A 55,490-nucleotide genomic window follows, 5' to 3' on the forward strand; every position below is an offset into this window, starting at 1 on the left:
CGGGCGGACAGGCATTGCCCTGCCCGCCCGCGCCGCCGTTGCCGCTACTTGCGCGGCATCCAGTTTTCCGCCAACTTCACGAAGGCGCTGGCGCCGATCGGCAGCAGCGCATCGTTGAAGTCGTAGCTGGTGTTGTGGACCAGGCAAGGACCCTCACCATGCCCGGGCTCGCGGTGGTCGCCTTCGCCGTTGCCGATGAAGCAATAGCTGCCGGGTACTTCTTCCAGCATGAAAGAAAAGTCCTCGGCCGCCATGATGGGCGCCTGCACCAGCACGCGCTCTTGGCCCACTACCTCGGTCAGCGCGTTGCGCATGAAGGCGGTCTCGGCTTCGTGGTTGATGGTCGACGGATAGTGCCGCGTGAAGACGAAATCGCACTGAGCTCCGAACATGCCGGCCACGTGCTGCGCGACCTCGCCCATGCGGCGCTCGATCAAGTCCAGCGTTTCGCGGGTGTAGGCGCGCACCGTGCCGCGCAGTTCGCAGGTGTCGGGGATGACGTTGACCACTCCGCCCGCCTGCACCGTGGTCACCGAGATGACTGCCGTCTCCAGCGGTTTCTTGTTGCGGCTGATGATGGTCTGGAAGGCCTCGATCATCTGGGCCGCCGCGGGTATGGGATCGATGGCCAGATGCGGCATGGCCGCGTGGCCGCCCTTGCCGCGTATGGTCACGTGGAATTCGCTGTTGGACGCCAGCACCGGCCCCGCGGACGAAGCGAAGCAGCCAACCGGAATGCCGGGCATGTTGTGCATGCCGAACACGGCTTCCATGGGGAATTTCTCGAACAGGCCGTCGCGCATCATTTCTCGCGCGCCGCCGCCGCGCTCTTCGGCGGGCTGGAAGATCAGGTAGACCGTGCCGTCGAAGTTGCGATGGCGGGCCAGATGCTGAGCCGCGCCCAGCAGCATGGCGGTGTGACCGTCGTGGCCGCAGGCGTGCATCACGCCGGGATGCTTGCTGGCGTGGCTGAACTGGTTGACCTCGTGCATGGGCAGCGCGTCCATATCGGCGCGCAGGCCCAGAGTGCGGCCGGAGTCGCCATTGCGGATCACGCCCACCAAGCCGGTCTTGCCGAAGCCCCGATGCACCGGGATGTCCCAGCTTTCCAGCAGCTGGGCCACCAGGTCGGAGGTGCGGTTCTCTTCGAACGCCAGTTCCGGATGCGCATGGATGTCCCTGCGGATGTCGCGGATGGACGGGGAGTTTTCAACAATCTCTTCGATCAGGTTCATAAGCTGCTGCGGGCTCCGCAAGCGGAGCCCAGAATTAGAGGGTCTGTACGCACTGAAGCGAGCCTTGCGCAGGCCCTCGGGTTGGAAAGGGGGAATTCAATCGGGCTTGATGCCCAGCTTGCGCAGCACGGGACCGGAAGTATCGCGCTCTGCGGCGACCCGCTGGGCAAAGGCCGCTGCCGCCAGATGGTACGGCAGCGAGCCGTGGCTGGCGTACATCTGCTTGAGCGCGCCGTCCTGCTGCGCGCGGCCGATTTCTTCGTTGAGCCGCTGCACGATGGCGTCCGGCGTGCCGGCGCGCGCGGCCACGCCCAGCCACACCGCGCCCTCGAAGCCCGTGAAATGGCTGGCGGCCAGCGTCGGCGCCTTGCCGAAAGCCGCATCGGGCACCGTTTCGCTCATGGCCAGCACGCGCAAGCGTCCTTCCTTGACCATGGGCTCCACCAGGGCGGTGCCGGCGAAATAGATTTCCGTGTCGCCCGCCAGCACGGAGTTCAGCGCGCCGGTGCCGGTCTTGAACGGCACGTGCATGATGTCGACGCCGGCCTGTTCGCGCAGCATCTCGAACAGCACATGGGGCGGGCTGCCGTTGCCCGAGGACGCGTAATTCAGCCGGCCAGGCTTCTGGCGCGCCAGCGCCAGCAACTGGTCCAGGGACTTGGCCTGCAGCTTGTCATTGACCGTGAGCGCCATGGGAATGACCGCCAGCGGGCTGACCGGCTGCAAATCGCGCGCCGGATCGTAGGTCAGGGCCGGAAAAATGTAGGGGTTCCACACCAGGTGGGCATTGGTGACCAGGGCCAGCGTGTGGCCGTCGGCCGGCGCGGATTTCAGCTGCTGCATCGCCAGCATGCCGCCTGCGCCGGGCTTGTTTTCGACCACCACGGGCTGGCCCAGGGCGTGGTGCAGGCGCTCGGCCAGGGGCCGGGCGAACAGGTCCGGCAAGCTGCCGGGGCCGCCGTTGACCAGGATGGTCACGGGCCGGGCCGGCCAGTTCTCGGCGTTGGCCCAGGGGCTTGCGGCAAACGCCGCCAACGCGGCCACGCAGGCCGCCATGCGGCGCAACATCGGCCGCCGCGCGGGCGTTTCGGACAGATTGCGGGTGCGCAGCCGGGCCTGCCGGACGTCGTGTAGCCGTATCACTCTGCTTGTCTCCAGGTTGCGTCTGCCGCCAGCTGCATGCCGGTCGTAATCGCGACGCTTTTTTCTACGATAAGCAGCATAAATCTCGGCGTCAATAATTTTTATCGAGATTTTTTTATCACAGTGATAAAGTAGCCCCCATGTCAGAAGGCGCCACCCTCCCTCCGCTTGCCCATTCCGCCTCGGCCAACACCCTGGTCGGCGCGGCCTATGTCAACCTGCGCCGCGACATCATCCAGGGCGTGCATCCGCCAGGCTCGCGGCTTCGGGTCGAACACCTGAAGGACGATTACGGCGTGGGCGCGGGCACGCTGCGCGAAGCGCTGGCGCTGCTGGTGTCGGACGCGCTGGTCATCGCGCAGGGACAGCGCGGCTTTCACGTCACGCCGATTTCGCTGGAAGACTTCCGCGACATCACCGAAAACCGCGTGCTGCTTGAAACCCAGGCCCTGCGCCAGTCCATTGCCCTGGGCGACGACGACTGGGAAAGCGCCGTGCTCGCGGCCTTCCACCGCCTGAGCAAGGCCGAGCAGCGCCTGGCCGCCGACCCCGACACCCGCTTTGAAGAGTGGGAGCAGCGCAACCGCGAATTCCACCGCGAACTGATCCGCGCCTGTCCCTCGCGCTGGCTGCATCATTTCCTGGGCATCCTGTACCAGCAGGCCGAGCGCTACCGCCGCCTGACCGTCACGCGCAAACCTATCGCCCGCAATCTGGACGACGAACACAAAGGCATTCTGGACGCCACGCTGGCCCGCGATGCCGACCGCGCCTGTGACCTGCTGGCCGCCCACATCCGCCTGACCTACGACGCCGTGGCCCGCCTGCCGCCGGACCTGTTCACACCTGATTGAAAACCCGCAGGCCTGAGGCCGGGCCGTTATGCCGCGCCAGTTCGGTGCTGCGCCAGCACGTCATGCATGGCCCGCGCCGCGCGTTCCAACACCGGCACGGCGCGCAGCAGATCGTCGAGCATCACGCGCGCGGTCGGCGCATGGCAGGCCACCGCCGCCACCACCCGGTCGTCCGCGTCGCGCACCGGCACGGCCACGGCGCTCATCCCGCGCACGAACTCCTCGTTGTCGATGCCGATGCCGCGCGCCGCCAACCGTTCGAGCTCTTCCTCCAGCCTGGCCGGATCCGTCAGCGTGCGCGGTGTGTTGCGCGTCAGCGGCAGGCGCGCCAGCACCCGCCCGCGCTCCAGCCGGTTCATGGACGCCAGGAACAGCTTGCCGCTGGCGGTGCAATGCATGGGCACGTGGCTGCCCACGGCGAAGAACAGGCGCAGCGGCTCGGCCGTTTCGACGCGTTCCATGTAGATCACGCGGTCGCCGTCGGGCGCGGTCAGGTTGCAGGTTTCGCCCAGCGTGCCGACCAGTTGCGCCAGCACGGCACGGCAGGCGCGAGTGAATGCCGATGCGCGCAAGGTAGCCAGCGCCAAGGTCGCTGCTTGCGGTCCCGGCACGAAACCGTTCTCGGTGGGAGTCGCAGCCACGAAGCCGGCGCGCTGCATGGCCGCCAGCAAGCGCATCAAAGTGGTCTTGGGCATGTCCAGTCGCTGCGCCAGTTGCGCCAGCGTGGGTGGATGCTGGGCCCGCGCCAGATGGTCCAGCACCACCAGCGCGCGCAGCGAACGCGCGGCTTCCTGTTGGGTCGCGGCGTCGTCGGCCTGCTGCGCCGATGCTGCACCGCGATTTTGAAACTGAATCTGCATATTCTGTTCCACTTTTCCGCCCCTGCGCCTGTTGTGCTTTGTTCTGCGCGCGTGCTTCCTAGAATCGCCACAAATGACGGAGCACCCAAGCCCCGGCATCGATCCAGTATATAAGTGCGCCCCACAACGACAAGCAGGGTTAACGCGCCGTAGGCCAGGCGCGGCGCCCGGCTGCAGGGAGAGCTTGCGGACATGTCCGATACCGTGGATTACATCGTAGTTGGCGCCGGCTCGGCCGGATGCGTGATGGCCAACCGGCTGAGCGCCAGCGGCACGCATAGCGTCTGCCTGCTGGAAGCCGGCCCCAAGGACAGCAACCCGTGGATACACATCCCCATCGGCTACGGCAAGACGATGTTCCACAAGGTCCTGAACTGGGGCTACTACACCGACCCCGATCCCGGCATGCTGGACCGGCGCATCTATTGGCCGCGCGGCCGCACGCTGGGCGGCTCCAGCTCCATCAACGGCTTGATCTACATCCGCGGCCAGCGGCAGGACTACGACGCCTGGGCCGCCGCCGGCAATCCCGGCTGGAGTTGGGACGAATGCCTGCCCTACTTCCGCAAGCTTGAAAACAATGACCTGGGCCCTGGCCCCACGCGCGGCACCGAAGGCATGCTCAACGCCACCTCGATCAAGACGCCGCATCCCTTGGTGGAAGCGCTGATCGGCGCGGCGCAAAAGCTGGGCCTGCCGCATGTGCAGGACTTCAATACCGGCGACCAGGAGGGCGTGGGCTACTACCAGCTCACCACGCGCAATGGCCGCCGCTGCTCCACTGCGGTCGCCTACCTGCGCCCCGCCCAAGGCCGCAGCAATCTGCACGTGGAAACCGACGCACACGCCATGGCCGTGCTGTTCGAGGGCAAGCGCGCCTGCGGCGTGCGCTACCGGCGCGACGGCCAGGTGCACACCGTGCGCGCCCGCCGCGAAGTCGTGCTGTGCGCCGGCGCCTTGCAATCGCCTCAGCTGCTGCAGCTGTCCGGCGTCGGGCCTGCCGCCCTGCTGCGCCAGTTCGGCATCGGCGTGGTGCGCGACCTGCCCGGCGTGGGCGAGAACCTGCAGGACCACCTGCAAATCCGTCTGATCTACGAAACCACCCGCCCCATCACCACCAACGACCAGTTGCGCAGCCTGACGGGCCGCGCCCGCATGGGTCTGGAATGGCTGTTGTTCCGCGGCGGGCCGCTGGCCGTGGGCATCAACCAGGGCGGCGTGTTCTGCCGGGTCGATCCGGCCAGCCGCACGCCCGACACGCAGTTCCATTTCGCCACGCTGTCCGCCGACATGGCGGGCGGCAAGGTGCATCCGTTCTCGGGCTGCACGTACTCCGTCTGCCAGTTGCGGCCCTCGTCGCGTGGCCGGGTCCAGCTGCGCAGCACGGATCCCTTCGAGGCGCCGTCCATGCAGCCGAACTACCTGTCCACCGAACTGGATCGCCACATGGCCGTGGCCGCGGTGAAGTATGCGCGCGGGCTCGCCGCCACCGAGCCGCTGGCCGGCCTGATGAAGCGCGAGTTCCGGCCCGGGCCGGACGTGCGCACGGACGACGAGATCCTGCACTTCTGCCGCGAATACGGCGCCACGATCTTCCACCCGTCCGGCACCGCCAAGATGGGACCGTCCAGCGACCCCATGGCCGTGGTAGACGAGCGCCTGCGCGTGCATGGCGTGGCGGGACTGCGCGTGGTGGACTGCTCGATCATGCCCACGCTGGTGTCAGGCAACACCAACGTGCCCGTGGTGATGCTGGCCGAACGCGCGGCCGATTTCATGTTGCAGGACCTCAGGCAAGTGCAGCCGCAGGCGCTGCGCGTCGCCGCCTGAATCGGAGATGACGGACCCCGGATAGCAGAACCCCCCAAGGCGCAGGACAACGCAGATTGCCCGACCGCCCCACCAAAGGAGACTAGACATGGCCAAGCAAAACGAAGCCGCGGTGCGCAAAGTCGTCGCCGCGTCGCTGATCGGCGCCACCATCGAGTGGTACGACTTTTTCCTGTATGGCGTCGTCGCGGGCATCGTGTTCAACAAGCTGTACTTCCCCACGGGCGACCCGACGATCTCGACCATGCTGGCCTATACCACCTTCGCCGTAGGCTTCATCACCCGGCCGCTGGGCGGGCTGATCTTCGGCCACTTCGGCGACCGTATCGGCAGGAAGAGCATGCTGGTGATGACGCTGATGATCATGGGCATCGCCACCTTCCTGATCGGCCTGGTGCCGACCTACGACAGCATCGGCATCTGGGCGCCGATTCTGCTGCTCTTGCTGCGCGTGTTCCAGGGCATCGGGCTGGGCGGCGAATGGGGCGGCGCGGTGCTGATGGCCTATGAATACGCCCCGCCCGGCAAGAAAGGCTTCTACGCCTCGCTGCCGCAGATCGGGCTGGCGATCGGACTGTGCCTGGCCTCTGGCACGGTGGCGCTGCTATCCACCCTGCTGACGGATGAGCAGTTCATGGCCTGGGGTTGGCGCATCGCCTTCCTGGCATCGGCCGCGATGGTGCTGGTGGGCATGTACATCCGCCTGAACATCAAGGAAACGCCCGAGTTCGCGGCGGTCAAGGCCAACAACGCCGAAAGCCGCATCCCCTTCTTCGACATGCTCAAGCGCTATCCGGGCAATGTCTTCAAGGGCATGGGCGCCCGCTACATCGACGGCGTGTTCTTCAACGTGTTCGGCGTGTTCTCGATCTCGTACCTGACGCAGACCGTACAGATCACGCGCACCGAAGCGCTGATCGGCGTGATGGCCGCGGCCCTGGTGATGTGCTTCTTCATCCCCTTCTTCGGCCGCCTGTCCGACCGCATCGGCCGAACCCGGGTCTACTTCTGGGGCTCGCTCATCACTGCTGCAGCGTCCTTCCCCGGCTTCTGGCTGATGCTCAACAGCCAGGGCAGCGTGATGCTGATCTGGCTGGCCATCATCATTCCGTTCGGCATCCTGTACGCCGCCGTGTACGGACCGGAGGCGGCGCTGTTCTGCGAGCTGTTCGACGCCAAGGTGCGCTACACGGGAATTTCCTTCGTCTATCAGTTCTCGGGCATCTTCGCCTCGGGCATCACGCCCATCATCGCGACCGCGCTGTTGAAGACGGGCGGCGGCCAGCCTTGGCTGATCTGCCTGTACGTGCTGTTCGCGGGGGTGGTGTCGGCGATCTGCGCCATGCTGATCGGGCGTGGCGCGCAGCCGGCGGAACTGGAAGCGGCGGCAAATGCCATGCCGCGCGGGGGATTGGGCAAGGCCTGAACGTGAAAGCGCCGGCCATATGAGCCGGCGCTTTTATCTTGGGATTGCCCGCCTCAGGCAGCTGCCACCGGACGGCCGTAGAACGGATAGTTGGGATCGTTGTAGCCGTGAGTGGAAGCATGGCCCGGCGTGACCCAGTCATTGACGACGGCCTCGTCCTCGGCCGTGATCTTCACGTCCAGGGCCGCGTAGTAGTCCTCCATCTGCGCCAGCGTGCGCGGGCCGGCGATGACGGCGGTGATGACGGGATTGGCCAGCACCCAGGCGGTAGCGAAATGCCCCGCCTGCGTGCCACGGGCGGCGGCATGCGCCACCAGCTTTTGCGCGATTTCCAGGGACTCTTCCCGGAACTCGGTGGCCAGGATACGGCGGTCGCCGCGTCCGGCGCGGCTGTCGGCCGCGGGCGCCTGGCCCGGCAGGTACTTGCCGGTGAGCACGCCGCGCGCGATCGGGCTGTAGGGCACGACGCCCAGGCCGTAGTGCTTGCAGGCAGGCAGGATCTCGATTTCGGGACCGCGGTTGAGCATGTTGTAGTAAGGCTGGCAGACGACGGGTTGCGGCACGCCGAGTTTTTCGCACAGGCGCATCACTTCGGCGATGCGCCAGCCGCGGAAGTTGGACAGGCCGAAGCTGCGCAGCTTGCCAGCGCGGATCAGGTCGCCCAGCGCCCACAGGGCCTCTTCGAGGTTTTCCTCGTGGTAGTCGCGGTGCAGGTAGAGGATGTCCATGAAATCGGTGCCCAGGCGCGTGAGGCTGTCCTCCACGCCGCGAATCAGCCACTGGCGCGAATAATGGGCCTGGTTCGGGCCTTCACCGACGGCGTTGCCGATCTTGCTGGCGAGCACCCAGTCGTGGCGCTGGCCTTTCAGCAGCTTGCCGACCACTTCTTCGGAGCGGCCGCCGTTGTAGACGTCGGCGGTGTCGATGAAGTTCAAACCATGGTCACGCGCGGACGCGACGACGCGGGCGGCTTCGTCGTCGGGGGTTTGCTCGCCGAACATCATGGTGCCCAGGCAGAGCGGAGAGACGCGGAGATTGCTGCGGCCGAGGCGGCGGTAGTTCATGGTTGGCTTCCTCTCATTCACGGAAATGGATTAGACGCGAGCATGCAACGGCAGGCCCGCGCCCGTCAAATTTGCATTTAAGGCATGCTTGATTGGATTGTTGATGATCGGTTTTGCAAGGTCGGGGTTCTTGAGTCGCCAGTGGCCGGGCTGCGGGATTCCGATGCTCGCCCCGGTGGGGCTGCGCTTCGGATCCCTCCGCCCGGCCACCGGCTCACGGCATCTGCCCATGAACGGGGTCCAAAACCAACGCATTAGGCGACTGCCAGCCGAGGACCCCGGAGCCATCCGAAGCGCAGCCCCACCGGGGCGAGCATCGGAATGGCGCAGGGCAGCCTCGGCGGCTAAAGAACCCTGACCTCCGCAAGTTCGAAGCCCTGTCGCTCCGCTCCCCCCGGAAGTTGGATTTACGTCCGACTTCCGGGGGCGGTTCAGATGGAGCGGTTTTTTTCGCCCTGGAGCGTTGCCCTGCAAGTGTTATCAGGGCTTTCGATAGGATTTATTGCGAATTGTGACGTTATAATTCCCGGCTGCTTGCATGGGGACGTTCCCCAGAAAGGAGCTCCCAGCATGGTAATGATGTTGCCTTTCCTGACTGGCCTGATCGCGGTGTGGTTCGGCATGCTGGGCAGGCGCCGCCCCTGCGTGACCTTCTGGCTGCTGACGCTGGCGCTGTTCGCCGCCTGGTGCCAGTACCACATGACCAGCCCGCTGGCCTTGTCGTTCTGAGGGCGGGGCGATGATCTTCTCCCGCAATCCCGCGCGCGGCTCGCGCATCCTCAACGGCTTGGCGCTACTGGGCATTACCGGCGCCCTGGGCATGGCCTTCTTCTGGCAGATCGCTTACGACGAGTTGCCTTGCCCGCTATGCCTGTTGCAGCGCGTGGCGCTGATGCTGGCCGGCATGGGCTTTCTGTTGAACATGCGCCTGGGTCCGTCGCCGCTGCACTACGCAATGAGCATTGCGGGCGCGCTGGGCGGCCTGCTGGCCTCGGGCCGGCAGGTGCTGCTGCACATTGCTCCTGGCGATCCGGGCTACGGTTCGCCGCTGCTGGGCCTGCACTTCTACACCTGGGCGTTCATTGCCTTCATCGCCATCATCGTGTTTTGCACGGTGATGCTGGCGGTCGACCGCAAGTGGGGCGACAACATGCTGCGCAAGCCGGTATCGGTGCTGGGCGTGCTGGTCATGGCCCTGTTTTTCCTGATGGCGCTGGCCAACGTCGGCAGCACCACGCTGGAGTGCGGTTTCGGGCCTTGCCCGGACAACCCCACCAGCTACCAGTGGCTGAATTCCCCCTCCGCCACATAGCCCGGCGCCAGCGCCGGGTAAAATACCGGGTTTCGCGGCATCCGTCCGCGGTCCTTTGACTCTCCGCGGCCCTGCGCCGCGGTCTTCTACGACACCGGTTATGACAGCCAAGACTTCCGCAGCGGCAGAGGCCACCCCCGTGGTGGGCGTGATTATGGGTTCTTCCAGCGATTGGGAGGTCATGAAGCACGCGGTCACCATGCTGGAGGACTTCGGCGTGCCCCATGAGGCCCGCGTGATCTCCGCGCACCGCATGCCGCAGGACATGGCCGAGTATGGCGCCGAGGCGCATGCGCGCGGCCTGCGCGGCATCATCGCCGGCGCCGGCGGCGCGGCGCACCTGCCGGGCATGATGGCGGCGCTGACCGAAGTGCCGGTGTTCGGCGTGCCGGTCCCGTCCAAGTACCTGCGCGGCGAGGATTCGCTGCTGTCCATCGTGCAGATGCCCAAGGGCGTGCCGGTGGCCACGTTCGCGATCGGCGAAGCCGGCGCCGCCAATGCGGCGCTGCACCTGATCGCCACCCTGGCGGGCACGGATGCCGGCTTGCACAAGAAGCTGGTGGCGTTCCGCGCGCGCCAGACGCAAGCCGCGCGCGACATGAAGGTTCCGCCCGAGGCCTGATCAGAATGACTCAATCGACTGCTTTCATGATTGCTCCCGGCGGCTGGCTGGGATTGCTGGGCGGCGGCCAACTGGGCCGCATGTTCTGCCACGCGGCCCAGAGCCTGGGCTACAGGGTCGCGGTGCTGGATCCGGCCGCCGAATGCCCGGCGGGCATGGTGGCCGACCTGCATATCCAGGCGGCCTACGACGACGAGGCCGGGCTCGAGCGCCTGGCGCAGACCTGTCAGGCCGTGACCACCGAATTCGAGAACGTGCCCGCGGACAGCCTGCGCACGCTGGCCACGCGCTGCCGCGTCAGCCCGGCCGGAGATGCCGTGGCCATCGTGCAGGACCGCATCGCCGAAAAGACCTTCATCGCCTCGCAGGGCATCACTGTTGCGCCGCACGCCGCCATCCGCAGCGAAGCCGACCTGCGTGCCGCGCCGCAAGGCCTGTTTCCCGGCATCCTGAAAGTCGCCCGCCTGGGCTATGACGGCAAGGGCCAGGCCCGCATCGGCACGCGCGAGGAAGCGCTGGCCGCCTTCGCCGAGTTCGGCGGCGTGGCTTGCGTGCTGGAAGCGCTGATGCCGCTGGACTACGAAATCTCGGTGGTGCTGGCGCGCGGCTTCGACGGCGCGAGCGTGGTGTTTCCCGTGGCGCGCAACGTGCACCGCGACGGCATCCTGGCGGTGTCGACCGCCGCACCCGTGCAGCAGGACGCGGCCCACGCCGAACGGCAGGCCCGCGCCACGCAGGCCGCGCAAGCCATCGCCCAGGGTCTGGGCTATCACGGCGTGCTGTGCGTGGAATTCTTCGTGCTCAAGGACGGTAGCCTGATCGTCAACGAGATCGCGCCGCGTCCGCACAACAGCGGCCACTACACCATGGATGCCTGCCTGACGAGCCAGTTCGAACAGCAGGCGCGCGCCATGGCCGGCCTGCCTCTGGGCGGTTCCGACCTGCTGGCGCCTGCCGTCATGCTGAACATCCTGGGCGACATCTGGTATCCGTCGGCCACCGCCACCGCGCAACGCGAGCCCGACTGGGCTGCCGCGCTGGCCGTGCCTACGGCCAAACTGCACCTGTACGGCAAGCGCGAAGCGCGCCGGGGCCGCAAGATGGGCCACATCACGATCGTGGCGCCCACCCTGCAGCAGGCCCGCGACGACGCCGCCCGCGTGGCGGCGGCGCTGGGCATGCAGGCTCCCGAGTAAAGCGCGGCGACTCCATGACTTCCTTGCCCCCGACCGCTTCCGCCAGCGCCGCAGAGATCGCCCAAGCCGCGCAGCGCATGCTGGACGGCGAACTGGCCGCCTTCCCCACCGAGACCGTCTACGGCCTGGGTGCGGACGCGGAGAACCCGCAGGCAGTCGCCAAGATCTACGCCGCCAAGGGCCGGCCGTCCAACCATCCCGTCATCGTGCACATCGCGCCGCAAGGCGACCTGTCGTACTGGGCGGCGGAAGTGCCGCAAGAGGCGCGCCTGCTGATCGACGCCTTCTGGCCCGGTCCGCTCACGCTGATCCTCAAGCGCGCGCCGCACATCGTCGACACGGTCAGCGGCGGCCAGGACAGCATCGGCATCCGCTGCCCCTCGCATCCCGTGGCCCAGGCGTTGTTGGCGGCCTTTGCCGCCGGCAAGCCCAACGGGCAGGGCGGGGTCGCGGCGCCTTCGGCCAATAAGTTCGGCCAGGTGTCGCCGACGCGCGCCGAGCACGTGCGCAGCGAGTTCCCCGAGGAAGTCGCGGCCGGCATGCCGGTGCTGGAGGGCGGCGCTTCGGAAGTCGGCATTGAATCCACCATCCTGGATCTGTCGCGCCTGGACCGCGGCGCCGGCCCCGTGCTGCTGCGTCCCGGCCACATCAGCGCCGCGCAGATCGAAGCCGTGCTGGGCGTGCAGGTGTTCGCGCCCGACGCGGCCGCGCCGCGCGCCTCGGGCACGCTGAAGGCGCACTACGCGCCACGCACGGCGCTCGAGCTGGCCACCGACGCCCGTCTGCGCGACGTGGTGCAGGGGCAGGGCCTGCCAGAGGGCAAGGTGGTGGTGGTCGCCTACGGCGATCGTCCCGCTGCGCTCGATGCCCGGGTGCAATGGCAAGCCGTGCCCGCCGATCCGGCGCGCTATGCGCAGGCGCTCTACGGCCTGCTGCGCGACCTGGACCAGCAGGGCTATGCCCGCATCATCGTGCAGGCGCCGCCCGCCACCGACGACTGGCACGCCGTCAACGACCGAATCGGTCGCGCCGCCGCTGCCTTCACGCTGGATACGACGGATCTGTGAGGCTTGCGCCTCACGCCGCCAGAAACTCCCCGATCCGCTCCACCGCCTGCCGCAACGGCGGCAGGAACTCCTCGGTCAGCCGGTTTAGCGGCACCCGCGCCGCCTTGACGCTGACGTTGACCGCGCCGCAGGCCTTGCCGCTGGCCGAGCGCACGGCCACGGAAATGGCGCGCACATTCAGTTCCAGTTCTTGGTCGACGACCGCATAGTCCTGCTCGCGGATGCGGGCAAGTTCCGCGCGCAGCCCGTCTTCGGAGATGATCGTGAATTCCGTGTATGGCTGCAGCTCGGTCGCGGCGAAATAGCGCGCCAGCGCCGGTTCCGGCAACTGCGCCAGCAGCACCCGCCCGATGGACGTGCAATAAGCCGGCAGCCTGCTGCCCAGCCCCATCGAGGTGGCCAGCAGGCGCGTGACTTCGGACCGCGCCAGATACAGCATTTCGTGGCCTTCCATGATGGCCAGGGCGCAGGTCTCGTTGATGGTGGCGCTGAGCTCTTCCAGCACCGGCTGCGCCAGCGAGACGAAGGGCGTGGACGAGAAGTAGGCGTAGCCCAGGCCCAGGATGCGTGGGGTTAGCACATAGAGCCTGCCGTGCTGCTCGGCGATGCCCAGCAGGATCAGGGTGTGCAGGCAGCGTTGCACCACGGCGCGCGGCAGGCCGGCGCGGCGGCTCAGTTCGGCCGCGGTTTGCGGATGGCGTCGGGTGCCGAAGGCGCGGATCACATGCAGGCCGCGCGCCAGCGTCAACATGTAGTCCGGATCGCCGCGCAGCTGGTCGGGATGATCTTCCGCCGCGAGCGGCGCGGCATAGCCGGGCGGGGGAAGATTGGGCCGCATCAGGCTGCGCGCAATGGCGCGCCGGTGCGCGCCTGGAGGGCTGAGAGGGTCATGCCGTCGATCATATCCCGAACCAGCAGCCCGTCCGGCGTGACCTCGATCACGGCCAGGTCGGTATAGATGCGGTCCACCACGCCGGCGCCCGTCAGCGGATAGGTGCAGCGCTCGACGATCTTGGGTTCGCCGCTCTTGCTGTTGTGTTCCATCATGATGTAGACGCTGCGCGCGCCCACCGCCAGGTCCATCGCGCCGCCCACGGCCGGTGCTTCCCCAGGCTTGGCCAGCGACCAGTTGGCCAGGTCGCCGTTGGCGGCGACCTGCATGCCGCCCATGACGCAGATGTCCAGGTGGCCGCCGCGCATCATCGCGAACGAATCCGCGTGATGGAAGTAGGCGCCGCCAGCGAGCAGGGTCACGGGCTGCTTGCCGGCGTTGATCAAGTCCAGGTTGATATCGGCGTCGGCGGGTGGCGGCCCCATGCCCAGGATGCCGTTTTCGCTGTGCAGCACGATCTCGCGGCCGGCGGGCAGGTGCGCGGCCACCAGCACGGGCATGCCGATGCCGAGATTCACGTAGCTGCCGTCGGGGATGTCCTGGGCCAGGCGGCGCGCCATGGCCTCGCGGGTCAGGGGTTGGAACATGCGGATTCCTTCTGGAGTGAACAGGCCCTAGCTGGAGAAGGCGGCGTTGGTCACCTGGGTGACGCGCTGGACGAAGATGCCCGGCGTCACCACCGCCTCGGGCGAGAGCTCGCCCAGCGCAACCTTGGCGCGCACCTGCACGATGGTGGTCTTGGCCGCCATGCACATGACGGGGCCGAAGTTGCGCGCGCTCTTGTTGTAGGTGAGGTTGCCCCAGCGGTCGCCCAGATCGGCCTTCACCAGCGCGAAGTCGCCATGCAGGGGAAGCTCGAAGACATGGCCGCGGCCGTCGATCATGCGCGTCTCTTTGCCGCGCGCCAGTTCGGTGCCGTAGGCCGTGGGCGTATAGAACCCGCCCAGGCCGGCGCCGGCCGCCCGCAGGCGTTCGGCGATGGTGCCTTGCGGCACGCATTCCAGTTCGATGCGGCCCTGGCGGTAGAGCTCGTCGAAGACCCAGGAGTGCGAGGCCTTGGGAAACGAGCAGACCACCTTGCGCACGCGCCCGGCCTTGATCAGCGCGGCCAGGCCGGTCTCGTGGTTGCCAGCGTTGTTGCTGACCACGGTGAGATCGCGCGCGCCCTGCGCGATCAGGGCGTGGATCAGTTCCGTGGGCATGCCGGCGCCGCCGAAGCCGCTGATCAGCACGGTGGCGCCGTCGTGGATGTCCGCGACGGCGGACTCGGGCGTGTCGTAGAACTTGTCGATCATGGTGGGGCTCCGCGTTCAGTCCACGGTGATGCGCGCCTGCTTGATGATCCCGGCGTAGCGCGTCGAGTCCGTCTTCATCAGTTCCGCGAATTGCGCGGTGGTGCCGCTGGCCGGCAGGAAGCCCGCGTCCAGGAACTTCTGCTTGACGTCGGGTTCCTTGACGATTTCGCTGATCTCGCGCGCCATGCGTTCGATGATGGGCGCGGGCGTGCCGGCCGGCGCCATCAGTCCGGCCCAGGACCCGGTGACGAAACCGGGTAGGCCGGCTTCCTCCATGGTCGGGATCGAGGGTTCGGTGGGCCAGCGTTGCTTGCCGGTGAACGCCAGCGCCTTCAGCCGGTTCTGCTTGACGTATTGCATGGGCACGAGAATGGGGTCGAACACCATCGAGACCCTGCCGCCCAGCAGGTCGGCCAGGATGGGCGCGCTGCCCTTGTAGGCCACGTGCGTCATGGTGATCTTGCTTTGCAGCGCGAAGTCGGCGCCGGTCAGGTGCGCGCTGGAACCGTTGCCGCTGGAGGCATAGGTGAGCTTGTCCGGATTCTTGCGCGCATAGTCGACCAGCTCGGCCACCGTCTTCACCGGAATTTCTTCCGCCACGAACAGGAACAGGGGCAGGTCGGCCATCTGCACCACCGGCGTCAGGTCGGCCGGCTTGTAGCCCAGCTTGTACAGATGGAAATTGATGATGTAGGCCGGAAGGATGGAAAGAAAGGTGTAGCCATCCGCCTCCGCCTTGGCGGCGATGGCCGAGCCCACGCTGCTGTTGGCGCCGGGGCGGTTTTCGATGATGATGGTCTGCTTCAAGCGCGGGCCGAGCTTGTCCATCACGATGCGGGTAACGATGTCGGTCGAGCCGCCGGGCGTGTACGGCACGATGACCTTGATGGGCTTGCTGGGCCAATCATCGGCCGCATGGACGGCGCCGGCGGCCAGGCCGGCGGCGGCCAGGGCCGTGCCCAGCAGGGTCTTGAGGGTGCTGCGGCGGGACTGCAAGGTGCTTGCATGGGGCATGGGTTGGTCTCCTCCATGAATCGGCCGCTATCGGAAGCGCGGCCGTTATTTTTGAGAGATCGCGGCGCCGGCAGCGGCGGGCCCGGGACGCGAAAAAAGTATGGCACCAAGGCAAGCGCCGATCGCGGCCCGGCGGACGGATAAAGTTCGTTCACCGGACAGCTCGGCAACCTTCTGGAACAGCGGCCTGTTCTCCGGGTTTCCACTAGGCGCCGTTGCGTTGTTCACGCCGTGGACATCGCTTAATCTGGCGGCCGGCCCAGTAAGGCAGGGCTCGGTTTCAAACGCAGCCGGCTTACAAGCCGGCGCGGCATCCCTCTCAGGAGTAGCGACCATGAAGCGTTCCATCTTGTTTGCAGCCAGCGCTCTTGCCCTGGCTTGCGCATCCCAGGCAGCGGTGGCGGGGCCCACCCTCGATGCCGTGAAGAAAAAAGGATTCGTGCAATGCGGCCTGACCGACGGCGTATCCGGCTTTTCGGCCACCAACAGCAAGGGCGAATGGGAAGGCATGGACGTGGACATCTGCCGCGCGGTTGCGGCGGCCGTGTTCGGTGATCCGACCAAATTCAAGGGCACGCCGCTGTCCACGCAGCAACGCTTCACGGCGCTGCAATCGGGCGAAGTGGACGTGCTGCTGCGCACCGTCACCTTGACGCAGACCCGCGACACCTCGCTGGGCCTGGCGGCGGTGGCCGCCAGCTTCTACGATGGCCAGGGCATCCTGGTGAACAAGAAGCTGGGCGTCAAAAGCGCCAAGGAACTCAACGGCGCCACGGTCTGCGTGCAGCCGGGCACCACTACCGAACTCAACCTGGCCGACTGGTTCCGCACCAACAACATCGAGTTCAAGCCGGTGGTGATCGACAAGGTGACCGAGGTCGTGCGCGCCTTCGAGTCGGGCCGCTGCGATGCCTTCACCGACGATTCCTCGCAACTGGCCGCAGTGCGGGCCACGCAGGTCGCCAAGCCGGACGACTACGAGATCCTGCCGGAGCGCTTCTCCAAGGAGCCGCTGGGCCCCATGGTGCGCCAAGGCGACGAGAACTGGCTGGGCATCGTGCGCTGGACGCTGTTCGCGCTGATGGAGGCCGAGGAATACGGCATCACGCAGAAGAACGTGGACGAAATGCTCAAGAGCAACAACCCCAACATTGCGCGCATCCTGGGCGTGACGCCGGGCGCGGGCAAGAACATGGGGCTGGATGAAAAGTGGGCCTACAACGCCATCAAGGCGGTGGGCAACTACAGCGAAGTGTTCGAGCGCAACGTGGGCAAGGACAGCAAGCTTGGCCTGCAACGCGGCACGAATGCGCTGTGGAACAAGGGCGGCGCCATGTATCCCTGGCCGATCCGTTAAGGTTCGCGCCCGTCGAGACGGCCCGGTATTCCGGGCCGTTTTTTTATGGCATCGCCACGCGATACGTTCGCACCGTAATGCGGTACGCTATGCGCTTTCCACTGGACGCCCCACGCGCCATGACGCAGACCCGAAACGCCGAGGATTCCCCATTGTTCATCGCCGCGCTGGCACGCGGCGTCTCCGTCCTGCGGGCCTTCAGCGAGGGGCAGCCGGCCATGACCCTGCCGGAATTGGCGGAAGCAACGGGCCTGAGCAAGAGTTCGGTGCAGCGCTTCACCCATACCTTGTGGACCTTGGGCTATCTGCGCAAGGATCCCTTGAGCAAGAAGTTCTCGCTGGGGCCCTGGTCGCTGGAGCTGGGCATGAAGTATGTGCAGACCAGCCCGCTGGTGCTGGGCGGCAATCCTTTCCTGCATACGCTCAACCGCAACAGCCAGGAAACCTGCAGTCTGGCCGAGCCCGATGGCCTGGACATGGTCTACGTGGCGCGCTTTGCCACCCACAAGGAAATGTTCGTGAACATGCCGGTCGGTATGCGGCTGCCGCTGTATTGCACGGCGGCGGGCAGGGCGGTACTGGCCAGGCTGGATCCCGTGGTCGCGCGCGGCCTCCTGGAGCGCTGCGACCGTAAGTCCTATACGGCGGCCACCATCACGGATATGGACGCGCTCCTGTCCGAGCTGGAGTTCGCGCGGCGCCACGGCTATGCACGCTCCAACGGCGAGTTCTATCCGGGGGACATCACGGTCAGCGCCGCAGTGCTGGATGCGGGGGGCACGCCGGTGGGGGCGGTCAACGTGTCGGTTCCGTCCAGCCGCTGGTCGTTCGAGCAGGCGCAGGCGGTGTTCGGCCCGCAAGTGGTGGAAACGGCGCACGCCATCAGCGCGTCGCGCACGCTGGGACGGTCGCGTCCCTACTACGAAATGGAGCCGCCGGGCGGCGCCTTGCGCGACGCCATGCCGTTCGCCAGCGACGACGCCTAAGTCCTGCCCAAGCCCCGCGCCAGCGCCTGCGCGCGGATGCGCTGAGCGTTTTATCCATACTGATTTAGTCGGATATAAAAATACCGATTAGGGGAAAATCCCTAATTGGCCGGGTGCTTGTATGCGCGCTAATCTTATTTCGACACGATCATATCGCACAGCGATTTGATCGAATCTAAATAATGATCCCGATCGTGATCGTGGGTACGCGTCGTCACACAGGAGCCGAGTTGTGCAGCAGCCAGCCGAAGTCTGTTTTCATCCCGTCGCCGGGTTCATGGGCCTGCCTTCCGTTCGCGCCGCCGGGTCGGGCGCGGCGCGGGCCTGCGTGGTGGGCATTCCCTTTGATTGCGGCACGCATCCGTTCCGGGTCGGCTCGCGCCAGGGGCCGGACGCGATCCGCGAGCAATCCAGGCTGTTGCGGCCCATCGACATCTTCCGGCGCCACGGCATCGATAACCCGCCGGAGTTCCTGCGCGCCATCGATGTGGGCAACGTGGCCTGCCATCCGGGCGATCCGGACGCATCCTATCCGCTGATCGAGGCCGGCATCGGCGCCATCCTGGATTCGGGCGCCATTCCCATTTCCATGGGGGGCGACGGCGCGGTCACCTTGCCGCAGCTGCGCGCCGTGGCGCGCCGCCATCCGGATTTCGTGGTGCTGCATTTCGATTCGCACACCGACACCTACCCCATTCCTGGCTACAACACGGCCACCACGTTCACGCGCGCCGCCGAAGAGGGGCTGCTGGACGTGGCGTCCAGCTTCCACGTCGGCACGCGCGGCAGTTCCTTCATGCCGGGCGTATTGGAGTTCGGGCGCGAGGTCGGGTACACGATCCTGCCTTACGACGATTTCGATCAGGACCAGAAGGGCGCGCTGGAACAGATCAAGCAGCGCATCGGCCAGCGTCCGGTGTACCTGTGCTTCGACATGGACATCTTCGATCCCTCCTGCGCGCCGGGCGTGTGCACGCCGGAGTGGGGCGGACTGACGGCCAAGGAAGGGTTGGCGTTGCTGCGCCAGCTCGCGGGCCTGAACTTCGTGGCGTTCGACGTCAACACCGTGTCGCCGCCGCAAGACGTGCAGGGAGCCACGGCCTTCCTGGCCGCCACCGTCATGCAGGAATTCTGCGCGCTGGCGGCGGTAGCGGTGCAGCAGTATCCGCAAGGGCGTCCGGCCTGAGCCGGGTCCGCCACGCCGATAACTTCATTCAAGGGGAAAACGATGAAATTCAAATCCATCCTGTTGAGCCTGGCCGCTGCCAGCCTGCTGGTCCATGCCGGCGCGCAGGCGCGCACGCTGGACGAGGTTCGCGCGGACCAGAGCCTGAACGTGGTTACCACGGCGTCCGCGCCGCCACACGGCTTCAAGAATCCGAAGTCGAACCAGCTGGAGGGCATCATGGTGGACGTGGCCGCAGGCGTGGCCAAGCACCTCAAAGTGTCGGACAAGCTGTCCGACGTGCCATTCTCCGGCCTGATTCCCACGCTGACCTCGGGCCGCGCCGACGTCATGTCCGCGCCGCTCTTCATCACCGAGGAACGCGCCCGCGCCATCGATTTCTCGGCGCCGGTCTATGAATGGGGCGAGGGCATCGTGGTCAGCGACAAGGCCGACAAAAAGTACGCCAAGTTCGAGGACATGAAAGGCCAGCGCGTCGGCGTGCTGGTGGACTCGGTGCAGTTCAACATGATCAAGGACATGCCCGGCACCAAGGTATCCACTTACCAGGACTACTCCACCCTGCTGGCAGACGTGCGCGCCGGCCGCATCGACCTGGGCATCGTGGATCCGCCCAGCATCATCTACCAGATCAAGACCAAGAACATCCCGGGCGTGAAGCTGGATACGGGCTATCAGCCGCAGCGCAAGTGGCAGGTGGGCATGGCCGTGCAGAAGGGCAATACCGCGTTGCTGGAGGCCGTCAACGGCGCGCTGGCGCAGATGAAGCAGAACGGCGAGCTCGCCGCCATCGGGCAGAAGTGGGGCGTGGCCGACCTGATGAGCAAGTAACGCCGCACCGGCACGGATAAGGAGCACGACTTGGATCTCGCGACCCTGCGCATGTACCTGGCCCCCCTTGCCGAGGGGACGGTCTGGACCCTGGCGCTGTTTTTCTGTTCGGCATTCCTGGCGGTGGCCCTGGGCCTGCTCGTCTGTCTGTGCCGCCTGTCGCCATCGCGGCTGCTCAGCCGCGGCGCGCGTTTCTACATCGACGTGATACGCGGCACGCCGCTGCTGCTGCAGCTGTTCTACATCTATTACGGCCTGCCCGAGATGGGCGTGGTCATCAACGGTTTCGTCGCCGGCGTGTTGGGGTTGACGTTGAACTTCGGCGCCTATCTCGCCGAGCTTTTCCGCAGCGGCATCCAGTCGGTAGATAGCGGCCAGTACGAGGCGGCGCGCGCGCTGGGCCTGGGCAAGGTGCAGCGGCTGCGCCGCATCGTGCTGCCGCAGGCGTTGCGCACCGTGTTCCCGGCGCTGGGCAATTACGCGCTGGTGCTGATCAAGGAAACCTCGCTGGTAGCCGTCATCAGCGTCTATGAACTGATGCGCGCCGGCGAAATGCTGGCGGGCGCCACCTTTCAGGCGTTGACCGTCTACACCATGGTGGGCGTCATCTACTTCGCCATGTGCAGCGTGCTGGCGTACCTGTTCCGCCGTTCCGAAAAGCGCTTGACCGTGCCGGGGTACTGGAGCGGCGCGGGCGAAAACCACGACATTTCCAAGGCCTGATGCGATGGATGGATTGAACTACGCCGCCCCTATCATCACCATGCAGGGCGTATGCAAATGGTATGGCGACTTCAAGGTACTGGACGACCTGGCGCTGGAGGTGCTGCCGGGAGAGAAACTGATCCTGTGCGGGCCGTCCGGTTCCGGCAAGTCCACCACCATCAGGCTGATGAACCGCCTGGAGGAACACCAGAAGGGCCGCATCGTGGTCGACGGCATCGAACTGAACGACGACCTGAAGAACATCGAACGCATCCGTGCAGAGGTTGGCATGGTGTTCCAGCACTTCAACCTGTTCCCGCATCTGACCGTATTGGATAACTGCACGCTGGCGCCGATGCTGGTGAAAGGCGTGCCGCGCGAGGAGGCCGAAGCGCGCGCCATGGAATACCTGGAGCGGGTGAAGATCCCGCAGCACGCGTCCAAGTATCCGGGTCAGCTGTCCGGCGGCCAGAAGCAGCGCGTGGCGATCGCGCGGGCCCTGTGCATGCGGCCCAAGATCATGCTGTTCGATGAGCCCACTTCCGCGCTGGATCCGGAGATGGTCAAAGAGGTGCTGGACACCATGGTGGCGCTGGCCAGCGACGGCATGACCATGGTGTGCGTCACGCACGAGATGGGCTTTGCGCGCGAGGTCGGCGACCGGGTGGTTTTCATGGACCAGGGGGCGATCGTCGAAGCGGACACGCCGGACAATTTCTTCCGCGCGCCGCGCACCGAGCGCGCGCAGGCCTTCCTTGGGCAGATACTGGGCTGAGGATGCCCCTGCAAATTCCGCTTGGCGGAACCTGCGGAATGGTTCCATGACGACGGCCTGAAATGGCTCTAGCCGGTTTCGGCTACGCTACCTATCATGCATGTCATGCGGGCGCACATGCGCCCATGCACCGCCCATGGAAAATGATCAGGGAAAAACGATGAACGGCGCTGATAGTCTTTGCGATACCTTGCTGGCCAACGATGTGGATGTTTGCTTCGCGAACCCGGGCACATCTGAAATGCACTTTGTCGCGGCATTGGATCGCAAACCGAAGATGCGTTGCGTGCTGGGCCTGTTCGAAGGCGTGGTGACGGGCGCGGCCGACGGCTACGCGCGCATGGCCGACAAGCCTGCCGCCACCCTGCTGCATCTGGGCCCCGGACTGGGCAACGGCCTGGCCAACCTGCACAACGCCAAGCGCGCCCGCACGCCCATGGTCAACATCGTGGGCGACCACGCCACCTATCACGTCCAGTACGACGCGCCGCTGACCAGCGACGTCGAGGGCGTCGCGCGTCCGATGTCGCATTGGGTCAAGCGCACCATGAAGGCCGCCGACCTGTCCGCCGATGCCGCCGAGGCCGTGGGCGTGGCGCGTCGTTCGCCGGGCAATATCGCCACGCTGATCCTGCCGGCCGACGCGGCCTGGACGGATCTGCCGGAAAACACCGCGCCGGTATTGGCCAAGAGCGAGGCCTTGGCCCAGACCTCGGCCGAGGCGGTGCGCGCGGCGGCCGCCGCGATCCGCTCGGGCGAAGTCACGACCCTGATGCTGGGCGGCACCGCGCTGCGCGAACGCGCGCTGAACGCCGCCGGCCGCATCGCGCGCGCCACGGGCGTGCGCTTGGTGTCGGAAACCTCGAACCGCCGCATCGAGCGCGGCGGCGCGCGCACGCCCGTCGACCGCCTGCCGTATCCCATCGACCTGGCGGTGGCCAAGCTGAAGGACGTGCGCCACCTGGTGCTGGTGGGCGCGAAGGCGCCGGTCGGCTTCTTCGCCTATCCGGGCAAGCCCAGCCTGCTGGCGCCGCCCGATTGCAAGCAGGTGGTGCTGGGCACGCCCGAGCAGGACCTGGCGCACGCGCTGGAATGGCTGGCTGATGAACTGGGCATCGCCCGGGACGCGCCGCGCCTGGCCGCGGCTCCGGCCAACTACGAGGTGCCGCAGTCCGGCAAGCTGACCGGCGCCGCCGTCAACGTGCTGGTCGCGCATCATCTGCCCGAGCAGGCCATTGTCTGCGACGAGTCCATTACCCAGGGCCGCGAATTTCCCATCTATAGCGCCAGCAGCGCGCCGCACGACTGGCTGATGCTGACCGGCGGCGCCATCGGCATCGGCCTGCCCATGGCAACCGGCGCCGCGGTCGCCTGCCCCGACCGCAAGGTCATCACCCTGCAGGCCGACGGCAGCGGCATGTACACCTTGCAGGCATTGTGGACGCAGGCGCGCGAGAACCTGGACTGCCTGACGGTGATCCTGGCCAACCGTTCCTATGCGACGCTGCACGGCGAGATGAAGAACGTGGGCGTGCTGGAGCCGGGCCGCAACGCCCGCCGCATGCTGGACCTTGAGGAACCGTACCTGGACTGGACGCATCTGGCGCGCGGCATGGGCGTGGAAGCGGTCAGCGTGGATACGGTGGAAGGATTCGCGCGCGCGCTGCAGGAAGGCCTGAAGCGCCGCGGCCCGTTCCTGATCGAAGCGGTGATCTAAACCCCCAGATAGCGCGTCAGCTGCTCCGGCTGCCGGGCCAGCGACGCGCTCTCGCCATCCTGCACGATCTGGCCTTTCTCCATCACCAGGCAGCGGTCGGTGTGTTCCAGCACCGCGCGGTAGTTGCGGTCCACGATCAGGGTGGACATGCCGCTGGCGCGGATCTGCCGGATGATCTGCCAGATCTCGGCCACGATCAGCGGCGCGAGGCCCTCGGTGGCCTCGTCCAGGATCAGCAGTTCGGGGTTGGTCATCAGCGCCCGGCCTATCGCCAGCATCTGCTGTTCGCCGCCCGACAACTGCTGGCCGCCGTGGCCCAGGCGTTCCTGCAGGCGCGGAAACACCTCCAGCACGCGGGCGTAGGTCCATTCCTGGCGGCCGTCCCGGCCCGCGCGCGCCGCCACCTGCAGGTTCTCGCGCACGTTCAGGTTGGGAAAGATGCCGCGTCCTTCAGGCACGTAGGCCACGCCCATGCGGGCGATGGCATGCGGCTGCGCGCGGGTGCAGTCGCGCCCGTCCACCCGCACACTGCCCTGGGCGCTTTTGACGTGGCCCATCAGGCTGCGGATCAGCGTGGTCTTGCCCATGCCGTTGCGGCCCACCAGGCCGACGGATTCTCCCGGCGCGATATGCATGTCTATGCCGCGCAGCACGTGGCTGGCGCCGTAATAGACGTGCAGGCCGCCGGCTTCGATCAATGCGGTCATAGCGGGGCTCCATGCGTCTCTTCGCCGAGGTACGCGGTGCGCACGTCGGGGTTGGCGCGGATCTCGTCCGGCTTGCCGCTGGCGATGGCGGCGCCGTTGACCATGACGGTGATGGTTTCGGCGACGCGGAAGACCGCGTCCATGTCGTGTTCCACCAGCAGGATGGCGTGGCCGGGCTTGAGCGCTTCCAGCAGTTCCAGGATGCGGTCGGTTTCCTCCGGTCCCATGCCGGCCAGGGGTTCGTCCAGCAGCAGCACCTGCGGCTCGCCCGCCAGGCACATGGCGATTTCAAGCTGGCGCTTGCGGCCGTGCGGCAGCAGCCCGGCCTCGCGCGCGGCCTCGTCGGCCAGTCCGGTGCGTTCCAGCGCGTGGCGCGCAAGGTCCGCGCTGTGGCGGCATTCCGCGGCCGAGCGCCACCAATGCCAGAAGCGCTGGCGGCGCGCCTGGGCGGCCAGCCTGCAATTTTCGAACACGCTCAGTTCGGGAAAGATGGTGGACCGCTGGTAGCTGCGGCCCAGGCCGGCGCGGGCGCGGTCGGGCTGGCGCCAGGCGGTGATGTCGCGGCCGCCCAGCATCACCTGGCCGCTGCTGGGCGCGAGTTCGCCCGACAGGATGTTGATCAGCGTGGACTTGCCCGCGCCGTTGGTGCCGATGACGGCATGGACCTGGCCGCGTCGCAATTGCAGCGACACGCCGTTGACCGCCGTCAGGCCGCCGAAGCGGCGCGTGACCGCGCTGGCGGCAAGCAGGACGTCAGACATGGGGCTCTCCCTGGATGGGCAGGCGGGCAGGGGCCGGCGGACGGCCGGAAGGGGCCGTGTCCGGCTTGGGCGCGGCATTGCGGGCGGCGTCGTGGCCCGGGCTGGGCGCAGCGTTGCGCGCCGCGCGCCGCTGGCGCAACTGAGCCGGCAATCCGGCCAGGCCATTGGGCAGCAAGGCCACCAGTGCGATGATGGCGATGCCCAGGGGCAGGTGCCAATGGCGCGCGTAGTCGCCGAACAGTTCCTGCGACTGGAACAGTTCCTGCAGCAGCACCAGTGCCACGGTGCCCAGCACCGCGCCGCCCAGGCTGCCCATGCCACCCAGGATCACCATCAGCAGCACCAGGCCGGATTGTTCCCAGGCCAGCAGCTCGGGCGTGACGAAGCCGTCCTTCAGGGCGAATAGAAAGCCGGCCAGGCTGGCCAGCGTGGCGCCCACCACGTAGGCAGCCAGCTTGTACGGATAGGTCGAGTAGCCGGCTGCGCGCATGCGCTGTTCGTTGATGCGGATGCCGGCCAGCGCGGCGCCGAAGGGCGAACGCCGCAGGAGCGCCAGAAAGCCCCAGGCCAGCGCCAGGCAGGCCAGCACGAAGAAATAGAAGGTTCGCGCATCGCTCAGGTCGAACGGCATCCAGCCGCCCACGGACAGCTCGGGCCGGAAGTACAGATAGATGCCGTCGCTGCCGCCGCCAATCTTGGTGTCGTGGAAAACGTAATACGCCATCTGCGAGAAAGCCAGGGTGACCATGATGAAATACACGCCGCGGGTGCGCAGCGCCAGCGCGCCAGTCACGAGCGCATAGGCCGCGGCGGCGAGCAGGGCGGCCGGCAGCAGCCACCACAGGCCCGCGGCCTCGGATTCCGGCGACAGCAGCGCCGCGACGTAGGCGCCGATGCCGAAGAAGGCGGCATGGCCCAGGCTGACCAGTCCGGCGCCGCCCACCAGCAGTTGCAGGCTGAGCGCGAAGATCGCGTAGATCATGATCTTGATCGCCAGGCCGGTGTAGTAGTCGCTGCCGTTCCAGGCAAAGGCGGCCAGGGCCAGCAGCGCCGCAATGGGCAATAGTCGGTTCAACATGGTCAGCCCTGCTTGAACAGCCCTTCGGGCTTGCAAAGAAGTATGAACGCCATCAGCAGGTACACCAGCACGCCTGCCGCGGACGGAAACAGCACCTGGCCGAAGGTTTCCACCACGCCCACCAGCATCGCGGCCAGGAAGGCGCCACGGATCGAGCCTATGCCGCCGATCACGACCACCACGAAGCAGATGATCAGCACGCCGTTGCCCATGCCGGGGTAGACCGAGGACACCGGCGCGGCGATGCTGCCCGCCAGGGCCGCCAGCGCCACGCCGGCCGCGAACACCAGGCGGTAGAGCTTGTTGATGTCTATGCCCAGCGAGCCGATCATTTCGCGGTTGCTGGCGCCCGCCCGCAGCATCATGCCCAGCCGCGTGCGGGTGATGACCCAGTACAGCAGCAGCGCCACCGCGATGCCAACGGCCGAGATGAACAGCCGGTAGACCGGATAGGTCATGACATCGCCCAGCGCGATGCTGCCCTGTAGCCAGGCGGGCAGGGGCACGCCGTGCACGTCGTTGCCCACCAGGATGCTGCGCAGCTCTTCGAAGACCAGGATCAGGCCGTAGGTCATCAGCACCTGCTGCAGGTGGTTGCGCTTGTACAGGTAGCTGAAGAATGCGGCTTCCAGCAGATAGCCCAGCGCGCCGGCGGCCAGCACGCAGATCGCCAGCGTGGCCAGGAAGCCGCCGCCCAGCCAGCGGTCGACGGCCGGTCCCAGCGCGAACGCCATGTACGCGCCTATCATGTAGAAACTGCCGTGGGCCAGATTGATAATGCCCATGATGCCGAAGATCAGCGTGAGTCCGCTGGCCACCAGGAACAGCAGCAAGCCGTACTGGAATGCGTTCAGGCTTTGGATGAGCAGGATGCTGATGTCCATGGGGCCTCCCTGTGGCGGATTGCGGTCAGCGTCAGAGCTTGCAGCCGCGGGCTGGATCGGCCAGCTTCTTCACCGCGACATCGACGACCTTGTTCTCCAGTCCATCGACGCGGCGCAGATAGATGTCCTGCACCGGGTTGCCGGCGCTGGACAGCGTGAAGGGGCCGCGCGGGCTGTCCACCGTGGCGCCGCGCATGGCCTTGCGGAAGTCCTCCTTCTTGGCGAAGTCGCCCTTGACCGCGGCCAGGCCCGACTGCATCAGCTGCGCCGCGTCATAGCCCTGCACCGCGTAAACGTCGGGCTGCGCCTTGTAGGCCTTGCTGTAGTCGGCGCGGAAGGCGTTATCGCGCGGCGTGTTCAGGCCGTCGGCATAGTGCAGGGTGGTCAGCAGGCCTTGCGCGGAAGCGCCCTGGGCCTCCAGCGTGCCGTCGGTGAGGAAGCCGGAGCCGTACAGCGGGATGGTCTTGCCCAGGCCGGCTGCATGGTAGTCCTGCACGAACTTCACGGCCCCGCCGCCTGCGAAGAACGTGAACACCATGTCCGGCTTGAGCGCCGCGATCTCGGTCAGCAGCGGCTGGAATTCCACGTTGGGAAACGGCAGGCTCAGTTCCTTCACGACCTTGCCGCCGGCCTTCTCGAAGCCTTCCTTGAAGCCGCCAATGGCTTCATCGCCGGCCGCGTACTTCCAGGTGATGGTGACGGCCGTCTTGTGGCCCTTGGCAAAGGCCACCGGGCCCATGGCGTAGGCGGGCTGCCAGTTGGTGAACGAGGTGCGGAAGATACCCGGGCTGCACAGCGGGCCGGTGATGGCATTGGCGCCCGCGTTGGTCACGATCAAGGTGGTGTCGGCATCCTTGGCGGCCTTGGCCAGCGCCATCGCCACGCCCGAGTGCACGGTGCCGATCAGCACGTCGACCTGGTCGCGCTTGATCAGGCGGTTGGCGTTTTCGGCGGCCTTGGCGGGATTGGACTCGTCGTCCACCTTGAAGTACTCGATCTCGCGTCCGCCCAGCTTGCCGCCTTGCTCGGCGACGTACAGCTTGAAGCCGTTCTCGATGGCGTTGCCCAGCGCGGCGTAGGTGCCGCTGTAGGGCAGCATGAAGCCGACCTTGATCTTGTCGGCGGCCTGGGCGCCGGTGGCGGCGAGCGTCAGAGCCGCGGCGAGCGCAGCCCGGGTCAGGGCGTAGTTCATGGTTAGTCTCCGTGCTTGTTATGGGCCGACGCGAGGTCAGCGGGGTTGTGCCAGGCCGCCGACGAAGCCGGCGATGGCCTGGATAACGCGGGCCGGCTGGTCCTTGTGCGCAGAATGGCCGCAGTCGGGGATTTCCAGCAGTTCGGTCAGGGGCGCGAGCCGGCGTATGCCGCGGATCTGCGCCAGGGTGCCGTATTCGTCGTCCAGGCCCTGGATGGCAAGCACCGGACAGGCGATGCGGGACAGGTATTCGTCCAGGTTCCAGCGGCGGAACGCGGGGTCCAGCCAGATGTCGTTCCAGCCCCAGAATGCCGAGTCCGGGTCCGCGTGATAGCGGCCCAGCCGGGCGCGCAGGTCGGTTTCCAGATAGGCCTGGCGCGCCTGCGCGATGCTGGCGACCGAGACGTCTTCGACCAGGATGTGCGGGGCCGCGGCCACCACGCCGGCGACGGCGTCCGGATGCATCGCGGCGTACAGCAGAGCGATGGAGCCGCCGTCGCTGTGGCCAAACAGTACCGGCCGGTCCCGCGCGGCGTCCACGTCCAGGGCGCGCAGCAAGGCGGGCAGCACCTCGCGCGCCTCGGTGTGCATGAAATCCACCGGCCGTTTTTCTTCGAGCGGCCGTGGCGTCGATTGCCCGTAGCCGTAGCGCGAGTACACCAGCCCCCGGCAGCCGGCCGCTACGCAGACGCGTTGGGGCCAGTCCTTCCACATGGACACCGAGCCCAGCCCTTCGTGCAGGAACACCAGCAGCGGGGCGCCGGCGCGATCGGACTCGAGCCACTGGCATTCCAGGCGCAGGTCGCGCCCGCCGGCATGGAACTCGGCAAAGACGGTCTCGGCCACGTCGCACGCGCTCATAGCGTGGCCTCTTCCAGCTGGCGCAGGCGGAAGCGCTGTATCTTGCCGGTGGCGGTCTTGGGCAGTTCCTCTGTGAAATTGATCTGGCGCGGATACTTGAACGGCGCCAGGTGCTGCTTCACGTAGTTCTGCAAGGCGGCGCCGGTCTGGGCGTCGGGCTCGAAGCCGGGGCGCAGCACCACATAGGCCTTGGTCTTGACCAGGCCGTCATGATCCGGCACGCCGATCACCGCGGCTTCCAGCACGGCTTCGTGCTGCACCAGGATGTTCTCGACCTCGACCGGCGACACGTACTGGCCGCTGACCTTGATCATGTCGTCGCTGCGGCCGGCATAGGTGTAGTAGCCGTCCGCGTCGCAGGTGTACTTGTCGCCGCTCTTGAGCCAGTCGCCCAGGAAGCATTGGCGGGTCTTGTCGCGGTTGTTCCAGTACATCAGGGCCGCGCTCGGGCCTTTGATGTAGAGGTCGCCGATGGCGCCGGGCGGCACCAGGGCGCCGCTGTCGTCGCGCAGCTGCACTTCATAGCCGGGCACCGGCTTGCCCGTGGTGCCGTAGCGCAGCTGCCCGGTCTGGTTGGAGATGAAGATGTGCAGCATCTCGGTGGAGCCGATGCCATCCAGGATCTCGCAGCCGAAGTGGCGCGTGTAGCGTTCGCCGATGTCGCGCGGCAGGGCTTCGCCGGCCGACGTGCAGATGCGCATGGCCACCTGTTCGCGCGGGGGCAGGTCGGGCGAGGCCAGCATGCTGGCGTACAGCGTGGGCACGCCGTAGAACACCGTGGGCCGGTGCCGGGTCAGGCGCTGGAACACCGCCTGCGGCGTGGGGCGTTCGCCCATCAGGATGACGGTCGCGCCGACCGATAGGGGAAAGGTCAGCCCGTTGCCCAGGCCATAGGCGAAGAACAGCTTGGCGGCCGAGAACACCACGTCGTCCTCGCGGATGCCGAGCACGGGCTTGGCATAGAGTTCGGCGGTATGCCACAGGTTGCCGTGGGTGTGGACCACGCCCTTGGGCTTGCCGGTGGAGCCGGAGGAATACAGCCAGAAGGCGATCTCGTCGGACAGGGTGCGCGCCGCGGGCGCAAGCGGCGCCGCCGCCAGCAGCGATTCGAATTCGCGCGCGGCCTCGGGCAGAGGGCCGGCCGGCTGCGAGACCACCAGATGTTCGACGTCGGCCGAAGCCTGCGCCAGCGCCGCCTGCACCACGGGCAGCAAGGTGCCCGACGCGAACACGGCGCTCACGCGGCTGTGGCCGATGATGTAGGCGTAGTCGTCGGCGGTGAGCAGGGTGTTCACGGCCACCGGCACCACGCCCGCATGCAGCGCGCCCAGGAATACCACCGGCCAGTCGACGCTGTCCTGCATCAGCAGCAGGATGCGCTCCTCGCGCCGCAGGCCCAGCTGGCGCAACGCGCCGGCCATGCGCGCCACCCGCTCCGCCAGTTCGCCGTAGCTGATCTGGCGCGTATCGTCGATGTAGGCCGGCTTGGCCGCGCGCGGCGCGTTGAGCGCCGCCAGGTGGCTGGCGAAGTTGAGTTCGGCGGGACAGGCGTTCACGGTTGTCTCCTGATGTCCTGTGGGTGGGGGCCGCGCTATGTGTGTTTTTCTGGCGGCAAGGCGGCGCTAGGACCGCGTGAATTCGATGGCGCCGCCCGGCAGTAGGTACAGCACCAGGGCGCGGCCGCCGCTTACGGTCGGACTGTGCGCGCTGCCGGGGCTGTAAACCAGCCAGCCAGCGCCTTGACCGTCGAAACGGGCGCCGTCGGTCAGCGGCATGATCATGTCGATCTCGCCATTGGGATGGGCGTGGTGGGGGCCGGCCAGGTCGTTCATGTCGACCACGTCCACCGAGCAGTCCGCCAGGTCCGGCGCCGGCTTGATGACGCGGCCGTAGCGGATGCCGCCGCCTTCGCGGTTGCACATCCAGCCCTCGGCCACGCCCTGCCTACAGGTGGCGTATATCTCCTGGAACAGGGCGCTTTGCGGACCGGCCTCGCGGTTCAGGCTTTCCTGCAGCGCGGCGTCCAGCGGCTGGCCTTGCGTCAGGCGCGCGACCTCGCGCATCAGGGCATGGAATTGGTCAGGCGTACTCACCGGGCTCCTCCTTTACACTGTCGGCGCTTCAGAATCGAGATGAAATCGACTGCTGTTTTTTTGCGCATGAGCCGAGCCGCTTTGGACTCGATGAAGGAAAAATAGTGCTTCCATTGATTAGGGTCAAGCACTATAGTGCATAAAACGTGGTAATCAGGGTTTTTGCGGAGTCACGTAAACATGAATCAAGCGCTAGACGCGGCGCCATCCGAACCCAGGCGGGAAGCGTTCCTGGTGGCATTGGGCGAGCGGGTGCGCCGCCTGCGGGCTATACGCGGCATGACCCGCAAGAGCCTGTCGCAGGTGACCGGCGTATCGGAACGCCACCTCGCCAACCTGGAGCACGGGGTGGGCAACGCCTCCATCCTGGTGCTGCTCCAGATCGCCCGGGCCTTCAACTGCGCGCTGGCCGAACTGGTGGGCGACGTCACCACCGAATCGCCCGATTGGCTGCTGATACGCGAACTGCTCAGCGGCCGCACGGAATCCGACCTGCAGCGCGCGCGCGAGGCCCTGACCCAGCTGTTCGGGGTGGGAGCGGGCGCGCAGCGCCCCAATCGCACCCAGCGCGTGGCGCTGATCGGCCTGCGCGGCGCGGGCAAGTCCACCTTGGGCCAGATGCTGGCCGACGATCTCGGCTATCCCTTCGTGGAGCTGAACCGCGAGATCGAGCGCGTGGCGGGATGCAGCATCCTGGAGATCCACAATCTGTACGGCCCCAACGCCTATCGCCGCTACGAACGGCGGGCGCTGGAAGAAGCCGTGCAGATCTACCCGGAAATGGTACTGGCCACGCCAGGCGGGCTGGTGTCCGAGCCCGCCACGCTGAACCTGCTGCTGGCGCATTGCTATACGGTTTGGCTGCGCGCCACGCCCGAGGAGCACATGGGCCGGGTCATGGCGCAGGGCGACTTCCGCCCCATGTCGGGCAACAACGAGGCCATGGCCGACCTGAAGCGCATCCTGGCCGGGCGCGAGGCCTTCTACGCCAAGGCCGACTTGACCTGGGTCACCAGCAACCTGGAGGTGCAGGAGAGCTTTGCCGGCCTACGTACCCAGGTGCGCAAAGCCTGCGGCCTGCCGCTATAGGCTGGCTCGATGCCGGCCTGGCCGGCAATATGCATTTTTGTGCATGCCCCGCTTGACGGGGCTTTTTTTGTCCTCTAATCTGCACAATAATTCATGTAGTGCAGTATTTTTCCTGTTTTGGCAGGCGTACGAGGAGACACACTATGAGCAGCACCCTCAATCGGGTTGATTTCCGGACCGATCCCGAGCAGTACCGCCACTGGCGCCTGAGCTTCGACGGCCCGGTTGCCACGCTGGCCATGGATGTCGCCGAGGACGGCGGCCTGCGTCCGGGCTACAAGCTCAAACTGAATTCCTACGACCTGGGCGTGGACATCGAACTGCACGACGCCTTGCAGCGCATCCGTTTCGAACATCCGGAAGTACGCACCGTGGTCGTGACCAGCATGAAGGACCGCATTTTCTGTTCCGGCGCCAATATCTTCATGCTGGGTTTGTCCTCGCACGCCTGGAAGGTGAACTTCTGCAAGTTCACCAACGAAACCCGCAACGGCATCGAAGATTCCAGCCGCCACAGCGGGCTGAAATTCATTGCGGCGCTTAATGGCGCTTGCGCCGGGGGCGGTTATGAGCTGGCGCTGGCCTGCGACGAGATCATGCTGATTGACGACCGCTCGTCCGCCGTCGCGCTGCCCGAGGTGCCGCTGCTGGGCGTGCTGCCGGGCACCGGCGGCCTGACCCGCGTGACCGACAAGCGCCGCGTGCGCCACGACCACGCCGACATCTTCTGCACCCTGGTCGAAGGCGTGCGCGGCCAGCGCGCCAAGGACTGGCGCCTGGTGGACGAGGTGGTCAAGCCGGCCCGCTTCGAGGAGGCCGTGCGCGAACGCGCGCAGGCGCTGGCGCAGGGCAGCGACCGCCCGGCCAGTGAGCAAGGCATCGCGCTGACGCCGGTGCAACGTACCGAAAGCGCCGACGGCCTTTCCTACCGCTATGTGGATATCCAGTTGGACCGCGAGAAGCGCCAGGCCACCTGGACGGTCCGCGCGCCCGAAGGCGCGGTGGAAACTGAACTGCGGGACATCGTCGCTGCCGGCGCCGCCTGGTGGCCCTTGCAAATGGCGCGCGAACTGGACGACGCCATCCTGACCATGCGCACCAATGAGCTGGACATCGGCACCTGGACCCTCAAGACCGAGGGCGACGCCGCGTTGGTGCTGGCTGCCGATGCCGCCCTGCAACAGCATGCCGACCACTGGTTCGTGCGCGAAACGGCCGGCATGCTGCGCCGCACGCTGGCGCGCCTGGACGTCACCTCGCGCAGCCTGTTCGCGCTGATCGAGCCGGGCTCCTGCTTTGCCGGCACCTTGCTCGAACTGGCGCTGGCCGCCGACCGCAGCTACATGCTGGACAACGAGGACGAATCCGCGCCCGCACAGATCGTGGTGGGCGCGCGCAATTTCGGCGCCTATCCCATGGTCAATGGGCAGAGCCGGCTGCAGCGCCGCTTTTACGAAGAGGAAGGCCCCTTGGAAGCGGTGCGCGCGCGCGCGGACCAGCGGCTGTCGGCCACGCAAGCGCTGGAGCTGGGCCTGGTCACCTACGCGCCCGACAACATCGATTGGGACGACGAGGTGCGAATGATGCTGGAAGAGCGCCGCGCGCTCTCGCCCGACGCCCTGACGGGCCTGGAAGCCAATCTGCGCTTCGGCGGCCAGGAAACGATGGAGACCCGCATTTTCGGCCGGCTCACCGCCTGGCAGAACTGGATCTTCAACCGCCCCAACGCCGCTGGCGACAAGGGCGCGCTCAAGCTGTACGGCAAGGGTGAACAAGCCGCATTCGACTGGAACCGGGTCTGACGGCCCCGCGACACCGCGCCGCGTGACCGCGGCCATCCCAAGGAACAGGAGCGAGACATGTCTGGAATCAACTACAGCGATAAGATCCCCAACAACGTCAATCTGTCCGGCGACCGCACCTTGCAGCGCGCGCTGGAGCATTGGCAGCCCAACTACCTGCAGTGGTGGCAGGACATGGGACCCGACGGCTCCCATGGCTTCGACGTCTACCTGCGCACGGCGGTCAGCGTGCAGCCGGACGGCTGGGCGCACTTCAACCACGTCAAGATGCCGGATTACCGCTGGGGCATTTTCCTGGCGCCGCAGGACGGCCAGCGCAAGATCCATTTCGGCGAAAACATGGGCCGCGACGTCTGGCAGGACGTACCTGGCGAGCACCGCGCCAACCTGCGCCGCATCATCGTCACGCAGGGCGACACCGAGCCGGCTTCGATCGAGCAGCAGCGCCACCTGGGCCTGACTGCGCCATCGCAGTACGACCTGCGCAACCTGTTCCAGATCAACGTCGAGGAAGGCCGCCACCTGTGGGCCATGGTCTACCTGCTGCACCGCTACTTCGGCCGCGACGGCCGCGAAGAGGCCGATGCGCTGTTGCAGCGCAGCTCGGGGGATTCCGACAACCCGCGCATCCTGGGCGCATTCAATGAGAAAACGCCCGACTGGCTGGCCTTCTATATGTTCACCTACTTCACCGACCGCGACGGCAAATTCCAGCTGTGCGCGTTGGCGGAGTCCAGCTTCGATCCGCTGGCGCGCACCACCAAGTTCATGCTGACCGAGGAAGCGCACCATATGTTCGTGGGCGAGTCCGGCATCTCGCGCGTCATCCAGCGCACCTGCGAGGTCATGAACCAGCTCAAGACCGACGATCCGGCTAGCGTGCGCGCGGCCGGCGTGATCGACCTGCCCACCATCCAGCGCTATCTGAACTTCCATTACAGCGTCACCATCGACCTGTTTGGCGCGGACCAGTCGTCCAATGCCGCCATCTTCTACGGCTCGGGCCTGAAGGGCCGCTACGAAGAGAGCAAGCGCACCGACGACCACCAGTTGAAGAACGACACCTACCGCGTGCTGACCGTGGAAAACGGCCAGCTGCGCGAGACCGAGGTGCCGATGCTGAACGCCTTGAATGAAGTGCTGCGCGACGACTTCATCCGCGATTCGGTCGCCGGCATCGGCCGCTGGAACAAGGTCATCGAAAAGAGCGGCGTGCCGTTCCGGCTGCAGGTGCCGCACAAGGCCTTCAACCGCCAGATCGGCACGCTGGCCGGCATACGCATGTCGCCCGAAGGCGAGATCCTTTCCGAAGCGCAATGGCAGGCCAACAGCCACAAGTGGCTGCCCACGCCCGAGGACCGCGCCTTCGTCGCATCGCTGATGGGCCGCGTCACCGAGCCGGGCAAGTTCGCCAACTGGATCGCGCCGCCCGTCATGGGCATCAACCGCCAGCCGGTGAATTTCGACTACGTCCGTTTCAACTAAAGCGGGGCGGCGGCCGCGCCCGCGGCCGCCTACCGGAGCATGGGGAAGACCGAGATGAACGCTCCCTTACCAGCAGAAGTCCTGAAGCAGCATCTGATCGATCCCGAGATCTGCATCCGCTGCAATACCTGCGAAGAAACCTGTCCGATCAAGGCGATCACCCACGATTCGAACAACTACGTGGTGGATCCCGAGATCTGCAACGGCTGCATGGCCTGCGTGCCGCCTTGCCCCACGGGGGCCATCGACAATTGGCGGCTGATGGTGCGCACCGAAGCCTATGGCCTGCAGGAACAACTGGGCTGGGAAGAACTGCCGGGCGAGAAGGCGCTGCCTGAAGCCATGGCCGCAGCCCCCGCAAGCGACGAGCCGGATGCGGCCGAGGCAGCCATTGCGTCGCCGCCGTCCGTCGCGCCCGGCGCCACCGTTCCGCCCTGGTCCGCGGCCCATCCCTACGTCAACCTGTACACGCACAAGGCGCCGATGACGGCGACCGTGGTCGGCAACTACCGGGTGACCGGCGCCGACACGGAAAGCGACATCCACCATATCGTGCTCGACTTCGGCGAACTGCCGTTTCCGGTGCTTGAAGGGCAGTCCATCGGCATCCTGCCGCCGGGCGTGGACGCGCAGGGGCGGGCGCATCACGCACGCCAGTATTCGCTGGCCAGCCCGCGCGACGGCGAGCGGGCGGGCTACAACAATCTTTCGCTGACGGTGAAGCGCGTCACCGAGGACCATGCGGGCGCGGCCGCCCACGGCGTGTGCTCGAACTACCTGTGCGACCTGGCCAAGAACGACAAGGTGCAGGTGATCGGGCCGTTCGGGAATACCTTCCTGATGCCCAACCATCCCCGCGCCAATCTGATCATGATCTGCACCGGCACGGGTTCGGCGCCCATGCGCGCCATGACGGAGCGCTACCGCCGCCGCATCGAGACCGGCGAAAACGGCAGGCTATTGCTGTTTTTCGGCGCGCGTACCGAGCGCGAACTGCCGTACTTCGGGCCGCTGATGAAGTTGCCGCGCGACTTCATCGATATCAATCTGGCGCTGTCGCGCGAGGCCGGACAGCCCAAGCGCTACGTGCAGGACCTGATCCGCGACCGCGCAGGCGCGGTGCGCGAACTGCTGGCGGACCGCAACACCTGCATCTACGTGTGCGGGCTGAAGGGCATGGAACTGGGCGTGCTGGACGCCCTGCGCGAAGTGACGATGCAAGCGGGCCAGGATTGGTCTATCCTGCATGATGCGTTGCGCCGCGAAGGGCGCCTGCATTTCGAAACGTACTGAATCCACAAACATGCGTGGCAATCGGCGCGCCATGGCGCGCCGATTTCATTTGCGGGGGGGAAACCACAAAATGAAGTTCGCCGAGTTCAAGGACGGCATGATCATCAAGGGCGGTCCGGTCACAGTGACGGAGCCCGAGATCCTGGAGTTTGCACGCAAGTTCGATCCCCAGTGGTTCCACACCGATCCCAAGCGCGCCTCGGAAGGCCGCTGGGGCGGACTGATCGCCAGCGGCTGGCACACCTGCGCGCTGGCCATGCGCATGGCGGTGGACGCGGCGCTGCACGATTCCGAATCCTTCGGCTCGCCCGGCCTGGGCGAGGTGCGCTGGCGCACGCCGGTGCGTCCCGGCGACACGCTGCGCCTGGAAGCGCGCGTGCAGGGCGTGCGGACCTCGTCGTCGCGCCCGGACCTGGGCATCATCACCTGGGCCTGGACGGTCCTGAACCAGCACGACGAAGGCGTGCTGGAACTGGACGCGACCAGCCTGTTCGACCTTTCCGGCGAGAACTGAGCGTTGCGCCGTGAGACCTCGGGGCTTCAGGGTCCGAGGTCCGGGGCCGGACTCATGCCCGCGGTCGCGTCCTCGAACCCGCCGCGCTAGCGCTTGGCTGCCTGCTTGAGAATGGCGGCCGCGTCCGGACCGGCTGCGGCCTTCCATGCAGTTACCGAGTCCGCAGCCGCATCCTTCAGCGCCTTGCGCACGGGCAGGGGCACGGACGTATTGATCGCCACGCCATTCTTGCGCATGTTGGCGTAGTTCTGCTGCAGTCGCCCGTCGATGCGCTTCCATTGATCGGTTTCGGTCTGCGCCGCGGCCTGGTCGATGGCGCGGCGCGTGCGCGCGTCCAGCGCCTGATAAGCCTGCAGGTTCATCGTCGCCACCGAGATCGGCATGGCGTAGTTGATCTCGGCGAAGTTGGGCAGGTGTTCCCACAGCTTGCGGCCTGCGCCGCCGTCGCCCGACGACAGCACCGCGTTCACTTCGCCCGAGGCGATCAGCGGCATCGCATCCGCAAAGGAGACATTGCGCGCCTGGGCGCCGGCCTTCTGCATGACGTCCTGCGAGGTGGCGTCGTAGGTGCGGATGCTCAGTTTTTTCAACGCCGCCACGCTGTCCAGCTTCTGCTTGGACCAGATGCCCGACGCCGGCCAAGGCGTGGTGTAGAGCAACTTCTGCCCGTGCGCCGCCAGCAGTTTTTCATACGCGGGCCTGGCGGCCTTGTTCAGATTGCGGGCCTTGGACAGAGAGTCCGCCAGAAAGGGCAGGGACGACACGCCGAACAAGGGGTATTTGGTGGCCAGCGCGCCGGCGAAAGCATCGCCCGCATCCACCTTGCGCGCCTGCACCGCATCGATCATATCGGCCGACTTGATCCCCTTGGATGCGTCATAGCTGGCGTCGATGACCACCTTGCCCGCCGTCTTGGCGCGGACCAACTCGGCAAAGGTGGAGACGCCTTGCCCGGGCATGGAGGTGGCCGGGTATTCGGTGGTCATCGTGAGGGTGGTGGCGGCGTAGGCGCCATGGGCGACGAACGCCATGGCGACGCCCGTCATCAGGCGTAGAGTAGGACAGCCTTGCATGCGCGGCTCCTGGTCGGGTGGGAAACCTGGTCCGGACACGGGGGCGCGGGAGCGCCGGGGCGCACGTGCCTGGCCGATGCCGCAAAGCGTACGGCTTGCGCAAGGGCTCGCCTATACGGGCTTTCGGCAATGTGCGGGTTGTTGCGGAGCAGCGGCCGAGCGCCGATTACTCGATAGGCAGGCCGTGCATCTTCAAGAAGGAAAGCTTGTCCCAGTAACCCCGTTGGAACACGATCCTGCCGCCGCGCACGGTGAAGAAGCCGCAGCCGCGCAGGCCCAGAGGATCGCGCCACTCCAGGGCTGCGACCTCCCCGGCCTCATGGATCGTCTCCACGATGCAGGTCATGTCGGCCTGGGAGAACTCCCTTTCGAACATGGCGCGTATGGCCTCGCGTCCGACGATGGGTTCCTGGGTGACTTGGTGGTTCACGGCTACTTCATCGTAGAGCTCGGCCAGCCCGGCGGCATCGGCGGCATTGAACCGTAAGACCCATTCTTCGATCAGTTGCCGCGGAGTCATGTGTGGTTCCTTTTGGGGAGGGGCGGACCTATGTTGTAAACGAATTTTGGGCGGCTCAGCCAGAGCCGTCACAAGATATCAAAAACTGCGCATAGATGCGTGGATTTTGTGATGTAATGTACTGTAATTACTAGAAAAAATGCCAGTTTATTATTAAGGTTACCTAGTAGAATTATGCGCTCTCTTGGAGGTAAAGTATGAAGCTGGAAGATCGCATGAGTCGCTCGATCAAGCAGCGCGCAGGCGTCGTCGTCTTGCGCTCAGACTTTGCCGGCATGGCGAGCGACTCCCAGATCGGAAGAGTCTTGGCCCGCTTCGTGGATGACGGGATGCTTGTGCGCGTCAGCAAAGGGGCTTTCGCCAAGACCCGCATCAACAAGTTCACAGGCAGACCAAGCCCCGCGGGAACGCTGGAGGCGATTGCAGCGGAGCTTTTTCGCAAGCTCAAGATCTCCGTGGAACCGAGCGCGCTCGTAGCCGAATACAACAACGGCAAGTCGACTCAGATTCCCATGGGGGCGACTGTCAATACGGGACGCCGGCGCATCACGCGAAAAGTGATTGTAGGGAGCAGCACGCTGATGTATGAAAAGGATCTCAGACGAACTGAAGTCTGATATTGAAGACGCCGCTACAGCAGGCCTGCTGGGATCCTTGCCGCCGTGGCTACACGCCTGGTCTTCGCCGGCGGGACCTGCCTTTCGAAAGCGCACGGGCTGGTTGAGCGGATGTCCGAAGACATCGTCTGAAGCCGCTGCTCTACGCTGTGCAAAAGCCGGATTTCGAAACCTGCTATGCAGTCTTTGCGCGTGCTGCAGAGCAGTTGCTGAATCACCCCGCCTGACCTGCAACCTTCCAACAGCACCGGTATCCGGGATGCGGGCACAGCGCTCGCTGTCCACGGGCAGCAGGCGCTGTCCTTGAGTCGCGGCAAAAAAAAACCGCCCCGAAGGGCGGTGTCGTCAGAACCAATCAACCGATCAATAGAACGCCTGGATGCCGGTCTGCGCGCGGCCCAGGATCAGGGCGTGCACGTCGTGGGTGCCTTCGTAGGTGTTGACCACTTCCAGGTTCACCAAGTGGCGGGCCACGCCGAATTCGTCGGAGATGCCGTTGCCGCCGAGCATGTCGCGCGCCAGGCGGGCGATGTCCAGTGCCTTGCCGCAGGAATTGCGCTTCATGATGGAGGTGATTTCGACGGCGGCGGTGCCTTCGTCCTTCATGCGGCCCAGGCGCAGGCAGCCTTGCAGGGCCAGCGTGATGTCGGTCTGCATGTCGGCCAGCTTCTTCTGGATCAGCTGGTTGGCAGCCAGCGGGCGGCCGAATTGCTTGCGGTCCAGCGTGTACTGGCGGGCGGTGTGCCAGCAGGCTTCGGCGGCGCCGATGGCGCCCCAGGCGATGCCGTAGCGAGCGGAGTTCAGGCAGGTGAACGGACCCTTCAGGCCGGACACGCCGGGCATCATCTGGTCAGCGGAAATCTCCACTTCGTCCATGACGATTTCGCCGGTGATCGAGGCGCGCAGGCCGACCTTGCCGTGGATGGCCGGAGCCGACAGGCCCTTCATGCCCTTTTCCAGGATGAAGCCGCGGATCTTGCCGTCGAAGTCGCCGCCGACGCACTTGGCCCACACCACGAAGACATCGGCGATGGGGGAGTTGGTGATCCACATCTTGTTGCCGGAAACCTTGTAGCCGTCGGCCGTCTTGACGGCGCGGGTTTCCATGCCGCCGGGATCGGAGCCGTGGTTCGGTTCGGTCAGGCCGAAGCAGCCGATCCACTCGCCGCGGGCCAGCTTGGGCAGGTACTTCTGCTTCTGGGCTTCGCTGCCGAATTCGTTGATCGGCACCATCACCAGCGACGACTGCACGCTCATCATGGAGCGGTAGCCGGAGTCGATGCGTTCGACTTCGCGGGCGATCAGGCCGTAGCTGACGTAGTTCAGGCCGGCGCCGCCGTATTCGACGGGGATGGTGGCGCCCAGCAGGCCCAGTTCGCCCATTTCGGAGAAGATGGCCGGGTCGGTCTGTTCATTGCGGAATGCGTTCAGCACGCGCGGAGCGAGCTTGTCCTGCGAATAGGCCAGGGCGGCGTCGCGCACCATGCGTTCTTCGTCGGTCAGTTGCTGGTCCAGCAACAGGGGGTCTTGCCAGTGAAAGGAAGGATTCGAGGACATGCTGGGTCTCCGCTATGGATTTCGGAATGCTAGAAAGTTTAAACCTAAAATAATTCGGGCGGCAAGCAGCGATTGGAACGGCGGGCGCGCGGCGCCGCCGTTCCGTCCCGCCTTTAGTGCTGCGCCTTGAGCGCCGCGTCGCGGATCTTTTCCAGGGTCGTGCCCGGGGTGATGGTTTCCGGATCGATGAAGCAGTGCAGGATGGCCGGCTTGCCGCTGGCCAGGGCGCGTTCGAAGGCCGGGCCGAACTGCTCGGTGGTTTCGACGCGTTCGCCGTGCCCGCCGAAGGCGCGCGCGTAGTCGGCGAAGTCCGGATTCTTCAGCGCGGTCGCGGAAATGCGGCCGGGGTAGTGCTTTTCCTGGTGCATGCGGATCGTGCCGTACATGCCGTTGTCCACCAGCACCACGACGATGGGCAGGTCGTACTGCACCGCCGTCGCGAACTCCTGGCCGTGCATCAGGAAGCAGCCGTCGCCCGCGAAGCAGACCACGGTCTTGTCGGGCGACACCCGCTTGGCGCCGACGGCCGCAGGCAGGCCGTAGCCCATGGAGCCCGAGGTGGGCGCCAGCTGCGTGCCGTAGCGCGTGAATCGGTGGAAGCGGTGCAGCCAGGTGGCGTAGTTGCCGGCGCCGTTGGTCATGATGGCGTCGGCCGGCAGCGTCTTTTCCAGGTAGGCCATGACCTGGCCCATCTGCAACGCGCCGGGTGTGGTGATGGCGCCGGGATCGCTCCATTTCAGGTACGACTCGCGCATGGCTTGCGTGCCGGCGGCCCAGGCGGGCTGGGCCGGGGCCTTCAGGCCGGCCAGCGCCTGCGCGAAGGCGGCGGGCGAGGTATTGATGGCCAGGGTGGCGCGGTAGACGCGTCCCAGCTCGGCGGTATCGGGATGCACGTGCACCAGCTTCTGCTTGGGCACGGGGATGTCCAGCAGGGTGTAGGCCTGGCTGGGGTTTTCCGACATGCGGCCGCCCACCAGCAGGATCAGGTCCGCGTCGGCGACGCGCTTGAGCAGCGCCGGGTTGATGCCCAGGCCCACGTCGCCGATGAAGCAGGGGTGATCGGCCGGGAACAGCATCTGGCGGCGGAAGGACACCGCCGTGGGCAGGGCGTGTCGCTGCGCGAAGTCGGCGAACTGTTGCACCGCGCGGGCGTCCCAGCGCGTGCCGCCCAGGATGGCGACCGGATTCCTGGCTTCGGCCAGCAGCTTTTCCAGGTCGGCCAGTTGGCCGGCCGTGGGCGCGGAGTCGATGACTTCGTAGCGCGGCGCGTCGGCGACCTTGGCGGCTTCGACCAGCATGTCTTCGGGCAGTGCGATCACGACCGGGCCGGGACGGCCCGAGGTGGCGATGTGGAAGGCGCGCGACACCAGTTCGGGAATGCGTTCGACCTGGTCGATTTCGGTGACCCACTTGGCCTGCGTGCCGAACACGGCGCGGTAGTCCATTTCCTGGAAGGCCTCGCGTTCGCGCATGCCGCGCTCGATCTGGCCGACGAAGAGGATCAGGGGGGTGGAGTCCTGCTTGGCGATGTGCACGCCGGCCAGCGCGTTGGACGCGCCGGGGCCGCGGGTCACCATGCAGATGCCGGGTTCGCCGGTCAGCTTGCCGTGGGCATCGGCCATCATGGCCGCGCCGCCTTCCTGGCGGCACACCGTGACCTTGATGTCCGCATCGTGCAGGCCGTCCAGCACCGCCAGATAGCTTTCGCCGGGAACACAGAAAACATGTTTGACGCCCTGTGCAACCAGCTGGTCGACCAGGATGTGACCGCCAAGGCGGGATTCTTGCTGGGACATGGGGGTGGTAGTCATGATGAGCCGAGGTTAGGACATCCGAGCATAATGTTCCTTGATCGCACAAGGCAATTGATAAAATTGCACAATCTATTGACCCACCGGCACGACCGGCCATGCTGCGCCGCGACAAGATGCGCGCGGCCCGGCGCGGCGGCGTCCACCGGCACCAGGCGGTTCCCGCGACATGAGAAACGGCATTCCCAATCTGAGCGCCTTGCAGGCGTTCGAAGCTTCGGCCCGCCTGGGCAGCTTTTCCCGCGCCGCCGAGGAATTGTCCCTGACGCACAGCGCGGTCTACCGGCAGGTGGCCAGCCTGGAGTCGCGCCTGGGCGTGCAGCTGTTCACGCGGGTGCGGCGGCGCATCGTGCTGACCGATCACGGGGCGGAGTACGCCGGCCGCATCCGGCACCACCTGGACCAGATCGAAAAAGACACCTTCGGCCTGGTCAGCCGCACCGGCATGGGCCGCAGCATCCATATCGCCGTGGTACCCACTCTGGCGACGACTTGGCTGATACCGCGCCTGGCCGACTTCCAGCGCGAACATGGCGACATCACGGTCAGCCTGTCCGTGCGCACGCTGCCGTTCCAGTTCAAGGATCAGCCCTTCGACGGCGCGCTGTACCACGGGGACGTATTGTGGCCGGGCACCCAGGGCGTACTGCTGTTCCCCGAACGCGAACTGGTGCCGGTGTGTGCGCCGGAACTGGCGGCGCGTGCGCCGGAACCGGGCGCCAGCGCCCTGTCCGGCATGACCCATCTGCATCTGGCGTCGCGCCCTGACGCCTGGCGCCAATGGTATGCGGCCAACAGCCATCTCTATGGTCCCCACGCCGCTGGCGGGCCGCGCTACGAGCTCTTCACCATGGTGATGGCGGCGGTGCAGGCCGGACTGGGAGTGGGGCTGATGCCGCGTTTCCTGGCCCAGCCCGCGCTGGACCAGGGCACGCTTGCGATGCCGGTGCCGCAATCGCTGGCGGTCAGCCAGGGCTATTACTTCGGTTATCCGCAACGCAGCGAGCGCTCCGAGGCGCTCCAACTCTTCGAGAGCTGGCTGAAGACTGCCGCTGCCGGCGTGGGCGGACGCTGAGCCGTAGAATCCAGGCATGTCCGCATCCCGTCCGCCGCTTGAATCCCAGGCCGATATCGACGCCTTCATCGATGCCGTATGGCTCGAGGACGGCCTGTCCGCCAATACTCTGGCCGCCTACCGGCGCGACCTGACGGGCTTCGCCCGCTGGCTCGAAGACCCCGAGGCCTATGCCCGCGAAATGGCCGACCGCCATGGCGATGCCGCGCAGGCCCACGCGCTGCCTGCGGGCCCCGCCAAGCCCCTGCGCGATGCCGGCAAGGCTGACATCGAAGCCTGGTTCGCCTTCCGCCACGAGGAAACCCGCGCCACCACGGCCAACCGCAGGCTGGCCGCGCTGCGCCGCTTCTATGCCTGGGCTTTGCGCGAACACCGCGCCGAACGCGACCCCTGCCTGACGCTGATCGCTGCCAAGCAGCCGCCGCGCATGCCCAAGACCTTGTCCGAGCAGCAGGTGGACGCCTTGCTGCGCGCGCCCGACCTGGGGCAGGCCCGCGGCCTGCGCGACCGCGCCATGCTGGAAACGCTGTACGCCACGGGCTTGCGCGTGTCCGAGCTGGTGGGCGTGCGCGCGCTCGACGTGAGCCTGAACGAAGGCGTGGTGCGGGTGGTGCTGGGCAAGGGCGGCAAGGACCGGCTGGTACCGCTGGGCGCCGAGGCCGCGCATTGGATCGACCTCTATCTGAAGTCCGGACGCCCGGAGCTGGCGGCCGGACGCGTGAGCGATGCGCTCTTCATCACCGGCCGGGCCGAAGCGATGTCGCGCCAGGCGTTCTGGCAGTTGGTGAAGAAGTACGCCCTGCTGGCCGATGTGCGCGCGCCGCTGTCGCCGCACGTGCTACGGCACGCCTTCGCCACGCACCTGCTGAACCACGGCGCCGACCTGCGCGTGGTGCAGATGCTGCTGGGGCACGCCGACATCTCCACCACGCAGATCTACACGCACGTCGCGCGCGAACGCCTGAAGGCGCTGCACGCGGCGCACCATCCGCGCGGCTAGCCTGACGCGGTTTACCTACTTCTTCCCTCACGCATTCCCATGAGCAAAGCCCGCCACGTTTCGGAAACGCCCGCCACGCAGTTCCTCAAGCAGAACAAGGTCGCCTACACGGAACACACCTACGACTACGTCGATCATGGCGGCGCGGGCGAAGCCGCGCGCCAGTTGGGCCTGGATCCGCATGCGGTGGTCAAGACCCTGGTGATGGAGGACGAGTCCGCCAAGCCCCTGATCGTCGTCATGCACGGCGACCGCGAGGTTTCCACCAAGAATCTGGCGCGCCAGGCCGGTCTCAAGCGGGTCGAGCCCTGCAAGCCCGAGGTCGCGCAGCGCCATTCGGGCTACCAGGTGGGCGGCACCTCGCCCTTCGGCACGCGCAAGAAGATGCCGGTGTGGGTTGAGGCCGAGGTGCTGGATTACCCCGTGGTCTACATCAACGGCGGGCGGCGCGGGTACCTGATAGGCATCGATCCCAAGGTGCTGGTTGCGCTGCTGGGCGCCAAGGGCGTGTCCGTGGCGCTGGAGTAGGTCGCCCTTGTTCGGACGTGGTATTCCCATACCACCTCCTGGGCCGGCGGCCGCGCCACAATAGGGGCGTAGATCAAGAACCGGAGCCCGGCCACGGGCGCTGAACCGGCTTTACGCCATCCCTAGGAGACACACATGAGCAAGCGACTGTTGATGCTGGTCGGCGACTACGCCGAAGACTACGAGACCATGGTGCCGTACCAGACCCTGCTGACGGTGGGGCACACCGTGCATGCGGTATGCCCGGACAAGAAGGCGGGCGACACCATTGCCACCGCCATCCATGATTTCGAGGGCGCGCAGACCTACACCGAAAAGCGCGGCCACAATTTTGCGCTGAACTACGACTTCGACCGCGTCGAGCCCGCCTCCTACGACGGTCTGGTGATTCCGGGCGGCCGCGCGCCGGAATACCTGCGCCTGAACGAAAAGGTGCTGGACATCGTGCGTGCCTTCGACCAGGCCGGCAAGCCCATCGCAGCGGTCTGCCACGGCGCGCAACTGCTGGCCGCGGCAGGAATCCTGAAGGGCCGCACCTGCTCCGCCTATCCCGCGTGCGCGCCGGAAGTGCGCCTGGCGGGCGGTACCTACGCCGAGATCGGCATCGACCAGGCCTACACCGACGGCAACCTGGTGACGGCACCGGCCTGGCCCGCGCATCCGGCCTGGATGTCGCAATTCCTGGCGGTGCTGGGCACGAAGATCACGCCCTGACCTCCGGCAGCAAAAAAGCGCCAGGGGCGGCAACCTTGCCGCCCCTGGCGCTTTTACGTTACTGCGCGCCGGTCAGGCGAAATCGAGCACGATGCGGCCTTCGATCTGGCCGCGGCGCATGCGGTCGAACACGTCGTTGATGTTCTCCAGGCTTTCAGTGGCCACGGTCGCATGCACCTTGCCCTCTTCGGCGAACTGCAGCGATTCCTGCAGGTCCAGGCGCGAACCCACGATGGACCCGCGCACGGTGACGCCATTGAGCACCATGTCGAAGATCGACAGCGGGAAGTCGCCCGGCGGCAGTCCGTTGAGCGCCACGGTGCCGCTGCGGCGCACCATGCCCAACGCCTGCTCGAAGGCCTTGGGCGACACCGCCGTGATCAATGCGCCATGCGCGCCGCCGATCTCGCGCTTCAGGTAGGCGGCGGGATCGGTGGTCTTGGCGTTGACCGTGACTTCGGCGCCCAGGCGGCGGGCGAAGTCGAGCTTGGCGTCGTCGATGTCCACCGCAGCCACGTTCAGCCCCATGGCCTTGGCGTATTGCACCGCCATGTGGCCCAGCCCGCCGATGCCGGAAATGACCACCCAGTTGCCCGGACAGGTATCCGTCATTTTCAGGCCCTTGTAGACCGTGACGCCGGCGCACAGCACGGGCGCGATGTCCACGAAACTGACGTTCTTGGGCAGCAGGCCCACATAGTCGGCCGCGGCCAGCGCATATTCGGCGAAGCCGCCGTTCACCGAGTAGCCGGCGTTCTGTTGTTGCTCGCACAGGGTTTCCCAGCCGCCCAGGCAATGCTCGCAATGCCCGCAGGCAGAGTACAGCCAGGGAATGCCGACGCGGTCGCCTTCCTTCACATGGGTCACGCCGGCGCCCACCGCCACCACATGGCCGACGCCTTCGTGGCCGGGAATGAAGGGCGGATTGGGCTTGACGGGCCAGTCGCCTTCGACCGCGTGCAGGTCGGTATGGCATACCCCGCAGGCCTCGATCTTCACCAGCAATTCGCCCGGACCCGGGCGCGGCACCGCGACTTCTTCGATTGCCAGGGGCTTGCCGAATGCTCGTGCAACCGCTGCTTTCATGGTTTTATCCATCACTGCCTCCGAAGTCTGATCAAGATTCCCTATGCTCGAACGTGGACGCTTTCCCGACCATGATTTATATCAACCGAGGCGGTTGCCCGCTGATGCAGGAAACGTGTGGTTGCAGAAAGAGGCCGGTGTCTGGGGACGAATCCGACCCGCGGCCGCGTCTTGCCGCCGCCGCGGCAAACGGCGTACAGTCAGCCGTAGGCATCCCGGCCCAGGCCCAAGGCCCAGACCCGAGTTCCAGGAGTTCCCATGTGTGAAATCTTCATCCGCGCCAGCGAGCAGTCCTACGCGCCCGAAACCCGTTCGCTGCGGTTGCATGGCGTGGCCACCAGCCTGCGGCTGGAACAACTGTTCTGGCGGGTATTGGAAGAAATCGCCGGCCGCGACGGCATGCGCGTGACGCAGCTGATCGAACGTTTGTACGACGAACTGATCGAGTACCGGGGCGAGGCCGCCAACTTCACCTCATTCCTGCGGGTGTGTTGCCTGCGCTACCAACTGCTGCAGGCCGAGGGCCGCATTCCGTTGGACGCGGCCGTGCCGATCGGCTCGCTCAACCCCCAAGCCGTATTGGAAGGCCTGCCGCCCACGCTGTACGACGCCCAGCCCCTGCGTCCCAAACGCAAGGCCGCGTAACGCATCCGCGGTGGCGCTGCCGCAGCGCCAAAAAACAAGGGCCCGAACTATCGGGCCCTTTGTTCTTATTGCCGCGTAACGCGGCTGGCGTTCAGCCGCCGGGTTGGATCGACGCCATCGCCACTTCGTTCTGCACGATGCGGCGGATGCGGACCGCATCGCCGATGCGCGAGAGCTTGCCTTGCGAATCCAGCAGCACGATGGCCAGGTCGCGGCCGTTGATGCGGGCCAGCATGACCAGGCATTCGCCGGCTTCGTTGATGTAGCCCGTCTTCGATACCTTGATGTCCCAGTCGGGCTTGCGCACCAGCAGGTTGGTATTGCGGAAGGTCTGCGTGCGGTTGTTGACCTCGACGTCGTACTCGGTATCGGTGGAGTAGCGATGGATCAGCGGGCGCTGGGAGGCGGCGCGCAGCAGGCGGGCCAGGTCGTGCGGCGACGAGACGTTGTCGCTGGACAGGCCGGTGGGTTCGATGAAGCGGGTGCTGGTCATGCCCAGCGCCTGCGCCTTGGCGTTCATGGCGGCCACGAACGCGGGCAGGCCGCCCGGATAGTGGCGGCCCAGCGCGTTGGCGGCGCGGTTCTCGGACGACATCAGCGCCAGGTGCAGCATGTCGCCGCGCGTCAGCTTGGTGCCCACGCGCAGGCGCGAGGTGGTGTGCTTGAGGCCGTCGACGTCTTCGTCGGTGATCTCCAGCATTTCATCCATGGGCAGGTTGGCGTCGACCACGACGACGGCGGTCATCAGCTTCGAGATGGAAGCGATGGGGCGCACCACGTTTTCGTTCTTGGCGAAGATGACCGTGGAGGTTTCCAGGTCCTGCACGTAAGCGGTGGTGGAGCGCAGGGCGGCGGCTTCGGCGCGCACCGAGGAGGCGGGCGGCGGCATGGCGGCCGAACCCAGGGCTGCGGCAGCGGCGGCGCGTTGCGCGCGGGAAGGTTTGTTGGGCTTGCCGTTCTTGCCGGCGGCCGCGCCCTTCTTGGGCGGCGTGCCCTTGGCGGCGACCTGTTTGCCGCCCTTGGGGGCGGCGGCTTTCTTGCCGGCGGAGGATTTGGGAGGAGCTTTCTTGGCGGAGGAGGCGGCCTGTTTGCCCGAGGCGCTCTTGCCGGAGCTGGCCTTGGGGGCCGGGGCCTTCTTCGCTTGTTGCGCCTTGCAGGCCGACGACTTGGCGTTGGTCTTGCAAGGGTCCGTATTCTTCGCGGCTTGCGCGGCGGGGGGCAGGAGCGCGCACACCGCCAGCGCCACAGGCGCTATCGCGTTCGCAATCGCACGTTTCCAGGAAAATGCCATGGTTTGAGCTGGCTTGTCAGTCTGTGAGTAAATATTTCTTAAGCCGGCGTTTCGTCGGGTCAGAAAAAGTCCAGATGAATTAGAGGCTTACGCGTCGAATTTAAACAGCAATTTCAAGTTGCGCGCAAGACGATTCGCTATCATCGTTGAAAAAAATAATAGTGACGTATTGACGCTCGCTTCAATTCGTCACAAGACAAGTCCGAGAAGCTAACGGCAGGCGGCGCGTGAGCGTAGCCCGGATTAACCCTCATCTGGCTGAATGTGCGGTTTTTGTCTCTGGCCGGCGCAGCGCGATACGTGCTTAAAAGAGAGCTGTCGCATCAGGCGGACAGGGGACATGCTGGGGAAGGAAGGCGTCGGAACCGACGCCAAAGTTGGCCTCGCCGGGTGGAATCGAACCACCAATTGACCCTTAGGAGGGGCCGGTTATATCCATTTAACTACGGCGAGACTATGTCCGATCAGGCGGCAGGGTCGGTCGAAGGGACCGTGCTTGCTCACTAAGGCCTTGATATCGCTACGATTCTTCCGGTCCTGAGTTTATCACCGGGGACACGGGCTTCGGCGCAGGACGCAAGTCTATCAGCAGGCGGCGCAAGCCCCAAATCCGCGGCCCGCAGCCTCGCGCCCTGAACCCGGCGCTCGACGTGGCTATTGCCTGGGCCCGGAAGCTATTTGTATATGATGTCCGAGTCCCGCGCGGCGCGTCGGACCGTCCCGAGGAGGGGGCGGCGAACCAAAACAACGAAGAACAGGTTTCATGTCTAGCCAAACCGATACGAATTTCACCCGTACCCTGATCGTGGGCACGCTGGTCGTGCTGCTCGCCATGGGGGTGCGCGCCACCTTTGGCCTCTTCATGCAGCCGATGGGCCTGGCGCAGGGCTGGGGCCGCGAAGTGTTCTCCATGGCCTTCGCGCTGCAGAACCTGGTGTGGGGCGTGGCCTGTATCTTCATGGGCATCATGGCCGACCGCTACGGTTCGGGCCGCACCATCGCCCTGGGCGCGCTGCTGTACATGCTGGGCATGATAGGCACGCGCTTCGCCACCGATGAAGCCACGCTCTACCTGACGGCCGGGGTGCTGGTCGGGCTGGGCCAGGCCGGCACGACCTTTCCGGTGATCCTGCCGGTGGTGGCCCGCGCGGTGCCGCCCGCTTATCGCAGCACGGCCATGGGTATCGCCAGCGCCGGCGGCTCCCTTGGCCAGTTCGCCGTGGTGCCTACGGGCCAGGTGCTGATCAGCGGCCTGGATTGGCCGGGCGCATTGTGGGTGTTGTCGCTGTTCGTCGCCTGCGGCGCGCCGCTGGCCTACTTCCTGCGCGGCCGTCCGCAGGCCCACACCGGGCCGCAGCAATCGCTGGCCTCGGCGGTCAAGCAGGCGGTGCGCCACCCCTCGTTCCACTTCCTGTTCTGGAGCTACTTCGTCTGCGGCTTCCATACCGCCTTCATCACGCTGCACCTGCCGGCCTACGTCAGCGATGGCGGCCTGAGCGCGGGGCAGGGCGCGACCGCCATCGCGCTGATCGGCTTGTTCAACGTGCTGGGCTCGTTCTATGCCGGCAAGCTGGGCGGCAAGTACAGCAAGAAGCGCCTTTTGGCCGTGGTGTACGGCATGCGCGCCTTTGGCATCCTGCTGCTGTTGTGGATGCCCTTGTCGCCATGGGTGCTGTACGCCTTTGCCGCGTGGATGGGGCTGTTCTGGCTGGGGACCGTGCCGCTCACGCAGGGGCTGATCGGCCAGATCTACGGCCTGCGCTACGCGGCCACCTTGTCCGGCATTGTCTTCCTGGGCCATCAACTAGGCAGTTTCATCGGCGTATGGCTGGGCGGATACGCCTACGCCAAGACCGGCAACTACGATGCCGTCTGGTGGCTCGGCGTGGCGCTGGCCATCCTCGCCGCATTGCTGTGCCTGCCGGTGCGCGAACAGCCGGTGGCCCAGCCGGCCCCGGCCTGAGGCCGGGCTTGCCAGGAACGCTGATGACGCCTTCGACGCACTCCGCACCCACCGCCCGCCGCCATCGCGGCTGGCGCATTGCGGGCGCGCTGGCCCTGGTTGCGGTCATGGGCCTGGCGTTCTGGGGCTACACCACGCCGGAAATGCAGATCCACTGGGAAAACCTGGCCGCGCTCTGCGGCTTCTAGGCGCGTTTTCCGCTCGGCCTCGCGGTATCCTACGGCGGTATTTCTTCCCTCATCGCGCGCCGCTTCCGGCGGGCGCTCCGGATACCCATGCAGGACTCTTCGCCTTCCTATCCCGATCTATCGCTGCCGGACATCGGCGGCATGCCCGCCGCCGACACGCTGGTGCTCACGGTGAACAACCGCCTGTCGCGCCGTCTCACGCTGGAACTGGCCGGGCTGCTGCGCCAGGAGCGCCAGGTCAGCGAATTGCCGCGCATCCTGCCGCTGTCCGCGTGGCTGGCCGATGCCGCCAACGAGCTCGCGTTCGAGACCTACGATGACGTGCCCGCCTACCGGCTGGACAGCTTCGCGACACAGTTGGTGTGGACCGAGGCGATCCGCGCGGAAGAGGCCGAGCGCGTGCTGCTGGACGCCAGCCAGGCCGCGCGCCTGTCGATGGACGCGGACCTGCTGATGGACGAATGGCAACTGCAGGTGCCATCGGGCGCGGATACCGACGAGTACCGCGGCTTCGCGAAATGGCGCGCACGCTATCGCCAGGCGCTGGCCGGTATCGATGCAGAGGATGCCAACCAGGGTTATGCGCGCGTGCTGCGGGCGCTGGAGGACGGACGCCTGCCCATTCCGCAGCAACTGGTGTTGGCGGGATTCACGGACATATCGCCGCGCTTTCGCCGGCTGCTTAGCGCCTTCGAGGAACAGGGCGCCGCCGTTGCGCAGTGGCGCGATGCGCAACGGGTCGAAACCGCGGCCCGCCGGTACGAAGCAGCGGATCAAGGCGCGGAATGGCGCGCCGCCGCGGCCTGGGCGGCCGAGCATCTGAAGGCGCATCCGCATGGCCGCTATGCCATCGTCTCGCCCCAGCTGGAGGCGGAATCGCCTTTCGCACGGCGGGTGCTCAGCCAGGCCCTGGCCGGGCGCGGTGGTGAAGCCGCATACGCCTTCAATGTAGCGGTGGGCCGGCCCTTGAACGAATGGCCCATGGCGCGCGCCGCGCTCGCATGGCTGCGCGCGCTGGCCGAGTGCGCGCCGGGCAAGGGATGCAGCGTCGAGGTGCTGGGCGCGGCCCTGTTGGGCGGACATTGCGCGGGCGATGTGCGCGACCGCGCGCGGCTGGCCTCGATCGATGCGCGCTGGCGGCGTCAGGCGCAACTCCACGTTAGCCCGCAGGATTGGCGCAAGCTGCTGGCGGACCTGCCACTGTTGGCGCAGGCCTGGAACCAGGCCATGGAGATCTGGACGCAGGGCGGCCGCCAGGCCACCTGCGACGTGTGGATGCTGCGCATGAAGGCCGCTTTGATGGCGCTGGGCTTTCCCGGCGAAGGCGTGCTGGACAGCGTCGGCTATCAGGTGATGGGCGCGCTGGGCGATGCGCTCGGCAGCTTTTCGGCGCTGGCGCCTGCCGCCGGCCGCCTGGGCGGCGTGGCCGCCGTGAACCTGCTGGAAAGTGTGGCGCGCTCCGCGTCGTTCCAACCGCAGCGCGACCCCTTGGCGCGCCTGGACGTGCTGGGTTTGCTGGAGGCCGAGGGTGGCTATTGGGACGGCGTCTGGATGCTGGGCCTGACTGACGACGTGCTGCCCGCGTCGCCCAAGCCCAATCCGTTGTTGCCGCTGGCCGTGCTGCGCCAGGCCAAGGCGCCGCGCGCCACGCCCGAACGCGAACGCGAGTGGGCCGAAGGCATGTACGCCGCACTGTGCCGCTGCGCGCCCGAGATCATTGTCAGTCATGCGCACATGGACGGCGAGCGCGAGCTGCGCCCGTCGCCGCTGATCGCGGCAGCGGAACTGACCGACTGGGCGCCGGCCGCAACGCAAGCGTTGCCGGCCTTGCCGCAGGAATCGCTGGACGATGCGCAAGGTCCGCCGCTGGCGGCCGGCAACCGCGGTGGCGGCGGCCTGGACGTGCTGGATACGCAGGCCCGCAATCCGCTGTGGGCCTTCGTGCGGCATCGCCTGGGCGGACGCGAGATGGCGCCTTATGCCGACGCGGCCACCGTCAACGTGCGCGGCCAATTCCTGCACAAGGCGCTGGAGCTGGTGTGGGGCATGATGCCCGACCAGGACGCGCTGCACGAGGTCATGGCCAAGGGCCGCCTGCCCGCCTTGCTGGAACAGGCGGTGGCGCAGGCCGCGGACGAGGAATTGAAAGACTATGCGCCGGCTTTGAAGACACTGGAGTGCCAGCGCGCCCAGGCGGTGCTGGCGTCCTGGCTGGACATGGAGGCGCAGCGCCTGCCCTTCGCGGTGGCCCAGGTGGAAAAGAACCACCAGTGGCAGCGCGGCGCGCTCAACCTGAAGCTGCGGCTGGACCGCATCGATACGCTGGGCGATGGCCGCAACGTCATCGTCGACTACAAGACCGGCGTGGCGGCGGCCAAGCCCGAACCGGACTGGTCGCGCAGCCGCCCCGTGAACGTGCAATTGCCGTTCTACGCATCGGTGCTGGCGGACGCCGCGGGCGGCGAAGTGGCGGGCCTGGTGCTGGCGCAGATCCACGCGCGGCAGGTCGCTGCGCAGGGCCTGGCCGACGAAGATCTGGGCGTGCCTGGCGTCACGCTTGCCAGCGACAGCAAGTACTTCGACGGCTTGTCCTGGCCCGAAATCCGGCAGCGCTGGCGCACGGCCATCGAAGCGCTGGCCGACGAGTATGCCGCGGGCTACGCGGCCAACGTGGCCTATCGCCGCGATGATTTGAAATACTGCGATGCATTGCCGTTCTTGCGTTTGCATCTGGACGACGAGGACGCATGAGCCATGGCTGAACAAGAACGCTTGCCGCACGACCACGCCGCGCGCGCCGACGCGCTGGACCCGACCCGCTCGTTCCTGGTGCAGGCGCCGGCCGGCTCCGGCAAGACCGAGCTGCTGACGGACCGCATCCTGGCGCTGCTGGCGACCGTGAATCGCCCGGAAGAAATCGTCGCCATCACCTTCACGCGCAAGGCCGCGTCCGAAATGCATGCGCGCGTGCTCAGCAAGCTGCGCCGCGGGCTGGACGCGCCGCCCGAGACCATGCACGAGCGCCGCAGCTGGGAGCTGGCCCGCGCCGCGCTGGCGCGCAACGAGGCGCAGGGCTGGCATCTGCTGGACCATCCCGCGCGGCTGGCCATCCGCACCATCGACTCGTTCTGCGCGGGCCTGGTGCGCAGCATGCCCTGGCTGTCGGAACTGGGCGGCATGCCGGAGATCACCGACGACGCGCGCGCCCACTACGAGGCCGCCGCGCGCGCCACCCTGGACTTGGCCGATGACTACGAGGCCGTACGCATCCTGCTCAAGCACCTGGACGTGGATGTGCAGGCGGCCAAAGAGGCCATCGCCGACATGCTGGGGCAGCGCGACCAATGGCTGCCGCTGCTGCGCCACGGCTCCGACCGCGAGGGCATGGAGGCCATGCTGGCCGAGGCCATAGGCGAAGACCTGGACGCGCTCAGTGAGGCCATGCCCTATGGTTGGGCCGAAGCGCTATGCGGCCCGGCGCGGCTGGCTGCCGCCAATCTGCAGGATGGGGAAGCGGAGAACAAACTGCAGGCCTTGCTGGACTGGACGGAAGAACCTCCGCCTGACGCCGAGGCGCTGGAACTATGGCAAGCCGTGGCGCACCTGTTGCTGACCGGCACCGGCACCTTGCGCAAGACAGTCAACAAGAACTTGGGCTTTCCCGCCAAGTGCGCGCACAAGGAGCCGTTCGTGGCGTGGCTGGAAGCCGCCGACGCGGACGCGGCCTGGGTGCGCCGCCTGCATGCGGTGCGTGACGTGCCCGCGCCGCATTTCACCGATGCGCAATGGGAAGTGCTGGGCGCGCAGCTGATGACCCTGGCGCTGGCGGTGGCGCAGCTGCGGCTGCGCTTTGCCGATACCGGCGAGGTGGATTTCATCGAGATCGCGCAGCGCGCCGCGGCCGCGCTGGGCAGCGCCGACGATCCTGGCGAATTGCTGCTGAAGCTGGACGCCTCGATCCGCCATCTGCTCATCGACGAATTCCAGGACACCAGCCAGACCCAGCTGGACCTGCTGCGCACCTTGACCTCGGGCTGGCAGCAGGGCGATGGCCGCAGCCTGTTCCTGGTGGGCGATCCGATGCAGTCCATCTACCGCTTCCGCAAGGCGGAAGTGGGCTTGTTCCTGGAGGTCGCCGATATCGGCGTGGGTGAGCTGCTGCCGGACTTTCTCAACCTTACCGACAACTTCCGTTCGCAGGCAGGCATCGTCGAATGGGTCAACCAGTCGTTCGCGCAATTGCTGCCCCGGCGCAGCGACGCGGCGGCGGGCGCCATCGCCTACAGTCCGTCCACC

At 66.6% G+C, this 55,490-nt stretch carries 53 protein-coding genes and 1 tRNA gene (1 of these 54 running past the window's edge); 31 read left to right on the forward strand and 23 right to left on the reverse strand.

The genetic code is table 11. The annotated features are described in order from the left end of the window. Positions 1–44: 44 nt before the first annotated feature. Positions 45–1,235: a M20 aminoacylase family protein gene (locus AC3WOB_RS24790; RefSeq protein ID WP_454694935.1), complete on the reverse strand. Its 1,191-nt coding sequence runs from the start codon at positions 1,233–1,235 to the stop codon at positions 45–47. A 96-nt stretch (positions 1,236–1,331) separates the two neighbouring features. After that, positions 1,332–2,378, reverse strand: coding sequence for a Bug family tripartite tricarboxylate transporter substrate binding protein (locus AC3WOB_RS24795; RefSeq protein WP_492276486.1), 1,047 nt, complete (start codon positions 2,376–2,378; stop codon positions 1,332–1,334). A gap of 140 nt (positions 2,379–2,518) precedes the next feature. Between AC3WOB_RS24795 and AC3WOB_RS24800 the strand changes: the two genes are divergently transcribed. Beyond that, the gene (locus AC3WOB_RS24800; RefSeq protein WP_492276487.1) at positions 2,519–3,232 is read left to right on the forward strand and encodes a GntR family transcriptional regulator; all 714 of its coding nucleotides are present in this window, start codon (positions 2,519–2,521) and stop codon (positions 3,230–3,232) included. 26 nt (positions 3,233–3,258) lie between these two features. Here the strand turns inward: AC3WOB_RS24800 and AC3WOB_RS24805 are convergent, their stop codons facing one another. Next, on the reverse strand, positions 3,259–4,104 hold the full coding sequence (locus tag AC3WOB_RS24805; RefSeq protein ID WP_207472620.1) for an IclR family transcriptional regulator: 846 nt from the start codon (positions 4,102–4,104) through the stop codon (positions 3,259–3,261). A 180-nt stretch (positions 4,105–4,284) separates the two neighbouring features. On the opposite strand from AC3WOB_RS24805, the gene AC3WOB_RS24810 reads away from it, so the two are divergent. Next, entirely contained in the window at positions 4,285–5,922 is a 1,638-nt protein-coding gene (locus tag AC3WOB_RS24810) for a GMC family oxidoreductase (RefSeq protein WP_492276488.1), read from the forward strand. An 88-nt stretch (positions 5,923–6,010) separates the two neighbouring features. Continuing rightward, a complete protein-coding gene (locus AC3WOB_RS24815; RefSeq protein WP_207472618.1) occupies positions 6,011–7,348 on the forward strand; it encodes an MFS transporter in 1,338 nt (445 codons plus the stop codon). 53 nt (positions 7,349–7,401) lie between these two features. On the opposite strand, the gene AC3WOB_RS24820 is transcribed toward AC3WOB_RS24815, so the two are convergent. Beyond that, positions 7,402–8,412, reverse strand: coding sequence for an aldo/keto reductase (locus tag AC3WOB_RS24820; protein ID WP_492276489.1), 1,011 nt, complete (start codon positions 8,410–8,412; stop codon positions 7,402–7,404). A 570-nt stretch (positions 8,413–8,982) separates the two neighbouring features. Between AC3WOB_RS24820 and AC3WOB_RS24825 the strand changes: the two genes are divergently transcribed. The 5 genes from AC3WOB_RS24825 to AC3WOB_RS24845 all read left to right on the forward strand — a co-directional run bounded on the left by AC3WOB_RS24825 (position 8,983) and on the right by AC3WOB_RS24845 (position 12,609). After that, on the forward strand, positions 8,983–9,141 hold the full coding sequence (locus AC3WOB_RS24825) for a DUF5993 family protein (RefSeq protein WP_013395673.1): 159 nt from the start codon (positions 8,983–8,985) through the stop codon (positions 9,139–9,141). A 10-nt stretch (positions 9,142–9,151) separates the two neighbouring features. Beyond that, a complete protein-coding gene (locus tag AC3WOB_RS24830) occupies positions 9,152–9,724 on the forward strand; it encodes a disulfide bond formation protein B (protein WP_013395672.1) in 573 nt (190 codons plus the stop codon). A gap of 100 nt (positions 9,725–9,824) precedes the next feature. Then, positions 9,825–10,346: a 5-(carboxyamino)imidazole ribonucleotide mutase gene (purE, locus tag AC3WOB_RS24835; RefSeq protein WP_013395671.1), complete on the forward strand. Its 522-nt coding sequence runs from the start codon at positions 9,825–9,827 to the stop codon at positions 10,344–10,346. Positions 10,347–10,351: 5 nt separating this feature from the next. After that, positions 10,352–11,542 (forward strand): 5-(carboxyamino)imidazole ribonucleotide synthase, encoded by a 1,191-nt coding sequence (locus AC3WOB_RS24840; RefSeq protein ID WP_492276490.1) that lies wholly within the window; start codon positions 10,352–10,354, stop codon positions 11,540–11,542. Between the two features lie 14 nt (positions 11,543–11,556). Continuing rightward, on the forward strand, positions 11,557–12,609 hold the full coding sequence (locus AC3WOB_RS24845) for an L-threonylcarbamoyladenylate synthase (protein ID WP_013395669.1): 1,053 nt from the start codon (positions 11,557–11,559) through the stop codon (positions 12,607–12,609). A 10-nt stretch (positions 12,610–12,619) separates the two neighbouring features. Here the strand turns inward: AC3WOB_RS24845 and AC3WOB_RS24850 are convergent, their stop codons facing one another. Genes AC3WOB_RS24850 through AC3WOB_RS24865 form a run of 4 tightly spaced genes read right to left on the reverse strand, consistent with a single transcriptional unit; the run spans position 12,620 to position 15,810 of the window. Then, positions 12,620–13,447, reverse strand: coding sequence for an IclR family transcriptional regulator domain-containing protein (locus AC3WOB_RS24850; RefSeq protein ID WP_013395668.1), 828 nt, complete (start codon positions 13,445–13,447; stop codon positions 12,620–12,622). After that, entirely contained in the window at positions 13,447–14,088 is a 642-nt protein-coding gene (locus AC3WOB_RS24855; RefSeq protein WP_013395667.1) for a 3-oxoacid CoA-transferase subunit B, read from the reverse strand. Before AC3WOB_RS24855 ends, AC3WOB_RS24850 begins: the two co-directional genes overlap by 1 nt. A 27-nt stretch (positions 14,089–14,115) precedes the next feature. Continuing rightward, positions 14,116–14,796 (reverse strand): 3-oxoacid CoA-transferase subunit A, encoded by a 681-nt coding sequence (locus tag AC3WOB_RS24860; protein WP_492276491.1) that lies wholly within the window; start codon positions 14,794–14,796, stop codon positions 14,116–14,118. Between the two features lie 15 nt (positions 14,797–14,811). Continuing rightward, positions 14,812–15,810: a Bug family tripartite tricarboxylate transporter substrate binding protein gene (locus AC3WOB_RS24865; protein WP_013395665.1), complete on the reverse strand. Its 999-nt coding sequence runs from the start codon at positions 15,808–15,810 to the stop codon at positions 14,812–14,814. A 334-nt stretch (positions 15,811–16,144) separates the two neighbouring features. Between AC3WOB_RS24865 and AC3WOB_RS24870 the strand changes: the two genes are divergently transcribed. The 7 genes from AC3WOB_RS24870 (at position 16,145) to AC3WOB_RS24900 (ending at position 23,367) form a co-directional block, all read left to right on the forward strand. Beyond that, positions 16,145–17,167, forward strand: coding sequence for an amino acid ABC transporter substrate-binding protein (locus AC3WOB_RS24870; protein WP_013395664.1), 1,023 nt, complete (start codon positions 16,145–16,147; stop codon positions 17,165–17,167). A 119-nt stretch (positions 17,168–17,286) separates the two neighbouring features. Next, on the forward strand, positions 17,287–18,153 hold the full coding sequence (locus tag AC3WOB_RS24875; protein WP_492276492.1) for an IclR family transcriptional regulator: 867 nt from the start codon (positions 17,287–17,289) through the stop codon (positions 18,151–18,153). A gap of 277 nt (positions 18,154–18,430) precedes the next feature. Beyond that, entirely contained in the window at positions 18,431–19,339 is a 909-nt protein-coding gene (locus AC3WOB_RS24880) for an arginase family protein (protein ID WP_041656097.1), read from the forward strand. Between the two features lie 42 nt (positions 19,340–19,381). After that, on the forward strand, positions 19,382–20,170 hold the full coding sequence (locus AC3WOB_RS24885; RefSeq protein WP_492276493.1) for an ABC transporter substrate-binding protein: 789 nt from the start codon (positions 19,382–19,384) through the stop codon (positions 20,168–20,170). 30 nt (positions 20,171–20,200) lie between these two features. Then, on the forward strand, positions 20,201–20,893 hold the full coding sequence (locus tag AC3WOB_RS24890) for an amino acid ABC transporter permease (RefSeq protein WP_013395660.1): 693 nt from the start codon (positions 20,201–20,203) through the stop codon (positions 20,891–20,893). Positions 20,894–20,897: 4 nt separating this feature from the next. Further along, positions 20,898–21,650, forward strand: a complete 753-nt coding sequence (locus tag AC3WOB_RS24895; protein ID WP_013395659.1) for an amino acid ABC transporter ATP-binding protein — start codon at positions 20,898–20,900, stop codon at positions 21,648–21,650. 160 nt (positions 21,651–21,810) lie between these two features. Then, complete coding sequence (locus AC3WOB_RS24900) at positions 21,811–23,367, forward strand: acetolactate synthase large subunit (protein ID WP_207465481.1); 1,557 nt, start codon at positions 21,811–21,813, stop codon at positions 23,365–23,367. Here AC3WOB_RS24900 and AC3WOB_RS24905 read toward each other — a convergent pair. The 8 genes from AC3WOB_RS24905 to AC3WOB_RS24940 form a co-directional block, all read right to left on the reverse strand. After that, positions 23,364–24,074, reverse strand: coding sequence for an ABC transporter ATP-binding protein (locus AC3WOB_RS24905; protein WP_492276494.1), 711 nt, complete (start codon positions 24,072–24,074; stop codon positions 23,364–23,366). The two genes, AC3WOB_RS24900 and AC3WOB_RS24905, sit on opposite strands and share 4 nt — an antisense overlap. Further along, on the reverse strand, positions 24,071–24,835 hold the full coding sequence (locus AC3WOB_RS24910) for an ABC transporter ATP-binding protein (protein WP_013395650.1): 765 nt from the start codon (positions 24,833–24,835) through the stop codon (positions 24,071–24,073). Before AC3WOB_RS24910 ends, AC3WOB_RS24905 begins: the two co-directional genes overlap by 4 nt. Continuing rightward, a complete protein-coding gene (locus AC3WOB_RS24915) occupies positions 24,828–25,913 on the reverse strand; it encodes a branched-chain amino acid ABC transporter permease (RefSeq protein ID WP_492276495.1) in 1,086 nt (361 codons plus the stop codon). Before AC3WOB_RS24915 ends, AC3WOB_RS24910 begins: the two co-directional genes overlap by 8 nt. Positions 25,914–25,915: 2 nt before the next feature. After that, entirely contained in the window at positions 25,916–26,797 is an 882-nt protein-coding gene (locus AC3WOB_RS24920; RefSeq protein ID WP_013395648.1) for a branched-chain amino acid ABC transporter permease, read from the reverse strand. Positions 26,798–26,828: 31 nt separating this feature from the next. Next, positions 26,829–27,989: an ABC transporter substrate-binding protein gene (locus AC3WOB_RS24925; protein ID WP_492276496.1), complete on the reverse strand. Its 1,161-nt coding sequence runs from the start codon at positions 27,987–27,989 to the stop codon at positions 26,829–26,831. Positions 27,990–28,025: 36 nt separating this feature from the next. Then, positions 28,026–28,850: an alpha/beta fold hydrolase gene (locus AC3WOB_RS24930; protein ID WP_492276497.1), complete on the reverse strand. Its 825-nt coding sequence runs from the start codon at positions 28,848–28,850 to the stop codon at positions 28,026–28,028. Next, positions 28,847–30,406, reverse strand: coding sequence for a benzoate-CoA ligase family protein (locus AC3WOB_RS24935; RefSeq protein WP_013395645.1), 1,560 nt, complete (start codon positions 30,404–30,406; stop codon positions 28,847–28,849). The genes AC3WOB_RS24930 and AC3WOB_RS24935 overlap by 4 nt, the downstream gene beginning before the upstream one ends. Before the next feature lie 66 nt (positions 30,407–30,472). After that, positions 30,473–30,943, reverse strand: coding sequence for a DUF4863 family protein (locus AC3WOB_RS24940; protein ID WP_492276498.1), 471 nt, complete (start codon positions 30,941–30,943; stop codon positions 30,473–30,475). A 180-nt stretch (positions 30,944–31,123) separates the two neighbouring features. On the opposite strand from AC3WOB_RS24940, the gene AC3WOB_RS24945 reads away from it, so the two are divergent. From AC3WOB_RS24945 to AC3WOB_RS24965, 5 genes are all read left to right on the forward strand, one after another. Further along, positions 31,124–32,032 carry a helix-turn-helix transcriptional regulator gene (locus AC3WOB_RS24945; RefSeq protein WP_006221123.1) on the forward strand — a complete coding sequence of 303 codons (909 nt, stop codon included), beginning with the start codon at positions 31,124–31,126 and terminating at the stop codon, positions 32,030–32,032. A gap of 143 nt (positions 32,033–32,175) precedes the next feature. Then, positions 32,176–33,834 (forward strand): 2,3-epoxybenzoyl-CoA dihydrolase, encoded by a 1,659-nt coding sequence (gene boxC / locus AC3WOB_RS24950; protein ID WP_013395642.1) that lies wholly within the window; start codon positions 32,176–32,178, stop codon positions 33,832–33,834. 57 nt (positions 33,835–33,891) lie between these two features. Further along, complete coding sequence (gene boxB / locus AC3WOB_RS24955) at positions 33,892–35,319, forward strand: benzoyl-CoA 2,3-epoxidase subunit BoxB (protein WP_492276499.1); 1,428 nt, start codon at positions 33,892–33,894, stop codon at positions 35,317–35,319. 54 nt (positions 35,320–35,373) lie between these two features. Continuing rightward, entirely contained in the window at positions 35,374–36,612 is a 1,239-nt protein-coding gene (gene boxA / locus AC3WOB_RS24960) for a benzoyl-CoA 2,3-epoxidase subunit BoxA (protein WP_013395640.1), read from the forward strand. A 70-nt stretch (positions 36,613–36,682) separates the two neighbouring features. Next, positions 36,683–37,126 carry a MaoC family dehydratase gene (locus AC3WOB_RS24965; protein WP_207465459.1) on the forward strand — a complete coding sequence of 148 codons (444 nt, stop codon included), beginning with the start codon at positions 36,683–36,685 and terminating at the stop codon, positions 37,124–37,126. Between the two features lie 86 nt (positions 37,127–37,212). On the opposite strand, the gene AC3WOB_RS24970 is transcribed toward AC3WOB_RS24965, so the two are convergent. Together AC3WOB_RS24970 and AC3WOB_RS24975 are read right to left on the reverse strand one after the other, a co-directional pair. Beyond that, positions 37,213–38,199 carry a TRAP transporter substrate-binding protein gene (locus AC3WOB_RS24970; RefSeq protein ID WP_492276500.1) on the reverse strand — a complete coding sequence of 329 codons (987 nt, stop codon included), beginning with the start codon at positions 38,197–38,199 and terminating at the stop codon, positions 37,213–37,215. Positions 38,200–38,365: 166 nt separating this feature from the next. Beyond that, positions 38,366–38,719 (reverse strand): nuclear transport factor 2 family protein, encoded by a 354-nt coding sequence (locus AC3WOB_RS24975; RefSeq protein ID WP_013395637.1) that lies wholly within the window; start codon positions 38,717–38,719, stop codon positions 38,366–38,368. Between the two features lie 197 nt (positions 38,720–38,916). Between AC3WOB_RS24975 and AC3WOB_RS24980 the strand changes: the two genes are divergently transcribed. Then, positions 38,917–39,336 carry a DUF6088 family protein gene (locus AC3WOB_RS24980; RefSeq protein WP_492276501.1) on the forward strand — a complete coding sequence of 140 codons (420 nt, stop codon included), beginning with the start codon at positions 38,917–38,919 and terminating at the stop codon, positions 39,334–39,336. Between the two features lie 45 nt (positions 39,337–39,381). After that, complete coding sequence (locus AC3WOB_RS24985) at positions 39,382–39,468, forward strand: nucleotidyl transferase AbiEii/AbiGii toxin family protein (RefSeq protein ID WP_413772876.1); 87 nt, start codon at positions 39,382–39,384, stop codon at positions 39,466–39,468. A gap of 231 nt (positions 39,469–39,699) precedes the next feature. Here AC3WOB_RS24985 and AC3WOB_RS24990 read toward each other — a convergent pair whose 3' ends face one another. Then, entirely contained in the window at positions 39,700–40,893 is a 1,194-nt protein-coding gene (locus tag AC3WOB_RS24990; protein ID WP_013395635.1) for an acyl-CoA dehydrogenase, read from the reverse strand. A gap of 113 nt (positions 40,894–41,006) precedes the next feature. Then, positions 41,007–42,689, reverse strand: coding sequence for a thiamine pyrophosphate-binding protein (locus AC3WOB_RS24995; RefSeq protein WP_492276502.1), 1,683 nt, complete (start codon positions 42,687–42,689; stop codon positions 41,007–41,009). A 184-nt stretch (positions 42,690–42,873) separates the two neighbouring features. Between AC3WOB_RS24995 and AC3WOB_RS25000 the strand changes: the two genes are divergently transcribed. The 4 genes from AC3WOB_RS25000 (at position 42,874) to AC3WOB_RS25015 (ending at position 46,021) form a co-directional block, all read left to right on the forward strand. Next, on the forward strand, positions 42,874–43,779 hold the full coding sequence (locus AC3WOB_RS25000) for a LysR substrate-binding domain-containing protein (RefSeq protein WP_492276503.1): 906 nt from the start codon (positions 42,874–42,876) through the stop codon (positions 43,777–43,779). 16 nt (positions 43,780–43,795) lie between these two features. After that, the gene (gene xerD / locus AC3WOB_RS25005) at positions 43,796–44,779 is read left to right on the forward strand and encodes a site-specific tyrosine recombinase XerD (protein ID WP_013395632.1); all 984 of its coding nucleotides are present in this window, start codon (positions 43,796–43,798) and stop codon (positions 44,777–44,779) included. 39 nt (positions 44,780–44,818) lie between these two features. Next, positions 44,819–45,307 carry a Cys-tRNA(Pro) deacylase gene (ybaK, locus tag AC3WOB_RS25010; RefSeq protein ID WP_013395631.1) on the forward strand — a complete coding sequence of 163 codons (489 nt, stop codon included), beginning with the start codon at positions 44,819–44,821 and terminating at the stop codon, positions 45,305–45,307. Positions 45,308–45,442: 135 nt separating this feature from the next. Then, positions 45,443–46,021 (forward strand): DJ-1/PfpI family protein, encoded by a 579-nt coding sequence (locus tag AC3WOB_RS25015; RefSeq protein WP_207465449.1) that lies wholly within the window; start codon positions 45,443–45,445, stop codon positions 46,019–46,021. A 72-nt stretch (positions 46,022–46,093) separates the two neighbouring features. On the opposite strand, the gene adhP is transcribed toward AC3WOB_RS25015, so the two are convergent. Beyond that, positions 46,094–47,119, reverse strand: a complete 1,026-nt coding sequence (gene adhP / locus AC3WOB_RS25020; protein WP_492276504.1) for an alcohol dehydrogenase AdhP — start codon at positions 47,117–47,119, stop codon at positions 46,094–46,096. A 246-nt stretch (positions 47,120–47,365) separates the two neighbouring features. On the opposite strand from adhP, the gene AC3WOB_RS25025 reads away from it, so the two are divergent. Continuing rightward, positions 47,366–47,752: a ribbon-helix-helix domain-containing protein gene (locus AC3WOB_RS25025; protein WP_013395628.1), complete on the forward strand. Its 387-nt coding sequence runs from the start codon at positions 47,366–47,368 to the stop codon at positions 47,750–47,752. Positions 47,753–47,843: 91 nt separating this feature from the next. On the opposite strand, the gene pbpG is transcribed toward AC3WOB_RS25025, so the two are convergent. Beyond that, positions 47,844–49,043 carry a D-alanyl-D-alanine endopeptidase gene (pbpG, locus tag AC3WOB_RS25030; RefSeq protein ID WP_492276505.1) on the reverse strand — a complete coding sequence of 400 codons (1,200 nt, stop codon included), beginning with the start codon at positions 49,041–49,043 and terminating at the stop codon, positions 47,844–47,846. Positions 49,044–49,421: 378 nt separating this feature from the next. Further along, positions 49,422–49,496 (reverse strand) — tRNA-Arg (locus AC3WOB_RS25035). 310 nt (positions 49,497–49,806) lie between these two features. Here AC3WOB_RS25035 and AC3WOB_RS25040 point away from each other — a divergent pair. The 4 genes from AC3WOB_RS25040 to AC3WOB_RS25055 form a co-directional block, all read left to right on the forward strand. Further along, on the forward strand, positions 49,807–51,006 hold the full coding sequence (locus AC3WOB_RS25040) for an MFS transporter (RefSeq protein WP_492276506.1): 1,200 nt from the start codon (positions 49,807–49,809) through the stop codon (positions 51,004–51,006). Positions 51,007–51,029: 23 nt separating this feature from the next. Next, positions 51,030–51,194 carry a hypothetical protein gene (locus AC3WOB_RS25045; RefSeq protein ID WP_013395625.1) on the forward strand — a complete coding sequence of 55 codons (165 nt, stop codon included), beginning with the start codon at positions 51,030–51,032 and terminating at the stop codon, positions 51,192–51,194. A gap of 87 nt (positions 51,195–51,281) precedes the next feature. Continuing rightward, a complete protein-coding gene (locus AC3WOB_RS25050) occupies positions 51,282–53,945 on the forward strand; it encodes a PD-(D/E)XK nuclease family protein (protein WP_492276507.1) in 2,664 nt (887 codons plus the stop codon). 3 nt (positions 53,946–53,948) lie between these two features. Then, positions 53,949–55,490, forward strand: the 5' portion of a protein-coding gene (locus AC3WOB_RS25055; RefSeq protein ID WP_492276508.1) for a UvrD-helicase domain-containing protein. Its footprint extends 1,902 nt past the window's final position; the window shows 1,542 of its 3,444 coding nt (coding positions 1–1,542); it begins with the start codon at positions 53,949–53,951; its stop codon lies off the right edge, out of view.

Source organism: Achromobacter sp. FW305-C-30-7 (assembly GCF_058783105.1).

Excerpts from the sequence above, each read along its gene's own strand:
- AC3WOB_RS24895 (WP_013395659.1), top strand. The coding sequence starts at position 20,898 with ATGGATGGATTGAACTACGCCGCCCCTATCATCACCATGCAGGGCGTA.
- AC3WOB_RS24975 (WP_013395637.1), bottom strand. The coding sequence starts at position 38,719 with ATGACTCCGCGGCAACTGATCGAAGAATGGGTCTTACGGTTCAATGCC.
- purE (WP_013395671.1), top strand. The coding sequence starts at position 9,825 with ATGACAGCCAAGACTTCCGCAGCGGCAGAGGCCACCCCCGTGGTGGGC.
- AC3WOB_RS24875 (WP_492276492.1), top strand. The coding sequence starts at position 17,287 with ATGACGCAGACCCGAAACGCCGAGGATTCCCCATTGTTCATCGCCGCG.
- AC3WOB_RS25015 (WP_207465449.1), top strand. The coding sequence starts at position 45,443 with ATGAGCAAGCGACTGTTGATGCTGGTCGGCGACTACGCCGAAGACTAC.
- AC3WOB_RS24945 (WP_006221123.1), top strand. The coding sequence starts at position 31,124 with ATGAATCAAGCGCTAGACGCGGCGCCATCCGAACCCAGGCGGGAAGCG.
- boxA (WP_013395640.1), top strand. The coding sequence starts at position 35,374 with ATGAACGCTCCCTTACCAGCAGAAGTCCTGAAGCAGCATCTGATCGAT.
- boxC (WP_013395642.1), top strand. The coding sequence starts at position 32,176 with ATGAGCAGCACCCTCAATCGGGTTGATTTCCGGACCGATCCCGAGCAG.
- AC3WOB_RS24825 (WP_013395673.1), top strand. The coding sequence starts at position 8,983 with ATGGTAATGATGTTGCCTTTCCTGACTGGCCTGATCGCGGTGTGGTTC.
- AC3WOB_RS24865 (WP_013395665.1), bottom strand. The coding sequence starts at position 15,810 with ATGCCCCATGCAAGCACCTTGCAGTCCCGCCGCAGCACCCTCAAGACC.
- AC3WOB_RS25040 (WP_492276506.1), top strand. The coding sequence starts at position 49,807 with ATGTCTAGCCAAACCGATACGAATTTCACCCGTACCCTGATCGTGGGC.
- AC3WOB_RS24980 (WP_492276501.1), top strand. The coding sequence starts at position 38,917 with ATGAAGCTGGAAGATCGCATGAGTCGCTCGATCAAGCAGCGCGCAGGC.
- AC3WOB_RS25000 (WP_492276503.1), top strand. The coding sequence starts at position 42,874 with ATGAGAAACGGCATTCCCAATCTGAGCGCCTTGCAGGCGTTCGAAGCT.
- AC3WOB_RS24830 (WP_013395672.1), top strand. The coding sequence starts at position 9,152 with ATGATCTTCTCCCGCAATCCCGCGCGCGGCTCGCGCATCCTCAACGGC.
- pbpG (WP_492276505.1), bottom strand. The coding sequence starts at position 49,043 with ATGGCATTTTCCTGGAAACGTGCGATTGCGAACGCGATAGCGCCTGTG.
- AC3WOB_RS24880 (WP_041656097.1), top strand. The coding sequence starts at position 18,431 with ATGGGCCTGCCTTCCGTTCGCGCCGCCGGGTCGGGCGCGGCGCGGGCC.
- AC3WOB_RS24995 (WP_492276502.1), bottom strand. The coding sequence starts at position 42,689 with ATGTCCCAGCAAGAATCCCGCCTTGGCGGTCACATCCTGGTCGACCAG.
- ybaK (WP_013395631.1), top strand. The coding sequence starts at position 44,819 with ATGAGCAAAGCCCGCCACGTTTCGGAAACGCCCGCCACGCAGTTCCTC.
- AC3WOB_RS24850 (WP_013395668.1), bottom strand. The coding sequence starts at position 13,447 with ATGCGGCCCAATCTTCCCCCGCCCGGCTATGCCGCGCCGCTCGCGGCG.
- AC3WOB_RS24910 (WP_013395650.1), bottom strand. The coding sequence starts at position 24,835 with ATGTCTGACGTCCTGCTTGCCGCCAGCGCGGTCACGCGCCGCTTCGGC.
- adhP (WP_492276504.1), bottom strand. The coding sequence starts at position 47,119 with ATGGATAAAACCATGAAAGCAGCGGTTGCACGAGCATTCGGCAAGCCC.
- AC3WOB_RS24930 (WP_492276497.1), bottom strand. The coding sequence starts at position 28,850 with ATGAGCGCGTGCGACGTGGCCGAGACCGTCTTTGCCGAGTTCCATGCC.
- AC3WOB_RS24840 (WP_492276490.1), top strand. The coding sequence starts at position 10,352 with ATGACTCAATCGACTGCTTTCATGATTGCTCCCGGCGGCTGGCTGGGA.
- xerD (WP_013395632.1), top strand. The coding sequence starts at position 43,796 with ATGTCCGCATCCCGTCCGCCGCTTGAATCCCAGGCCGATATCGACGCC.
- AC3WOB_RS24815 (WP_207472618.1), top strand. The coding sequence starts at position 6,011 with ATGGCCAAGCAAAACGAAGCCGCGGTGCGCAAAGTCGTCGCCGCGTCG.
- AC3WOB_RS24860 (WP_492276491.1), bottom strand. The coding sequence starts at position 14,796 with ATGATCGACAAGTTCTACGACACGCCCGAGTCCGCCGTCGCGGACATC.
- AC3WOB_RS24885 (WP_492276493.1), top strand. The coding sequence starts at position 19,382 with ATGAAATTCAAATCCATCCTGTTGAGCCTGGCCGCTGCCAGCCTGCTG.
- AC3WOB_RS24870 (WP_013395664.1), top strand. The coding sequence starts at position 16,145 with ATGAAGCGTTCCATCTTGTTTGCAGCCAGCGCTCTTGCCCTGGCTTGC.
- AC3WOB_RS24820 (WP_492276489.1), bottom strand. The coding sequence starts at position 8,412 with ATGAACTACCGCCGCCTCGGCCGCAGCAATCTCCGCGTCTCTCCGCTC.
- AC3WOB_RS24920 (WP_013395648.1), bottom strand. The coding sequence starts at position 26,797 with ATGGACATCAGCATCCTGCTCATCCAAAGCCTGAACGCATTCCAGTAC.
- AC3WOB_RS24800 (WP_492276487.1), top strand. The coding sequence starts at position 2,519 with ATGTCAGAAGGCGCCACCCTCCCTCCGCTTGCCCATTCCGCCTCGGCC.
- AC3WOB_RS25025 (WP_013395628.1), top strand. The coding sequence starts at position 47,366 with ATGTGTGAAATCTTCATCCGCGCCAGCGAGCAGTCCTACGCGCCCGAA.
- AC3WOB_RS24900 (WP_207465481.1), top strand. The coding sequence starts at position 21,811 with ATGAACGGCGCTGATAGTCTTTGCGATACCTTGCTGGCCAACGATGTG.
- AC3WOB_RS24925 (WP_492276496.1), bottom strand. The coding sequence starts at position 27,989 with ATGAACTACGCCCTGACCCGGGCTGCGCTCGCCGCGGCTCTGACGCTC.
- AC3WOB_RS24990 (WP_013395635.1), bottom strand. The coding sequence starts at position 40,893 with ATGTCCTCGAATCCTTCCTTTCACTGGCAAGACCCCCTGTTGCTGGAC.
- boxB (WP_492276499.1), top strand. The coding sequence starts at position 33,892 with ATGTCTGGAATCAACTACAGCGATAAGATCCCCAACAACGTCAATCTG.
- AC3WOB_RS24845 (WP_013395669.1), top strand. The coding sequence starts at position 11,557 with ATGACTTCCTTGCCCCCGACCGCTTCCGCCAGCGCCGCAGAGATCGCC.
- AC3WOB_RS24915 (WP_492276495.1), bottom strand. The coding sequence starts at position 25,913 with ATGTTGAACCGACTATTGCCCATTGCGGCGCTGCTGGCCCTGGCCGCC.
- AC3WOB_RS24905 (WP_492276494.1), bottom strand. The coding sequence starts at position 24,074 with ATGACCGCATTGATCGAAGCCGGCGGCCTGCACGTCTATTACGGCGCC.
- AC3WOB_RS25045 (WP_013395625.1), top strand. The coding sequence starts at position 51,030 with ATGACGCCTTCGACGCACTCCGCACCCACCGCCCGCCGCCATCGCGGC.
- AC3WOB_RS24810 (WP_492276488.1), top strand. The coding sequence starts at position 4,285 with ATGTCCGATACCGTGGATTACATCGTAGTTGGCGCCGGCTCGGCCGGA.
- AC3WOB_RS24790 (WP_454694935.1), bottom strand. The coding sequence starts at position 1,235 with ATGAACCTGATCGAAGAGATTGTTGAAAACTCCCCGTCCATCCGCGAC.
- AC3WOB_RS24965 (WP_207465459.1), top strand. The coding sequence starts at position 36,683 with ATGAAGTTCGCCGAGTTCAAGGACGGCATGATCATCAAGGGCGGTCCG.
- AC3WOB_RS24855 (WP_013395667.1), bottom strand. The coding sequence starts at position 14,088 with ATGTTCCAACCCCTGACCCGCGAGGCCATGGCGCGCCGCCTGGCCCAG.
- AC3WOB_RS25050 (WP_492276507.1), top strand. The coding sequence starts at position 51,282 with ATGCAGGACTCTTCGCCTTCCTATCCCGATCTATCGCTGCCGGACATC.
- AC3WOB_RS24970 (WP_492276500.1), bottom strand. The coding sequence starts at position 38,199 with ATGCAAGGCTGTCCTACTCTACGCCTGATGACGGGCGTCGCCATGGCG.